This is a genomic window from Virgibacillus sp. M23, assembly GCF_034190895.1.
GTDB lineage: Bacteria > Bacillota > Bacilli > Bacillales > Amphibacillaceae > Virgibacillus > Virgibacillus salarius.
The window spans coordinates 1-46,258 of the sequence record NZ_JAWDHA010000030.1; the positions used below are offsets into that span (position 1 = coordinate 1).

Annotated in this window: 45 protein-coding genes and 1 pseudogene; 36 read left to right on the forward strand and 10 right to left on the reverse strand. The window is 37.9% G+C overall.

Annotation, left to right across the window (positions count from 1 at the left end; translation table 11 throughout):
• Positions 1–586: 586 nt before the first annotated feature.
• The 20 genes from RVS70_RS12525 to phnE (RVS70_RS12620) all read left to right on the forward strand — a co-directional run bounded on the left by RVS70_RS12525 (position 587) and on the right by phnE (RVS70_RS12620) (position 20,197).
• Entirely contained in the window at positions 587–1,753 is a 1,167-nt protein-coding gene (locus RVS70_RS12525; RefSeq protein ID WP_121604100.1) for a TraB/GumN family protein, read from the forward strand.
• A 33-nt stretch (positions 1,754–1,786) separates the two neighbouring features.
• Complete coding sequence (locus RVS70_RS12530) at positions 1,787–2,497, forward strand: GntR family transcriptional regulator (RefSeq protein WP_318279724.1); 711 nt, start codon at positions 1,787–1,789, stop codon at positions 2,495–2,497.
• A 312-nt stretch (positions 2,498–2,809) separates the two neighbouring features.
• Positions 2,810–3,208, forward strand: a complete 399-nt coding sequence (locus RVS70_RS12535) for a nuclear transport factor 2 family protein (protein WP_321133533.1) — start codon at positions 2,810–2,812, stop codon at positions 3,206–3,208.
• 392 nt (positions 3,209–3,600) lie between these two features.
• On the forward strand, positions 3,601–4,731 hold the full coding sequence (locus RVS70_RS12540) for an ABC transporter ATP-binding protein (RefSeq protein ID WP_205389248.1): 1,131 nt from the start codon (positions 3,601–3,603) through the stop codon (positions 4,729–4,731).
• The gene (locus tag RVS70_RS12545) at positions 4,728–5,618 is read left to right on the forward strand and encodes a carbohydrate ABC transporter permease (RefSeq protein WP_205389247.1); all 891 of its coding nucleotides are present in this window, start codon (positions 4,728–4,730) and stop codon (positions 5,616–5,618) included. The genes RVS70_RS12540 and RVS70_RS12545 overlap by 4 nt, the downstream gene beginning before the upstream one ends.
• Before the next feature lie 18 nt (positions 5,619–5,636).
• Positions 5,637–6,464: a carbohydrate ABC transporter permease gene (locus RVS70_RS12550; RefSeq protein ID WP_026681889.1), complete on the forward strand. Its 828-nt coding sequence runs from the start codon at positions 5,637–5,639 to the stop codon at positions 6,462–6,464.
• Between the two features lie 156 nt (positions 6,465–6,620).
• Positions 6,621–7,943 (forward strand): ABC transporter substrate-binding protein, encoded by a 1,323-nt coding sequence (locus tag RVS70_RS12555; protein WP_205389245.1) that lies wholly within the window; start codon positions 6,621–6,623, stop codon positions 7,941–7,943.
• Between the two features lie 96 nt (positions 7,944–8,039).
• Positions 8,040–9,455: an MBL fold metallo-hydrolase gene (locus RVS70_RS12560; protein WP_205389243.1), complete on the forward strand. Its 1,416-nt coding sequence runs from the start codon at positions 8,040–8,042 to the stop codon at positions 9,453–9,455.
• Between the two features lie 266 nt (positions 9,456–9,721).
• Positions 9,722–10,144, forward strand: a complete 423-nt coding sequence (gene phnG, locus RVS70_RS12565) for a phosphonate C-P lyase system protein PhnG (RefSeq protein WP_026681886.1) — start codon at positions 9,722–9,724, stop codon at positions 10,142–10,144.
• 187 nt (positions 10,145–10,331) lie between these two features.
• A complete protein-coding gene (gene phnH, locus RVS70_RS12570) occupies positions 10,332–10,928 on the forward strand; it encodes a phosphonate C-P lyase system protein PhnH (RefSeq protein WP_026681885.1) in 597 nt (198 codons plus the stop codon).
• The gene (locus RVS70_RS12575; RefSeq protein WP_205389233.1) at positions 10,929–12,035 is read left to right on the forward strand and encodes a carbon-phosphorus lyase complex subunit PhnI; all 1,107 of its coding nucleotides are present in this window, start codon (positions 10,929–10,931) and stop codon (positions 12,033–12,035) included.
• Positions 12,035–12,901 (forward strand): alpha-D-ribose 1-methylphosphonate 5-phosphate C-P-lyase PhnJ, encoded by an 867-nt coding sequence (locus RVS70_RS12580; protein WP_205389231.1) that lies wholly within the window; start codon positions 12,035–12,037, stop codon positions 12,899–12,901. Before RVS70_RS12575 ends, RVS70_RS12580 begins: the two co-directional genes overlap by 1 nt.
• On the forward strand, positions 12,894–13,733 hold the full coding sequence (locus RVS70_RS12585; RefSeq protein ID WP_205389229.1) for an ATP-binding cassette domain-containing protein: 840 nt from the start codon (positions 12,894–12,896) through the stop codon (positions 13,731–13,733). The genes RVS70_RS12580 and RVS70_RS12585 overlap by 8 nt, the downstream gene beginning before the upstream one ends.
• Positions 13,734–13,747: 14 nt before the next feature.
• Positions 13,748–14,929: a phosphonate metabolism protein PhnM gene (gene phnM / locus RVS70_RS12590; protein WP_026681881.1), complete on the forward strand. Its 1,182-nt coding sequence runs from the start codon at positions 13,748–13,750 to the stop codon at positions 14,927–14,929.
• A 28-nt stretch (positions 14,930–14,957) separates the two neighbouring features.
• Positions 14,958–15,680, forward strand: coding sequence for a phosphonate C-P lyase system protein PhnL (gene phnL, locus RVS70_RS12595; protein ID WP_205389220.1), 723 nt, complete (start codon positions 14,958–14,960; stop codon positions 15,678–15,680).
• Positions 15,670–16,488, forward strand: coding sequence for a PHP domain-containing protein (locus RVS70_RS12600; protein WP_321133541.1), 819 nt, complete (start codon positions 15,670–15,672; stop codon positions 16,486–16,488). Before phnL ends, RVS70_RS12600 begins: the two co-directional genes overlap by 11 nt.
• Positions 16,489–16,653: 165 nt before the next feature.
• The gene (locus tag RVS70_RS12605; RefSeq protein WP_026681878.1) at positions 16,654–17,691 is read left to right on the forward strand and encodes a PhnD/SsuA/transferrin family substrate-binding protein; all 1,038 of its coding nucleotides are present in this window, start codon (positions 16,654–16,656) and stop codon (positions 17,689–17,691) included.
• Positions 17,692–17,776: 85 nt separating this feature from the next.
• Complete coding sequence (gene phnC, locus RVS70_RS12610) at positions 17,777–18,541, forward strand: phosphonate ABC transporter ATP-binding protein (protein ID WP_026681877.1); 765 nt, start codon at positions 17,777–17,779, stop codon at positions 18,539–18,541.
• A 13-nt stretch (positions 18,542–18,554) separates the two neighbouring features.
• On the forward strand, positions 18,555–19,340 hold the full coding sequence (phnE, locus tag RVS70_RS12615; protein WP_026681876.1) for a phosphonate ABC transporter, permease protein PhnE: 786 nt from the start codon (positions 18,555–18,557) through the stop codon (positions 19,338–19,340).
• Complete coding sequence (gene phnE / locus RVS70_RS12620; protein ID WP_026681875.1) at positions 19,340–20,197, forward strand: phosphonate ABC transporter, permease protein PhnE; 858 nt, start codon at positions 19,340–19,342, stop codon at positions 20,195–20,197. Before phnE (RVS70_RS12615) ends, phnE (RVS70_RS12620) begins: the two co-directional genes overlap by 1 nt.
• 529 nt (positions 20,198–20,726) lie before the next feature.
• Here the strand turns inward: phnE (RVS70_RS12620) and RVS70_RS12625 are convergent.
• Both RVS70_RS12625 and RVS70_RS12630 read right to left on the reverse strand, forming a co-directional pair.
• Positions 20,727–21,956, reverse strand: a complete 1,230-nt coding sequence (locus RVS70_RS12625; RefSeq protein ID WP_026681874.1) for an MFS transporter — start codon at positions 21,954–21,956, stop codon at positions 20,727–20,729.
• 205 nt (positions 21,957–22,161) lie between these two features.
• Complete coding sequence (locus RVS70_RS12630; protein ID WP_321133544.1) at positions 22,162–22,815, reverse strand: hypothetical protein; 654 nt, start codon at positions 22,813–22,815, stop codon at positions 22,162–22,164.
• 271 nt (positions 22,816–23,086) lie between these two features.
• On the opposite strand from RVS70_RS12630, the gene RVS70_RS12635 reads away from it, so the two are divergent.
• The 7 genes and pseudogenes from RVS70_RS12635 to RVS70_RS12665 all read left to right on the forward strand — a co-directional run bounded on the left by RVS70_RS12635 (position 23,087) and on the right by RVS70_RS12665 (position 29,888).
• Entirely contained in the window at positions 23,087–24,982 is a 1,896-nt protein-coding gene (locus RVS70_RS12635) for a PrkA family serine protein kinase (protein ID WP_321133546.1), read from the forward strand.
• Between the two features lie 741 nt (positions 24,983–25,723).
• Positions 25,724–26,884, forward strand: a complete 1,161-nt coding sequence (gene yhbH, locus RVS70_RS12640) for a sporulation protein YhbH (protein WP_205389218.1) — start codon at positions 25,724–25,726, stop codon at positions 26,882–26,884.
• A 457-nt stretch (positions 26,885–27,341) separates the two neighbouring features.
• A pseudogene (locus RVS70_RS12645) lies at positions 27,342–27,530 on the forward strand (DUF4372 domain-containing protein); the annotation flags it as partial.
• A 123-nt stretch (positions 27,531–27,653) separates the two neighbouring features.
• A complete protein-coding gene (locus RVS70_RS12650) occupies positions 27,654–28,247 on the forward strand; it encodes a type 1 glutamine amidotransferase family protein (RefSeq protein ID WP_026681870.1) in 594 nt (197 codons plus the stop codon).
• Between the two features lie 101 nt (positions 28,248–28,348).
• Entirely contained in the window at positions 28,349–28,852 is a 504-nt protein-coding gene (locus RVS70_RS12655; RefSeq protein ID WP_321133549.1) for a GNAT family N-acetyltransferase, read from the forward strand.
• A 131-nt stretch (positions 28,853–28,983) separates the two neighbouring features.
• The gene (locus tag RVS70_RS12660) at positions 28,984–29,229 is read left to right on the forward strand and encodes a hypothetical protein (protein WP_026681868.1); all 246 of its coding nucleotides are present in this window, start codon (positions 28,984–28,986) and stop codon (positions 29,227–29,229) included.
• A gap of 149 nt (positions 29,230–29,378) precedes the next feature.
• Complete coding sequence (locus tag RVS70_RS12665) at positions 29,379–29,888, forward strand: GNAT family N-acetyltransferase (RefSeq protein WP_205389215.1); 510 nt, start codon at positions 29,379–29,381, stop codon at positions 29,886–29,888.
• Positions 29,889–30,131: 243 nt separating this feature from the next.
• Here RVS70_RS12665 and RVS70_RS12670 read toward each other — a convergent pair whose 3' ends face one another.
• From RVS70_RS12670 to RVS70_RS12690, 5 genes are all read right to left on the reverse strand, one after another.
• A complete protein-coding gene (locus RVS70_RS12670) occupies positions 30,132–30,482 on the reverse strand; it encodes a hypothetical protein (protein WP_026681867.1) in 351 nt (116 codons plus the stop codon).
• 171 nt (positions 30,483–30,653) lie between these two features.
• Positions 30,654–31,544, reverse strand: coding sequence for a metal ABC transporter permease (locus RVS70_RS12675; protein WP_026681866.1), 891 nt, complete (start codon positions 31,542–31,544; stop codon positions 30,654–30,656).
• On the reverse strand, positions 31,541–32,410 hold the full coding sequence (locus RVS70_RS12680) for a metal ABC transporter permease (protein WP_321133553.1): 870 nt from the start codon (positions 32,408–32,410) through the stop codon (positions 31,541–31,543). The genes RVS70_RS12675 and RVS70_RS12680 overlap by 4 nt, the downstream gene beginning before the upstream one ends.
• A gap of 1 nt (position 32,411) precedes the next feature.
• On the reverse strand, positions 32,412–33,164 hold the full coding sequence (locus RVS70_RS12685) for a metal ABC transporter ATP-binding protein (protein WP_026681864.1): 753 nt from the start codon (positions 33,162–33,164) through the stop codon (positions 32,412–32,414).
• Between the two features lie 13 nt (positions 33,165–33,177).
• On the reverse strand, positions 33,178–34,110 hold the full coding sequence (locus tag RVS70_RS12690) for a metal ABC transporter solute-binding protein, Zn/Mn family (RefSeq protein ID WP_026681863.1): 933 nt from the start codon (positions 34,108–34,110) through the stop codon (positions 33,178–33,180).
• Positions 34,111–34,459: 349 nt separating this feature from the next.
• Between RVS70_RS12690 and RVS70_RS12695 the strand changes: the two genes are divergently transcribed.
• The 4 genes from RVS70_RS12695 to RVS70_RS12710 all read left to right on the forward strand — a co-directional run bounded on the left by RVS70_RS12695 (position 34,460) and on the right by RVS70_RS12710 (position 38,108).
• Positions 34,460–35,863, forward strand: a complete 1,404-nt coding sequence (locus RVS70_RS12695) for a SpoVR family protein (protein WP_166529937.1) — start codon at positions 34,460–34,462, stop codon at positions 35,861–35,863.
• Positions 35,864–36,200: 337 nt separating this feature from the next.
• A complete protein-coding gene (locus RVS70_RS12700) occupies positions 36,201–36,398 on the forward strand; it encodes a hypothetical protein (protein WP_321133556.1) in 198 nt (65 codons plus the stop codon).
• A gap of 184 nt (positions 36,399–36,582) precedes the next feature.
• Positions 36,583–37,302, forward strand: a complete 720-nt coding sequence (locus RVS70_RS12705) for an SDR family NAD(P)-dependent oxidoreductase (RefSeq protein ID WP_321133558.1) — start codon at positions 36,583–36,585, stop codon at positions 37,300–37,302.
• Positions 37,303–37,523: 221 nt separating this feature from the next.
• The gene (locus RVS70_RS12710; protein WP_026679715.1) at positions 37,524–38,108 is read left to right on the forward strand and encodes a YpjP family protein; all 585 of its coding nucleotides are present in this window, start codon (positions 37,524–37,526) and stop codon (positions 38,106–38,108) included.
• A gap of 693 nt (positions 38,109–38,801) precedes the next feature.
• Here the strand turns inward: RVS70_RS12710 and RVS70_RS12715 are convergent.
• Together RVS70_RS12715 and RVS70_RS12720 are read right to left on the reverse strand one after the other, a co-directional pair.
• A complete protein-coding gene (locus RVS70_RS12715; protein WP_026679714.1) occupies positions 38,802–39,506 on the reverse strand; it encodes an NAD-dependent protein deacylase in 705 nt (234 codons plus the stop codon).
• Between the two features lie 30 nt (positions 39,507–39,536).
• The gene (locus tag RVS70_RS12720) at positions 39,537–40,613 is read right to left on the reverse strand and encodes a membrane protein (RefSeq protein WP_026679713.1); all 1,077 of its coding nucleotides are present in this window, start codon (positions 40,611–40,613) and stop codon (positions 39,537–39,539) included.
• A gap of 691 nt (positions 40,614–41,304) precedes the next feature.
• Here RVS70_RS12720 and RVS70_RS12725 point away from each other — a divergent pair.
• Positions 41,305–41,637, forward strand: a complete 333-nt coding sequence (locus tag RVS70_RS12725) for a hypothetical protein (RefSeq protein WP_321133560.1) — start codon at positions 41,305–41,307, stop codon at positions 41,635–41,637.
• A 171-nt stretch (positions 41,638–41,808) separates the two neighbouring features.
• On the opposite strand, the gene RVS70_RS12730 is transcribed toward RVS70_RS12725, so the two are convergent.
• Positions 41,809–42,000 carry an H-type small acid-soluble spore protein gene (locus tag RVS70_RS12730; RefSeq protein ID WP_166529912.1) on the reverse strand — a complete coding sequence of 64 codons (192 nt, stop codon included), beginning with the start codon at positions 41,998–42,000 and terminating at the stop codon, positions 41,809–41,811.
• A gap of 218 nt (positions 42,001–42,218) precedes the next feature.
• On the opposite strand from RVS70_RS12730, the gene RVS70_RS12735 reads away from it, so the two are divergent.
• The 4 genes from RVS70_RS12735 to RVS70_RS12750 all read left to right on the forward strand — a co-directional run bounded on the left by RVS70_RS12735 (position 42,219) and on the right by RVS70_RS12750 (position 46,132).
• A complete protein-coding gene (locus RVS70_RS12735; RefSeq protein ID WP_026679710.1) occupies positions 42,219–43,475 on the forward strand; it encodes a hemolysin family protein in 1,257 nt (418 codons plus the stop codon).
• Positions 43,476–43,888: 413 nt separating this feature from the next.
• On the forward strand, positions 43,889–44,149 hold the full coding sequence (locus RVS70_RS12740) for a metal-sensitive transcriptional regulator (RefSeq protein ID WP_026679709.1): 261 nt from the start codon (positions 43,889–43,891) through the stop codon (positions 44,147–44,149).
• 325 nt (positions 44,150–44,474) lie between these two features.
• On the forward strand, positions 44,475–44,822 hold the full coding sequence (locus RVS70_RS12745; protein ID WP_026679708.1) for an ArsR/SmtB family transcription factor: 348 nt from the start codon (positions 44,475–44,477) through the stop codon (positions 44,820–44,822).
• Between the two features lie 11 nt (positions 44,823–44,833).
• A complete protein-coding gene (locus RVS70_RS12750) occupies positions 44,834–46,132 on the forward strand; it encodes an arsenic transporter (protein ID WP_026679707.1) in 1,299 nt (432 codons plus the stop codon).
• Positions 46,133–46,258: the final 126 nt, after the last annotated feature.

Sequence of the window (46,258 nt, forward strand, 5' to 3'; positions counted from 1 at the left end):
GGAAAGGGAAGTGGGCAGCCGGAGTGGTGGTCAAGCAAGCAGTAGCTATTATTCCATAATAGCTACTAGAGGAAGCGTAAATCTGAGCATTTAGTGATAAGGACTGAGCGAATTTTGCTCAGTTTTTTTTATCCCACATATATCTGTCAGTAATTGTTCGATTGGTTCAAAGGCCTTTAATCATCCCCTTGTGGTACTAACAATCAGTGGGGAATAACAATACCCCCACTGATTGAAGTTTCACTTTATTGGATATGTATGTAATGATAAATAATATTAATTACATTAGATAGGTTAGTAAATAATGAGAATCAGACGTTTACAAAATCAGGTGGGTCTGGTTATAGAAGGCGCTAAAGTAGTGATTGCAGATAATGAGAAGAGTAACACATATGAGTGCAGTTACTAGGTTAGGTGTGTACAGAAAGCGCTGATCTCATATGTTCTAAATGTGAACATCAGCGATCTCTAAAGCAGAACCCTTTTTTCAGAGAAGTTTTATTTTATAATATAAAATTATTTGTATTTAAAGTATAATTACAGTACAAAGCTTTACTTAATTGTCTAGTAAAAAGGAAGGTAATTCATGACGGAAGAGAATATAACGCGGATACATATAGGAAATAAAGAATATATCTTAATTGGAACTGCCCATGTTTCTAAGCATAGTGCTGAACAGGTAAAGAATGTGATTGAAGCAGAAAAACCAGATGCTGTCTGTGTAGAATTAGATGAGCAGCGCTTCCAATCGGTTCAAGATGGTAATAGCTGGCGGGAAATGGATATATTTAAGGTAATTAAAGAAAAGAAGGCAACCTTATTATTAATGAATCTTGCGATATCTTCTTTTCAAAAACGAATGGCGAAACAGTTTGGTATTAATCCAGGTCAAGAAATGATTCAAGGCATTAAGTCTGCAGAGGAGAATGATGCAAAACTTGTGTTAGCAGATCGAAATATCCAGATTACCTTTTCGCGAATATGGCATAATATTGGATTAAAGGGAAAAGCAATATTATTAACGCAAGTGATAGCTAGTATCTTCAGTAGGGAGAGTATTTCCGAAGAAGAGTTAGAAAAAATGAAGACACAAGATACTATAAATACCATTTTGCAGGAGTTTACCGATACATTTCCTAAGTTAAAAGAGCCGTTAATCGATGAAAGGGATCAATATTTAGCGCAAAAAATTAAAGATGCCCCGGGTAATAAGGTCGTTGCTGTACTCGGCGCAGCTCATGTCCCAGGAATTAAAGAAGAGATTAAGCGGGAGCACAATTTGCAAAAACTAGCAGAAATTCCACCAAAGTCGAAGATTCCCAAGATTATTGGTTGGTCTATCCCTGTGCTTATTCTCGCTATCATTGCTTATACGTTTTTTGCGAATCCAGCAGCTGGGTGGGAACAAACGCTGAGCTGGGTGATTTGGAATGGAAGCTTGTCCGCAATTGGAGCTTTAATAGCATTTGGTCACCCGTTAACAATTCTTACTGCATTTTTGGTCGCTCCTCTTACTTCATTAAATCCATTGTTAGCAGCTGGTTGGTTTGCCGGCTTTGTTCAGGCCTATATTCGCAGGCCACATGTGCGGGATTTTGAAACACTTTCGGAGGATGTATTCACCGTTAAGGGCTTTTGGAGGAATAAAGTGACAAGAGTATTATTGATTGTGGTTCTTGCTAATTTAGGAAGCTCACTCGGGACTTTTATCGGTGGTGTAGATGTCATCCGTGTGTTTCTAGAGAACCTATAACAGCTTAATGCTGAAAAGGAGTTTGGGATCACAGTGGATAAGGAAGCACGTATTATCGATGATTTGATGGAGAAAATGATTAAAAAAGCAATGGAGCCAGGAGAAAAGCTCCCCTCAGAAAACCAGCTAGCAACTGCCTATCGTGTACCACGAATTACTGCCAGAAAAGCTCTTATGGTACTAGAAGAACGTGGTTATATATACTCTGTGCATGGGAAAGGACGTTTTTTAAAGGAGGCACCTATTCCCATTCAGCTACATTTAACGGGGAAGGTAAGCTTTACAGATAAAATGAGGCAAGCTGGCTACAATCTAACAACAAAGAATGCGTTTTGTAAGAAAATCGATTATGAAGAGAAAATATTCAAGATACTAAAGGCAACCAACCGAAATACCGTTTATCAAATAGGTAGACTTCGCTTGATTGATGATGAACCAATTGCCATTCACCAATCATTTGTAAACGAGTTGAAGTTCCCGCAAATTGCTGAAGATGGCCCTAAGATTAAGTCGATGTTTTCTTATTATCGAGAATTAGGCTATACACAATTTACGAGTAATCAAACATTGCTTAGTATTACGTTCCCTACTTTTTCTGAGCAGCAATTATTATCTTGTAGCAGTATGGTACCACTTATTATCGTGGAAAGTGACTGCTTGGATGTAGAGACAGGGGATGTCCTCGAGTATACGAAAATACTCTACCGGAGTGATAAATTTAAATACGATATTACGATGCAATAGGAACTAGTAACACTCCTTATTTATAGGATAGCTAATAAAAAACTAGATTCGTTTTACTTTACCTCTTTAGATAAACCAATATCTAAAGAGGTATTTTTATCCCATCTATTACTGGCAGTAAGACCCCCACTTTCAATTACTAATGAAATGGGAGATCGCCTGCCAGTAAATGTCTGATTGGTTCAAAGCAAAGACCTCTAGGTCATACCCTTGTGGTACTAACAATCAGAGGGTAATAAACAAAACCCCTACTGATTGAAGGTTCGGGATTTTTAAAATATGTCGTCTTACACATACGATAGGATGGTGAAAATGGATGAAAAACAGGAAAGTAAAGGTACGCTTTCGATGAAAGAGAAAGCAGTTTCGTTTTTACGACTCGTAGCATCAGGGAAAGTCAGGAAAGCGTATAGTAGTCACGTCGGTCCAGGCTTTTGCCATCACCCCCCTTATTTTCGTGGTGATGCTAATTCACTTATGTTAGCAATGGAGGAAAATGCAGCAGAGAATCCTGACAAGCTATTTGAGGCCAAACGTATTATTGGAGATAGCGAATTCGTTGCGGTTCATTCACTTGTCAAACAAAACAAGGATGACCTTGGAGGTGTTGTTGTTCATATTTTCCGTTTCCAGGATGACAAGATTGTTGAATTGTGGGATGTGGGTCAACCCATTCCAGAGGATTCCCCTAATGAGAATGGGGTGTTTTAAACTCCTGAAAATGTGTATACCAAACGCTCTTTTCATCAATTCGGTCTCCTATAATTCGGTAATCTTAAATAGAATTTAGCAAAGATATCTTTAAAAATAAAAACCAGCTAAACCTTCTTCTGTGAAGATAGCTGTTTTTTTGATGTGTGAAATTGTATATACGAAACATGCCGGGATTAAATAGTAAAAATTTAAAATATTGTAAATTTAGTGTAAATTAACAGCGATACGTCTTGTTTTTTATGTATAGCTCGTAGATAATGTGATTGTAATAAAACACCTTAACATTTAAATATAACTTATTTGAAATAAATTTACTACCTAAGGTTTTTATTTTTAAATTATATGTAATATTCAGATAATAAGTTATGGCTAATTTAGGAGGGCTCCATATGAAAATAATCTTAAAGAATATTTCCATGAAATTTGATGATGTAATTGCTGTAGACAAGCTTAATGTAACGATGGAGGAAGGTAGCCTAGTTTCTTTGCTAGGACCAAGTGGATGTGGAAAAAGTACTACCTTGTTCATGTTGGCTGGATTATACCAGCCTACTTCTGGCCAATTATTTTTTGGTGATCAGCTCGTCAATAACATCCCACCAGAAAAAAGAGAAATTGGTATGGTTTTTCAAAATTATGCACTATACCCACATATGACGGTGCTTAAAAATATTATGTTTCCTCTAAAAATGGAAAAGGTGCCAAAGAAGATTGCTATGGAAAAAGCTCGTGATATGGCGTCGCTCGTACATATAGATCACTTATTAGATCGAAAGCCTGGCCAATTGTCAGGAGGACAGCAGCAGCGCGTTGCCATCGCTCGTGCACTTGTAAAAAAACCGAAGTTACTCTTGTTGGACGAGCCATTATCTAATTTAGATGCTCGACTAAGGTTGGAAATGCGTGAAGAGATTAAACGTATTCAACAAGCCACAGGTATTACGACCATTTTTGTGACACATGATCAGGAAGAGGCGTTAAGCATTTCAGATAAAATTCTCTTGATGAAGAATGGCAGATTTCAACAGTTTAGTGGGCCACAAGATATTTATGATCATCCTAAAAACGAATTTGTCGCACAATTTCTCGGGAATCCACCTATTAATCTTTTACCAGCAACTCTCAGTGGAGATAGGTATACCGTTCAGCTCACGGAAACGGGAGAAGTTATTCAACTTCCATACCCAGTTTCAAAGGAAGTTAAGTGGAATGAATTATTGCTCGTTGGTATTCGACCTGAGGATTTATATATAGAAGTCGATGAAAACAAGCAGGGTATTGGAGGAAAGGTGCTTATAGTCGAACGAATTGGTAGGGATAACTTGGTAAGTTTCCTTATAGGTGAACGAAAGGTAAGAGCAATCGTTCCGCTGGATGCCTCCATTACACAAGGACAGCGGGTTAAATTCGGATTACATCCAAATCGCTTTCATATTTTTAGAGAAACAGATGGAGAGAATCTATTAACAGGAAAATCGCTTATAACCAGCCATCAGCATAGTGAGGAGGAAGTAGTTTGAATGAAAGTCCTACTATAAGAAAAACAATAAAAGCATTTTTCTATCTGCTTCCAGCATTGGCGGTGCTTATCGTATTTAACTTATATCCGATTATAAAGTCTTTTATCATGAGCTTTTATACGGATTACGACTATTTTAAAGACGAGGTATATGCTCGTGGGTTCGACAATTATCAGTATATCCTTCAAGATGATGAATTTTGGCGCTCTATGTATAACACGTTGATATATGTGATAGGGGTAGTACCGATTTCCATTCTATTATCATTAGGTATTGCTGTGATGCTAAACCAGAACATCCGTCTCAGAGGATTGTTCCGAACCATTTATTTTGTTCCGTTTGTTACCTCCGTTGTTGCAGTATCTATTGTTTGGCGATGGATTTTCCATACAGAATACGGCGTTTTGAATTATTTCTTAAGCTTTATTGGAATTGACGCGATTGAATGGCTAACAGATCCGCAGTGGGCAATGCCTTCATTAATTATTCTTGCAATTTGGAAGGGGCTCGGCTATAACATTATTATTTTTCTAGCAGGACTGCAAAATGTGAACAAGCAGTATTATTTAGCAGCACAGATAGATGGTGCTTCTAAATGGGAGAGATTTAAAAATATTACAGTACCACTAATCTCCCCGACGACCTTTTTTATTTCTATTATCTCGATTATCAATGCATTCAAGGTGTTTGATGAAGTGTTTGCACTGTTTGGCGGGCAGCCAGGTCCTGCTGGTAGTGCTCAAACCATTGTGTATTACATCTTCAATAGATTTTATGGGGATTGGGACTTTGGCGTTGCTTCTGCTGCCGCGTATATGTTGTTTTTGGTAATCTTTATCTTTACCTTAATCCAGCTATATGTTGGGAAGAAAAAGGTAAATTATTAATAGGGAGGATGCGAAGAAATGGTAAAGAAAGAAGCGATGTCTAAAGGATTTATTTATCTGTTACTAACGCTAGGTGCTTTATTAATGCTCCTTCCATTCGTCTGGATGATTAGTACTTCATTAAAGGCCTCTAATGAAGTTATGATTATGCCTCCACAATGGATTCCTGGAGATTTCCAGTGGGAGAATTATTCGAAAGCTTTTGAGGTTGCCCCGTTTGCGCGCTATGCCTTTAATAGTTTTTTTGTATTGATTGCAAGTACGCTAGGTGAATTAATAACGACCATTTTGGCAGCCTATGCTTTTTCGAGAGTTCAATTTTATGGGAAAAATATCATTTTTGCCATACTACTAGGAACCATGATGGTTCCAGGAGAAGTACTATTGACACCAAATTTTGTTACGTTGGTAAACCTAGGTTGGATTGATCAATATGAAGCTTTAATTGTTCCATGGCTTGCAAGTATATTTTCGATTTTTTTATTACGTCAGTTCTTTCTTGGAATTCCCCAAGAACTTTCCTATGCTGCCAAAATTGACGGTTGCAGTGATTTCAAGTTTCTTTGGACAATCATGGTACCACTTGCAAAGCCTGCGCTAATAACCATTGTAATACTAAAAGCAATTGGTAGCTGGAACGCATTCCTTTGGCCATTAATTGTGACTAATTCAGAGGAAATGCGGACACTTCCAGTAGGCTTGACTGCTTTCAGTACAGAAACAGGTACTGTCTATGAATTATTAATGGCTGCTTCGACTATGATTATTCTGCCGATGATCATTTTATATATTATTTTGCAAAAGTACATTATTGAAGGGGTAGCAAAGGCTGGTTTAAAAGGATAAGTTCGACTATCGGTGTGATGGAACCTCGAGCTTTACGTTCTAAAGCAGGGGCGGGTAGGTAGGTGCTAATTGTTCAACTTACTTCTGTTAGAGGAATCAATGCTCTACAGAGTGACGTTTTTACAATATAAAATACATAATGATGGAGGGTATAATATGAAAAAGTTTTTATTCGTTTTGCTTGTAGGTCTAATCGCAATTAGCTTAGTAGCATGTGGGAATGCTGAGAAACCAAATGAGGACAAGAAAAAAGAAACGGCTTCTGTTCCAGAAGAGCTAACAGGTCCAGTAGAAATTGAATTTTGGCATGCTATGACAGGTGGTCTAGAGGAGACGTTAAAAACAATGACAGATGAATTTAATCAGTCTCAGGATAATATTACGGTAAAGCTTGTTAGCCAAGGATCGTACGATGATTTGTCAAAAAAATTAATGGCTTCTGCTAAAGCAGAAAACGCGCCCGTCATGGCACAGGCTTATGAAGACTGGATGACGCAGTACATTGAGAATGATTTAATCACTGACCTAACACCATATATGGAACATAAGCAGCATGGTTGGTCTAAAAATGAATTAAACGATATTGTTTCGGTTTTCCGTGAAGCGAATACATGGGAGGACAAGATGTATGGTGTCCCATTTAATAAGAGTACTGAAGTTCTTTACTACAATACAGACATGCTAACAGAAAAGAATCTAGAGATACCAGCAACCTGGGAAGGTTATCAGGCTGCAGCAAAAGCACTTACAACGAATAAAGACGGTAAGCAAGTGGTTGGATTAGGCTTTGAGAATTCAATAGGGCTATCCTTCCCAACGTATGTGCGCCAAGCAGGAGGCAAAACAATCGATGGTGCAGTGGATGAAGTAACCTTCAATACTCCAGAAGCCAAAACAGCGCTTGAATTTTTAAATGGGATGATTGCAGAAGGTACTGCCAGGCTTGCTGGAGAAGATGGTTATATGTCGAGTCCATTTGGTCGGGGAGACGTTGCAATGTATGTAGGATCATCAGCTGGAATATCCTTTGTTGGTGCTGAAGCGGAAGGAAAGATCAACTGGTCTGTAGCACCATTACCTAAAGGTAAAGCAGCAGCAACGGCTTTTCAGGGTACCAATTTAGCTATATTTAATTCTGCAACCGACGAAGAAAAGCTTGCTGCTTGGGAGTATATGAAGTTTCTAACAAGTACGGAACAGACTGTTTTTTGGGCAAAATCCACTGGTTATGTGCCAGTACGTACGTCTGCATTAGAGACGGATGAATGGAAAAAGTATGTAGAGGAAAATCCAGCCTATGGAGTAGCAGCTTCCCAATTTGATGCTGGCTACTATGATCCCCATATCAAAGGGAAGTCTGGTATAAATGAAGCTTTGAATAAGGAGATCCAATCCGTATTATTACAAGAAAAGTCAATTGAAGATGGACTAAAGGACTTGCAAAAATCGGCACAGGATGCTGTAGATAAAGCAAATTAGTAGGTTTAAGCAAAAAGTGGAAACATTAAAAGTATATGGGCAAGGTAGGAGCTGAACAGCCTCCTCCTTGAAATTATAAGAAGGTAGGCGAGTAGGTTGAAAGAAGCATGTAATCACACAAAAATCCGCTTTTGGGGAGGACTGCGTACGATTGGCGGTACAATTGTATCCATTGAATACAAAGAGAGTCGTGTAATTTTTGATTTTGGTTTAATCTTTAGTCCAGATACCAGTATGTTGGATGAGAAAATAAAAGAGCGATCAAGCAAGATCGTGAAGGATTACCTGAAACTCGGATTGATACCACCGATAGATGGTATCTATCAGGCTGAAGATCTCGAGGGATTAGCTGATCCTCTTCCAGAAGAACGGGACGCAAGGCATACAGCTGTGATTGTTTCTCATTTACATTTGGATCATATGGGAGGCGTGGGTATGCTGTCACCACAAATTCCTGTCTATTTCACAGAGGACTCCTTGAAATTGTATCGGTCATTGGAAGTAGTAGGGGAAGCCGTAAAGGGGCATAAACCAAGCCTTCGTGCTTGTACATATAATGAGACGTTTCAAATTGGCGAGATTTGTATTACGCCAATTCGGGTTGATCATGATGTCATAGGTGCCTGTGGTTTTCATGTGCAGACACCAGATGGAGCCGTATTTTACACCGGTGATTTTCGTCTTCATGGAAAAAATCCTCAATGGATGGAAACCGCGATCGAAAAAGTGAAGGACCGAGGCTTTGATGTACTCATCATGGAAGGAACAACATTACGGGGAATCGAAGAAAGGAAACAGCCAATTATTGCTGATCGAGCATTGCCTACGAGCTTAGTAAAGGAAGCTAGTATTGCTGGTCATATGATGGAAATCTTACAGGAGACAACCGGTCTCGGGTTATTTAATATCTATCACCGCAATATTGAACGTTTAAAAACAATGCTGGAAGTTGCCAATCTAGCTAAGCGAAAGCTTGTGTTTGAATTAGAAACAGCATATATAGCTGAACAATTTCTCGGCAAAAGGAATTTTTCAGTATATCTTCCAGCAAATACGAAGCATGAGAGCATCATAGGGACATTACCTGGTTGGAAGGAGGATTTAATGAGTCGCTATGAAACAGTGGATGCAAGCGTTATTAACAGAAATCCATCGGCGTATTTATTACAAATGAGTTATGAAAATTCATTAGAGCTATTTGATTTACATGTGAGTCAAGGAGTGTATCTTCACTCTAACGGTACACCTTTAGGAGATTACGATCCGGCTTATCATCATCTGATAAATTTATTGAATATGCTTGGTGTGCCAAGATTTTTAGCAGGTACTGGAGGGCATGCCATTCCGCAGCATTTAAAGTATATATTGGAGAGGTTGAACCCAAAAACATTGATCCCGTTACATAGTTTTCATCCCGAACGACTCATTCCAGACCATGGTCGGCTAGTAATGCCTGAATATGGGGTAACGTATGTATTGAAAAATAATGAACTCTATAAATCTAACGGTTGAGACCGGGAATAGCATTAGTATTTCCGGTCTTTTTGTTTGTCTCGTTTTATCCCACATCTAACTGGCAGTTAGACCTCATCTAATTTGAAGCTTCACTTTATGTGAAAATAGTATCCTTTGGTATGCTGTTTTGTTATATGGACTAAAGGTCATCTGTCTTCGTTCGTTTACATGATAAAGGATTCCTTTACAAATTCTTTACGATATTTTAAAACACAGCAACTTGGCAACAAGTTACGATGGGTTTGTAAAGGAGGGTGCATGAAATGAAGAGGCGCAGAAGAACCGAAATTCTTATTCAAGATGATACAACATTGGCAAAGCAGCTCGCAGAAGGCCTTTTACAGAACTATACTTATCGGGAAATTGTCGCTCCGCACTACGGATTAACGATGGTTAAGATGCGAGAGTCGGCTAAGAACTCCTTATTCTATATTGGCGAAGTACTTGTAACAGAAGCAAAAGTAGAAATCAATCAGCATGTCGGCATTGGTGTTGTCCAGGGAATGGAAGACGAATTAGCATTACAGCTTGCCATTATCGATGCTGCTTACAATGCCAATTTACCGCAAACGAAGGAATGGCATGATTTACTTCTACAGGCAGAGGCCGAAATAACGATGAAAAAAGCTAAAAAACAGGCAGAACTATTTGAAACAAAGGTAAACTTTGAAACGATGGACAATTGAGTTGAAGCTAATAGGGAAGTCTCAAAAGGTACAGGTAGACACAACGACTAGAAGATACCAGACTCCTGGGAAAGAGTTATCGTACGGAACGAGTAGTTGTTGACCGGTAGCAATCAGTGGCGGATAAACAAAACCCATACTGATTGAAGTTTCAGTTTATTCAAAATAGGGGATTAGGGGAGATTGTATGGCTATAGATCAAGTGCATGATTTACAGCAAGTATATAGGAAGATCTTGTATAGTATGTCTCGACCTGGTGACATTTCAATTCTTCGAGAACAGGCAGAGCAGGTGGATTATCAATTACCATGTTATGATGCTACTTTACTTAGCGCAATGGCTTTATTAGATGGAGAGGTTTCCTTTCATCTTATATCAGAAAAACAGCAGCAGGTTGGCGGAAAAATATCGGAATATACCTTAGCAAAGCAAGCACCTGCTGATAAGGCAGATTATATTATCGTTTTACAGGATGCAACGGAGCTATCCATCTTACAGGCGATCTATCAGTGTAAAATAGGTGATTTAATTGATCCCCAAAATTCCAGCACGTGGATCATCGAAACACCAAAACTTTCGAATACGGCTGAATTGAAATTAATGGGACCCGGTATTAAAAATGAGGTCAAGCTGTTTACGGGCATTTATACAAAAGCATGGCAAGCTCGTAAGGAACGAATAAATGAGTACCCCTTAGGCATCGATCTGATTATAACAGATGCGCAGGCACATATCGTTTGTATCCCTAGAACGACTACAGTTGAAATTACGGGGGTGGAATAAATGGGGTATGTAGCAGTTAAAGGTGGAACAAAGGCGATTGAGGCTTCGATTAAACGATTAACCTATGAACGTTTAAAGGAAAGTGAGATTATTGAGGTTAAAACGATAATGGCAACAATGCGATCCCTAGTTGATCAAGTTATGTCGGAGAGTAGCTTGTATTCTCCCTTTCTAGCAGCATTATCCATCAAACAGGCTGAGGGAAGTATGGAAGAGGCCGTTTTTATTATGCGAGCACATCGATCAACCTTGCCTAGACTATATTACAGTCAAACCGTAGAATCGGAGTCAATGTTTGTTGAGCGTCGTATCTCTGCAAGCTTTAAAGATATTCCTGGGGGGCAATTGCTAGGAGCAACCACAGATTATACACATCGATTATTGGATTTTTCTTTATTGGATGAGCGTGTTAAGCAGAATGAAGAATGGGTAAAGGCTTATGAACTGGAGCTTGCAAACATAAAAGCTACGGATAAGGTTAGCTATTTCCCTAAAGTGGTGGAATATCTAAGAAAAGAAGGGTTATTTGATACCTATGAGGCTGATGATACGAAACCGGTTGATATCACGAAGGAAAACCTTCCATTCCCTGCTCCAAGAAGTGCAAGGCTGCAAGTATTAACTCGTGGTCAAACAGGAGCGGTAACTGCATTGGGATATGCATCTTTACGGGGATATGGGCAAGTACATCCAACCGTTGGAGAAGTACGTGTGGGCGCACTACCTGTCTATGTTGACCAGCCGAATGGTACAGGACAGAATCATGAAGATCCATATTATATTGGGGAAATTAAAGTTTCGGAAGTGGAGTCGTTTGTACCAGTATCAACGAAAAACCAAAAGAATGAAGCGGAATTGGAATTTGAAATCGGATATGGTGTTTGCTATGGCCAAAATGAAACGAAGGCAATTGCAATGAGTATTTTAGATCAATGCTTGGAGCATCCTGAATCCAATTTTCCTACACATGATGAAGAGTTTGTACTGCTACATATTGACTCTGTTGAGTCTACTGGTTTCATTTCACATTTGAAGCTACCACATTATGTGACCTTTCAGTCTAAGCTGGATAGTGTTCGTGAAGTGAAAAAGGAGGGGAAAGAGTAATGAAAACAATGACACACTTTGCCTTTTTCGATGAAGGTTCTAAAAAGGAGATTCGTCGCGCCACGTTAAAAGCAGTCGCTATTCCAGGCTATCAAGTCCCTTTTGCTTCGAGAGAAATGCCGATAGCAAGAGGCTGGGGGACAGGAGGACTTCAGCTTACCCTATCCTTAATCGGCAAGACAGATATCGTAAAAGTAATTGATCAGGGGGCTGATGAATCCGTAAACGCTGTTAGCATTAAGAAGTTGGTGCAACAAACAACCAATGTAGCACTAACGGAGAACACAGAAGCAGCATCACTTATACAATCAAGGCACCGAATCCCGGAAGTACCATTAACGAAGGAGCAAATACTTGTATTGCAAGTACCAACTCCAGAACCACTTCGACAAGTGGAAGCTAGTGAATATATAACCAAAAGATTACATGCGGAAGATGAATATAGTGGAGTATGGCTGCTTTTGTTTGAACAAATTATGAAGTACGGAAAGACAGCAACAGGGGCGGATCATCCGGTTTATGTGAATGGGCGTTATGTAATGGCCCCTAGCCCAATTCCGAGGTTTGATAATCAGAAATTGCATTATTCTGAAGCTCTTATTCTTCTGGGTGCAGGGAGAGAGAAGAAAATTTATGCTGTCCCGCCATATACAGATGTAAATTCACTTGCGTTTGAGGATTATCCTTTTACAGTGGAATCCTTTGCCGATCATACATGTTATTTATGCGGTGCTGATGATGTGTTTCTCGATGAGCTAATCGATGAAACTTCTGGTAAGAGCTATTATCAATGTAATGATACAAGCTATTGTGTCGATCGGTTAAATTCACTGAAGGAAAAGGAGGCTGCACCCACTCATGCATGAACAACCAATCTTATGCGTTCGGAATTTAAATAAACAATTCGGTGGTGGTTGTCAGGATTGTAGAGAAACGTCCACTCGAAAACTAGAGAGAAATTATTGCTCCACATGTGGGACGGTATATGCTTGCCAGGATATATCCTTGGAATTATTCCCTGGTGAAATCCTTGGGATTGTAGGAGAAAGTGGCAGTGGAAAATCTACGATGATGCAGTGCTTATATTTTGATGAGCCAGTTACTTCCGGAGATGCATATATTCATGATGTTGAATTGGAAGGGCAGAATGTATTTAATCTGTCTTCACAAAAGAAACGATATATTCGTAATCATAAATACGGAATGGTCTATCAAAATCCGGTAAAAGGATTAAAAATGAATTTTTCTACCATGGGTAATATTGCAGAAAAACAAATTGCTGCAGGTAATCGTAACGTTACAACGATGGAGAGGACGGGTAGTGAGTTGTTAGAAAATGTCCATATCCCATTGTTTCGAGCGAAGGAGGAGCCACGTAATTTTTCCGGTGGTATGCAGCAGCGTGTTCAAATTGCAAAAGCACTTTCGAATAATCCGCCCATTCTATTTCTCGATGAAGTTACAACAGGTCTTGATTTGTCCGTTCAAGCAAATGTATTGGACTTGATTAAGAGGATTCAAAGAGAATCTGGAATTAGTATGATCGTTGTATCGCACGATCTAGCAGTTATTCGAATGCTGGCAGATCGCACAATTGTCATGCTGAACGGAGCCATCATTGAACAAGGGCTAACAGATCAGATTATGGAAGATCCACAACATGCGTACACGCAACGATTGGTTTACTCATTATTATAGGAGGGATAGCTACGGTGTATATTATTCATAATGGAAAAGTGATTACAGAAGAAACGATTTTAGAAGGATATGCTGTTGTTGTGGAAGGTGATCATATCCAAGCGATTATTCCTGAAGAAAGCATTAATGAATATAAAGCTGCAGACCACATAAACGCAAATGGTGGGTATATTTCACCTGGATTTATTGATATTCATTCTGATTATATTGAGACAATTGCTTCTCCACGGCCAACGAGTATGATGGATTTCCATATTAGCTTACGTGAGGCCGAAAAAATACTAATTAGTCATGGAATAACGACGATGTTCCACTCGCTTTCCTTCTATCGTGAGGATGTATTTACACATAAGCCAATGCGTTATCCAGAGAATGTGCAGCGCATGGTAGATGCTATTGCAGCTACTCATAATGAGCTTCATTTAATCCGCCATCGACTGCATGCGCGGTTTGAGATTGATAATGTTTCAGAAGTTGATCGACTGATTCAAAATATAAACGATGATAAAGTCCATTTATTGTCTTTTATGGATCATACACCTGGGCAAGGACAGTATCGTGATTTAGAGGTATACAGACAAACCCTTCAGGGATATCGTGCATTATCAGATGATGATGTACAGACAATTATTTTAGAACGTCAAAATATGAAATGCTTGTCGATCGATCAAATAAAAGAAATAGCTGACATAGCTTTAGCAAAGGGAATAGCTGTAGCCTCGCATGATGACGATAATGTGGAGAAGCTGGATTTAGTAGCTTCATTTGGAACCACAATTAGCGAATTTCCAATAACCCTTGATATTGCCAAAAAGGCTAGAGAATTAGGGCTAAAGACAATTGCTGGAGCTCCTAATGTAATGCTTGGAGGTTCTCATTCTGGCAATCTATCTGCTGCTGAGGCAATTGCTGAAAACAGTATTGATATTCTTTGTAGTGACTATTATCCAGCAGCATTATTACATGCCATCTTTACATTAAGTGAGTCGTACAGCAATGATTTACACGAGATGTTTATGAAAGTCACGCTTAATCCTGCTAAAGCCGTACGCATGGATGGAGAGATCGGCTCTATTAAGGCTGGAAAGAAAGCAGACATTATCATCATTGAACGGATGGATGATGGGTATCCAATGCTGACAGCTACGATGGTAAATGGAGCGTTAATTACAACGACAAACTACCGTACCAATTAAAGACGTAGGAGTAAGGAGGAATGAGCCGATGGCATTATTAGAGGTTAAGAATTTCGGTAAGCAATTTACGATTCATCATCTGGGGAAAACGATGCAAGCTGTGGAGAACATTCATTTTTCTTTGGATAAAGGTGAATTTATAGGGATTGTTGGCAAAAGTGGGAGTGGCAAATCTACTATTTTAAAAAGTATCTACCGAACCTATCTGCCCGATACTGGAAATATAGTATATGATTCAAATCGGTTCGGAAAGATTGATTTAGCGAAGGTAACGGAGAGAGAAATGCTGTATTTGCGAAAGCATGAAATCGGCTATGTATCTCAGTTTTTGAATGTCATGCCTCGTACAACATCTAGACAGCTCATAGAAAAAGCGTTACTAGAAATGGAGGAACCAGCAACTATTGCCAAGACTGAGGCTGAGAAAGCATTAAAGCATTTTGAATTGGATCGAAAATTATGGGATGCGTATCCCAATACGTTTTCAGGCGGAGAGAAGCTTCGATTAAATATTGCAATCGCAACAGTGAAGAAACCAAGGTTACTGCTACTTGATGAACCTACTGCAAGTTTAGATCAGCAATCAAAAGTGAAGGTACGTGAGATTATCGAGAAACTAAAAGCAGATGGTACTACATTAGTCGGTATTTTTCATGATATCGAATTTATGGATGGGCTTTGCGATAAGGTGTACGATATGAAATCTAGTCCTGTACCTCTACAGGAGGAAGGTGTTCTATGTGAAGGCTGATCTCCATGTTCATAGTACATACTCCGATGGGGCAGATTCTGTTTATGAAGTTCTACAAAAAGCAGCTAATCATGGGGTCAATTACGTAAGCTTTGTGGATCATGACAGTACGATGGGGCTGGGGGAAAAACAAGTGCTTGGTGCCGAACTAGGGATAAAAGTGATTCCTGGAATAGAAATATCAGCATATGATTTTAAGCGTAAACGAAAGGTTCATATCCTTGGTTATCATTACCATGAACAGGCTAAACATATTGAAGCACTTTGTCGGCCTGTACGAGAAAGGCGTAGAAAACATACTCTTTGGCAAATCGAGCAACTAAAGCGTGTAGGCTATCGATTGGATCAACAAGCTATTATTTCGTCGGCTCTACCTAGTCTAACAGTTTATAAACAACATGTTATGAATTATTTAACAAAATCTGCTTACACTTCTGAAGCATATCAACAACTATATCAAAGTCTGTTTAAAGGTAATGGACCTGCTTCTGGAGATATTGAGTATGTGGATGCGTTTGATGCGGTGAAAGCCATTGTAGCAGATGGTGGAATTGCAGTGGTTGCACATCCCGGCCAACTTCATTCGTATGATATCATTCCTGAACTAGTCGAGGTTGGGTTAGGTGGCATTGAAAGGAATCATCCAGATCATACGAAAGTAGATCATCAACATGTGGAAGAACTAGCTAACACATATCAACTCATAATGACAGGTGGAACAGATTATCACGGTGCATTTGGTACTCCAATCACTGTAGGATCTATCGTTAGTCCTCAGATTCCGATTGAACGAACGGTTAATTATTAAGGGTATGTAAACAAGCTTAAATAATAGTTAAAAAAATGTAAATATAAACTATTTTTAGATTATTTATGTTTCAATGATATAGGACAAATCAATAGAATCGTGAATGCTATCCCCCTGTTTCGTCTATTGGCTTGTCAGATAATCTATGGATGAGGAGCGTTAAGGATGAAAAAAACAATAACGAGGATTGCTGTTTTGCTTTTATTAGCTATTGCTGCGGTTGGTTGCTCGACAGGTAATGCCAACGGAGAGGCTGAAGTTGATGATGTGATTGATATTGTTTGGTATCCAAATGAATCTGGTGAGGATTTGAAATCATCTCGTGATGAAATTGGTAAGGTAATTGCAGACGCAACCGGAAAAGAAGTAGAGCATCACTTAACGACAGATTATGCCATTGCTATTGAGACTTTGGTGAATAATAATGCAGATGTTGCCTTCATGGGGGCACAGGGATACATTGAGGCCAATAAAAGTAATGACGCTATTCAACCTTTAGTTGTTCCTACAGGCCCATCAGGAACATTAGATGATGCGGTATACCATAGCTGGTTAGCGGTAAACATTGATGATCAGGAGAATTACAAAAAGGATGGAGAATTTTCACTTGATACCATTGCTGACAAAAAGTTTTCCTTTGTATCAAACAGTTCTACCTCAGGATTTAAAGTACCTTCTTCAAGTATATTAGCACATTTCACTGAACAGGATGAATATGCAGATTTAACGGAAGAAGATCTAATGGAAGCTGGTCCACTGTTCTCTCAAGTATTGTTTGGGAATTCTCATCAGGGATCTGCGGTGAATTTATTATCGGGTAATGCAGATGTTGCTGCATTTTGTGATACATGTGTAGAAAATTACGTGGAGGTTGCGGAAGGTGAAGAAAATACAGTAGGTTCTGTTTATCGCGTGAAGGACGATGCTGCAGAACCATTTAATAAGGTAACAGATAGCGAATTTACACTAATGAGTGTAACCCCAGTATTAAATGCGCCCTTTGCTGCAAATATGGATACGTTAGGTGAAGAAGATTATAAAAAATTACAAGAGGTTCTAACCTCAGATGAAGTTGCGAATAACCAAGGAATTTTTGTACCAGAGGATTCGGAAGACTCCGCATTATTCTTCAAATCCGATAAGGAACGATTCGCGCCAGTAGAGGATGCTTGGTTTGATCCAATACGTGAAATTTCGAAGTAAGATTGGTGGATAGATGATGGTTGAAAGAGTATGCACCTTTTTCTGGGCATACTCTTCATTTTACAAATGGAAGGGAGAAGCTATCATGTCATTGTTGCAAGTAGTTGGTCTTGGGAAATCGTACGATACAGAAACAAAGGTATTAGAGAATGTGAATTTTGATATAGAAGCTGGTGAGTTTGTATCCATCATTGGTCCTTCAGGAGCTGGAAAATCAACATTGCTTCGATGTATCAATCGGATGGTGACAATTAGTGAAGGAAATGTCCTATTCGATGGTGCTAATGTGGGAACTCTTGGAAAGAAACAGTTACGACGACTACGGACAAATATTGGGATGGTATTTCAACATTATAATTTAGTACCTCGTTTAACCGTAATTGAAAATGTCCTTCACGGGCGTTTTGGATATAAAACAACATTGCAGGGGGTCTTAGGTAGATTCACGGAACAAGAAAAAAAGCGTGCCTTTTATCTTCTGCAAAAGCTAGGCATTGAAGAGCATGCTTATAAGCGCTGTGACCAACTAAGTGGAGGGCAGCAGCAACGAGTGGGAATCGCCCGCGCGCTTATTCAAGATCCAAAGCTTGTACTATGTGATGAACCAATAGCTTCACTTGATCCGAATGCTTCCAAGGTTATTATGGACCATCTGAAATCAATTACTTCCGAGCTGGGTATTACCTGTATGGTGAATTTGCATCAAGTGGAAGTAGCTCAACAATATTCGGATCGCATTATTGGTCTAAATCAAGGGAAAGTTGTATTCGACGGTTCCAATCACCAATTAACAGATGATCGAATTAATCGTATTTATGGAACACAAACAAGAGAATTAATTACGGTGTGAGGAGAAATCGACTGTGAATCAAAAAGTGATGCAAAAACGAAAATGGCAATCTACTTTGTTTCTATTAATTATTATAGCTGTCACGTATCTTTCAGCTGTCATAACTAACTTTAATTTTGTGGATGGCTTAGCCGCTTTTCCTGCCGCTATCGGCTGGATCATCTCCAATTTGTTAATTACACAAGAGTCATTGGAACGACTGCCAACCATTCTAGAAAAGCTAAACGAGACTGTATTCATGTCTATTGCAGCAACCACAACAGCTGCAGTTATATCGATATTTTTAGGATTAATGGGATCTAAAACAACAAGCTTGAACGGAATATTAAGTGTAGTGGCTCGATTCATTGCAGCTGTTTCAAGAAATATCCCCGTTGTTGCATGGGCGCTGATTTTGCTTCTGTCATTTGGACAAAATTCGGTAACGGGTTATTTAGCTTTGTTTGTCGGGACGGTCGGTTTCTTAACTCGAGCTTTTATCGAATCCATTGATGAAGCTAGTCAAAGCTCTGTTGAAGCATTGACGGCTACTGGAGCGACGTATTTTCATATTGTCAATAAAGCGGTCATTCCACAATGCTTGCCTCAGATGATTAGCTGGATTCTATTCATGATCGAAACCAATATTAGAAGTGCAACACTGGTAGGTATTCTAACTGGTACGGGAATAGGCTATACCTTTGATATGTATTATAAGTCGATGAACTACAATGCGGTAGCGCTTGTGACATTTAGTATTGTCATCGCAGTGATCATCATTGAACTAATCTCAAATTATATACGGAAGGTGATTTTGTAATGGAAACTATAACAAAGCCAACGTATATGAAGCGAAAAAAAGATGGCAGTATTTCTCTTAAATCTGGTAGTAAGTCAGAGCGAGTAATGCGCTGGACAATAATTTTATTTATTCTATTGACGATTGTAGGCTTTCTATTCTTTGATTATACGGGTCTGCATCTAACTACTGCCATTACAGAGACGGCATATAATTTGAAAGTAATGTTTCTAGAGCCTGCCTTAAATCACTTTAGTTGGGGAGAAGCACTTTATCAAATAGGGATTACACTTGGGTTAGCAGTTCTTTCAACCGTGCTTGGAGCAGTTATTGCTCTCTTTCTTTCGTTGATGGCGGCTACAAATCTGTCCAAAGAGTGGATTTCTAAAATTGTTCGGATTATCGTTGCCTTTATTCGAGCAGTGCCCACCGTTCTCTGGGTCTTGATTTTTGCAATTGCAGCAGGATTAGGTAGTGAAGCTGCGGTCCTTGGTATGCTCTTTCATTCCATTGCTTATCTTGTAAAAGCTTTTTCAGAAGCATTTGAAGAAGTAGATAAAGGAATACTGGAAGCATTGCGAGCTACCGGGTCGAATTGGTGGCATGTAGTAATGCATGGTGTGCTTCCTTCCACATTTACATATTTATTATCATGGACGTTTTTACGTTTTGAAATTAACTTTTCAGTTGCTGTAGCGATGGGAGCTGCTGCTGGTGCAGGTGGTATTGGGTTTGAGTTATTTATGGCCTCCGGTTTTTATTTTGACTTGAGTGAGGTTGGATTTATTACGTATGCTATTCTTCTCATAGCCATTATTTTAGAAGTATTATCGACGCGGCTGAAAAAAAGATATTTTCCTGCTTCTGTACGTCACTAAATAATTTTAATGTAGCATCATCAAGCTTGGCGGTCTTCCAAAATGGGAATGACTGCCGAGCTTTTTTTGTTTTAGCCTAGGAAATGCCCAAGTGGATAAATATGGGCGTGTTGAACCGCGTCCATCACCAGCGCCCAGAAACGGTGCGACTTCACGAATCGCCCTAATCTAAGTCATTTCGGCTCGTAAGCTCACCGTGATTTCCTTATCTCCGTTGACTCGCTCTAAACGCTACGTTTCTATTCGGGCGTTTGCGCTTTTGTTCAATGATCCATCTGACTTTTCCGGGCATCTTTTTGTATCACCCGGATAAAAGCGTTGAACAAAAGCGTATTAGCTATAGATATAGAGTTTCTAAATCGATAAGTTAGAATAAAACATGCATTTGTCGGTGTGTATCTTACAAATAATCTGAATAAAAAGTTAAGCTATAAAATAATGGAACTGACGTAAAATTGATATTAATTGGTATTTAGAATTCAACTCCCTTTATCGGAATAAATAATCATATAATTACAGTTCCATATGCTTAATTTGAATTACCTTGTTCTCTTAACTTATGTCTTAAAGGCCTGTAAAGTAAAATTCCCACAGCAATAAACAATACTGCTGTCAGGTTTAGTAAAAGAACTGTACCAATAAAATTAAAAATGGTTGCTAAAGCCATTCCGGCTAAAGTAGCCAAGGCTATCATTGTATTATACGAGCCAAAAACACGACTTAGGTAATCTTCAGGAACATGCTCCTGAAGTAATGTTTCTAACCTTACACTAAATATGATATTAGGCACTCCTAGTAGAACATTTAGGATTAAAACGATTAACAGATACGGTAAATTGAACATGAAAAGAAACATAATTCCAGTAAGCAACAAACTGATCATAATAAGTGGAAATGGGTTTACCTTTTTATTTAATTTTAACAATAAATAGCCACCTATTAATCCACCGACTCCTTCAGCTGATTCTATCCAACCAAATTCAACTGAACTTTCACCCATTACATCTAATACATAGGGTACAAATAGGACATTGATCATACCTTGAGCAAGCCAAGTAATAGATGACATCCAGAAAATGACTAGAAATAATTGATTTTTTCGAACGATTTTAATACCCTTCCACCAGTCATTCCAAAACTTTAACCATTTTACCATTAGTGTCGATTTTTCTTTGGATTCTGCTTGTTTAACAACTGATAATGTGATTAATGATATAAGGATGCTTGAGATGATGTATGATAATATATCAATTGCAATTGATATATGAAGTCCACCGATACCTAGTAATGCACCACCTAAAGAAGGGCCAACAAGACGGATAATATTGTCACTTACAATTGTGATTGAATTAGCATCAACGATGTGCTCTCGTTCTACAATATCTACCATCAATGAACGGTGAGCTGGCATAAATACAGTGCCAATCATGTTTTGAATAAAAACAATCAAAAAAAAGACCCAGAGGTGATCGGCAGGAATGACAAATAAGCCACACAATATGATCCCACGAATTAAATCCGTAAAGACCAATGTCCATTTTTTATTTAATCTCTCAACAATAGTCCCTGCAATGGAACCAAAGAAAAGTCGTGGAATCATCTGAGTTATAAACATCGTACCAGTTGCGATAGTTGATCCTGTCAGATTATGTATGTATAGAGGCAAAACAATTAATAAAATCCAATCACCCAACGCCGAAGTTTGGCGGGCAGCCCAAATGAACAGGAAATTCTTTTGACGAAGTAAGTGTGTAACCACAATACATCACCTCGCTTTCATAAGATAAATTATTAATATTTTAGGGAAACTTTTACGTTTAAGAAGAATATTAGTGTTAAATACTAAAATGTGCTACGAAGTTTAACCAAGGTACTTTTGTGAAGAGCAAAATAATGTTAGTTAAGCTTAGTGCCCCAATCATATAAAAACCTCCTTATCTATATGATAGGAGGTAGTATATGAATCAGTGACCTATGCAATGTTTCCAAGCCTCGGCCTGTAACGCTTTCCCCTTTTTATCAAAACGCCAAAAAGTAGGAATTAATACCTTATGGGTTAAAGTCTGTCTAGGAGTTATATTAAATGACAATGTTCGTGACTCTTCTTCCAAACTTTCAACTAACATCTCATTAGGTGAAAGTTGAAATTCACGATGTACAATACAAAGACCAAAAATATCTTCCAGACCAAGTTCTATTAATGTACTAGAAAATTCATTGAGAAAATCATAACTATTCCTAAGTGTTAGTTCATTATTGATTGATTCCTCTGTTAATGTATTAACTTTAACAAATTCTAGGGGATGCCAAAGAAGATTCCCATTTTTATTTTTAGATAGCTTCCATGTAAAAGGAATAACTTCATCATTATTAAGATTGGATAATGGTTTTATTACGGAACTATTGTCTCTGACTTCCTTAACTAATTGTTCTCCATCTCTAACACGAAAATGTCTATGAGCCATTGTAATACCAACTACATCTGTAAGTCCATGGCGATGGACTACTTCTCCAAGTTTTAGTAAATACTCTTCTGCTCCTTTATCCCAAAAACGTTTTCTAGCGATGTCTAATTCATTTAAATTGTCGAATACTGTGCTGTCATAATTTGTTAACATAGTCTACTGAATTTTTAAATTAGTCAAACATCATGCAAATAATAGCAAAGTTACTTTAAATAGTCAATGTTTAATTATAATTTTGACAACAAAATATTATGTGATTTACTACATTATTTTAAATCTCAAAGTAATTTATTAATTTATACGAATTAAAAATATAGCTCCTTTACAGGCATAATATTAGACAAGAAAAGGTTTTAACTTACCGGCATCATAAAAAACAATTAAGCATAGGCTATAGTAATCAGACACTGGATGGAGGAATAACATGGATATTCTTAGCAAAATGAAGCAGCATCGCGAAGAAGAACAGCTTCTGAAGTGGGAAGGGACGTTCGCGGAATATCTGGAGATCATTAAAGAAAGGCCAGAGGTGGCTCAAACTGCTCATTCACGGATTTATAATATGATTAAGTGCTCTGGTTTAACTGAAAAAGACGGTAAGAAGATGTATGATTTTTTTGGTGAAGAGATTTTCGGGCTTGAAGAAGCGATTGAAAGATTGGTAGAAGAGTATTTTCATCCTGCAGCTAAACGTCTAGATGTACGTAAGCGTATTTTATTATTAATGGGGCCTGTAAGTGGTGGGAAATCGACTATCGTTACTATGTTAAAGCGTGGCTTAGAAAGCTATTCTCGAACCGATGAAGGAGCTGTCTATGCCATTAAAGATTGCCCTATGCATGAAGATCCACTACATTTAATACCACATCATTTAAGGGATGAATTTGCAGAGGAGTATGGGATACGTATTGAGGGCAGTTTATCTCCGCTAAATACGATGCGATTAGAGAAGGAATATGATGGAAAGATTGAAGACGTACGTGTGGAACGCATTTTTCTTTCTGAAGATAAACGGGTAGGGATTGGTACGTTTAGTCCGTCTGATCCGAAATCACAGGATATAGCTGATTTAACTGGTAGTATTGATTTTTCCACAATTGCCGAATATGGTTCCGAATCAGATCCTCGTGCCTATCGGTTCGACGGGGAATTAAATAAGGCCAATCGAGGAATGATGGAATTTCAAGAAATGTTGAAGTGTGATGAGAAGTTCTTATGGCATTTACTATCACTTACACAGGAGGGAAATTTTAAAGCGGGCAGGTTTGCGTTAATTAGTGCAGATGAATTAATTGTTGCGCATACGAATGAAGCAGAGTACCGCTCATTTATTTCAAATAAAAAGAACGAAGCATTGCATTCTCGAATTATTGTGATGCCAATACCGTATAATCTGCAAGTTACGCAGGAAGAAAGAATCTATAAAAAGATGATTAAGGAAAGTGATATGGCACATGTGCATATTGCTCCACATGCTTTAAAAGTAGCGGCTATCTTCTCTATTCTGACTCGCTTGGAGGATTCTAATAAACAAGGAGTTGATATCGTAAAAAAGATGCGGCTGTATGACGGCGAGAGTGTTGAAGGCTTTAATCAGATGGATGTAGAGGAATTGAAGAAGGAATCTCCAGTGGAGGGGATGAATGGCATTGATCCACGTTATGTGATTAATCGCATTTCTTCGGCAATCATTCGTAAAGAGGTACCAGCAATCAATGCTCTTGATGTTTTACGTTCCCTAAAGGACGGGTTAAGCCAGCATGCTTCTATATCTCAAGAAGATAAAGAAACATATATGAATTATATTTCCATTGCCAGGAAAGAGTATGACGAGATCGCCAAGAAAGAAGTTCAGAAGGCGTTTGTGTATTCCTATGAGGAATCAGCTAAGACATTAATGGATAATTATTTGGATAATGTAGAGGCATATTGTAATAAGAATAAGCTGCGTGATCCGCTCACTGGGGAAGAAATGAATCCGGATGAGAAGCTAATGCGGTCGATTGAAGAACAAATTGGTATATCAGAAAATGCAAAGAAAGCGTTTCGTGAGGAGATTCTTATTAGGATTTCTGCATTTGCTAGGAAAGGAAAACGCTTTGACTATAATTCACATGAACGTTTACGTGAAGCAATTCAGAAAAAGCTGTTTGCGGATTTGAAAGATGTTGTAAAAATAACAACCTCTTCAAAAACACCAGACGAGTCACAATTGAAAAAGATTAATGAGGTCATTGCCAGATTGGTCGATGAATATGGATATAATTCAGTTTCTGCAAATGAGCTGCTTCGCTATGTTGGCAGTTTATTGAATAGATAGTGTTGCTACAACCTAAATAGGTATAGACCTTACTAATTAAGAGACGAAAACCAAAGAATGAAGGAACAACCAAAAAACGAAAAGATAATTAATTTGAATTAATTATCTTTTCGTTTTTTAATAGAACAATTCATTTAGAACCTGAAATAAGCGAGACTCCGGCGGGAACAGCACGAGTCCGAAGATCCACGTGGTAACGTGTTTTTCTTTATCAAGTTAGCTGAGGCCGTGCCCGGGAAGTGAGTATATTTTCACGGTGCGGCGATGATACTCCTATTGATAACCTGATTATTCGTATTTTGAGTAAAGAAGTGTTTTGTCCCAACCTTGTTACGGTCTAAGAAATTAAAAAATTATCCCATGCGGATATCAATATGGGCGTGTTGAGATGCGTCCAGCTCCAGCGCAGAGAAACGGAGGCGACTTCACGAATCACCCTAATCTAAGTCATCATCGGCTCGCAAGCACACCGTGATTCCTTTATCTCCGTTGACTCGCTCCAGTCTGCTACGTTTCTAATCGGGCACTTGCTTTAGTTCTTCATTGGCTGGGACAGGTTGGAACATAACTCTAAAACGAACCATTCTAAAGACAAACAATAAACAGTTGTTTTTGATTAAAACTTATTAGCAACGGCTATTTTTTAAAATAGTTTAAATAATGCAATAATAAACTTGTACGTGCATAGGATAAAGAAAGCATCAAAAGGCAAGTAGATCAAATTATATAGGAGGGGAACGCATGCAGGAAGATAGTGGGAACTTCGTCGTTTCAAAGGAAAACTGGTCCCTCCACCGTAAAGGTTATCAGGATCAAACACGTCATATGGATAAAGTTAAAGATGCTATCAAGAATAATTTACCCGACTTGGTGAGTGAAGAAAATATTATTATGTCCAATGGAAAAGATGTTATAAAAATTCCAATTCGTTCTTTAGATGAATATAAGATTCGCTATAACTACAATAAATCAAAGCATGTAGGGCAGGGGAAAGGAGATAGCAAAGTAGGGGATATCATTGCTCGAGCTCCTCAGGGAGAAGAGGAGGGACAAGGAAAAGGTAAGAAGGCAGGCGATAAACCAGGGGAAGATTATTATGAAGCTGACGTATCCTTAGAGGAAATCGAAGAAGCACTCTTTCGGGAGCTTGAATTACCAAACCTAAAAGAAAAAGAACAGCAGGAGATAACCATCGAGAAGATTGAATTTAATGATGTTCGCAAAAAGGGGTTAATGGGTAATATTGATAAAAAGCGTACTATCCTGACAGCAATCAAACGTAACGCCAGAGAAGGTAGGCCAGGGATTACACCAATTTACAATGATGATTTACGCTTTAAAACATGGAATGATGTAACGAAGCCGGAATCAAAAGCTGTTGTCCTCGCCATGATGGATACGAGTGCTTCAATGGGTACATTTGAGAAATATGTAGCTAGAAGCTTCTTCTTTTGGATGATCAGGTTTTTACGTACTAAATATGCATCTGTTGAAATTGAATTTATTGCACATCATACAGAAGCCAAAATTGTATCGGAGGAGGATTTCTTTTCCAAAGGGGAAAGTGGTGGAACAATTTGTTCATCTGCCTATAATAAAGCGTTAGAACTGATAAATAATAAGTATCATCCATCTCGTTATAATATTTATCCATTTCATATTTCTGATGGAGAAAATATCACTTCCGATAATCCTTCCTGTATCGAGTTGGTGAACGAGATCATGACTCATTCGAGTATGTTTGGATATGGAGAAGTAAATGGGTATAGTCGCAAGTCAACCCTGATGCGAGCTTTTGAGGAAATTAATAATCCGAAGTTCAGATGTTATATCGTGAAAGAAAAAGCGGATATTTACCAAGCTTTAAAGACCTTCTTCCAAAAAGAAGAGGCATTAGTATAAAACATAAACCGGGCAAATATGATCCAGTATTGCCCGGTTTTCTTATAAGTTAAGAAAGTATAAAATCAGTGTAATGACTGCGTTAAGCCAAGTAGTATTTTGAAATGTTTGATGTATATTGGCAATGCTCCGACGAATTACTTCGCTTTCCGTGGGCACGGCCTCAACTAACTTTGCAAAGAAGAACACGTTGCAAAGTGGATTTTCGGCTCGCGCTAATCCCGCAGGAGTCTACGTAATTAGTCTCCGCTATGAGAAGGTGCGACAATTCTTGTCATAAGTAATAGGTTGACTTTTTTTACAATGGGTCACTAGCGTTGCATTAAATTATGAAACTAAAGTCAAGCAATAATTATTATTTCAAGAATAATGTTAATTTTTCTATTAAAAGCCATAAAAAAACCTTATAATTAGGGTATGGTAGTCCTGTCCAAATCCCTAACTATAAGGAGTTCACATGGACAATCATACCATAAAAACGGTATTCAAGGAATACATTCATCCATTAGATTCAAAAATCATACAAAAAATGATTGAACACACTCAACTTGATAAATATGTTAAAAAGCTTGATGTGCTTACGTTTATGAACACGTTTATTTATGCTCAGTTGAAGCAGCTGGATAACCTTCAGCGGATAAGCGATACGATTAAACAAACGGGCGAAATAACGGAACGAAGTTGTGCTAGAATTGGGCCAAATGATGGAATATTAATCTGGTTAAATAAACTTTATGAGAGTTGTATTGAGAAGAGGGGTTGTGTTGTTATGAAAAAGGCGTTATTTCTTATATTGGACGAGTATGCAGATTGGGAAGGTGCTTACTTGTCGTCGGCATTAAATCAAAGAGAAGATTGGTCTGTTGATACTATTTCTTTAGATGATAGTGTAAATTCAATAGGTGGTTTTAAAACTTCTGTTGATTATATCATTGGTTCAGAACCTAAGGATTTTGATTTATTAGTTATGATTGGTGGGAATTCATGGGGAAATGATAATAAAAAGCTCTTGCCATTAATCAAAACTACATTTCAAAACAATATTCCCATAGGGGCTATATGCGGTGCAGTGGACTTTTTGGCAAAGAATGGTTTCCTAAATGATCATAATCATACCGGAAATTCCGCTTATATCTGGAAAGATTATGAAAATTATAATCCTAAGGGTAATTTCCTAGAGGAACAGGCAGTAAAGGATAAAAAATTGGTCACTGCAAATGGAACGGCTGCTATTGAATTTACTCAATTAGTTTTGGAATTGATTGAATTTGACACACCAGAGAATGTCAAAAAAATGATGTATATGAATAAGCACGGGTTTTATAATTACTGCGAAAAATATGGAAACCCATTTTTGGCTTAATATACAGTAACCATTGTTTCAGAATCGGTCCAGTTTGTTGGAGAAGTGATTTTTTCATTTCCCAATTAAAATTATAAGGAAATATAAGCGGGGGAAATAGCATGATTGTAGTTAAAAGAGGATTGCTAGAGCATGTTGAAGGTATTTCTAAAGTTTGTTCCGAAGGTTGTCTGGACACATATGAGGGTATTAGAAGTCCAGAAAATATAAGAAGGAATAATGAGACATTTTATAATTATGACCGTATACTTCATGAGTTAGATGAAGTGGACGATTGGGACGGCTATTTTGTAGCACTCGACAATGGAGTTGTTGTTGGGGCTATTGGTGGTGGCATGATAGATGATGATAAAAGTGAAGTTTATGTTTTATACTTGGATCCTGAACGCCGTGGGGAAGGGATCGGTACTCAACTTTTAAACCATTTAACAGATATACAACAGACAAAAGGTTCTAAGGAACAGTGGGTATCCGTTCAAAAGGGAAATAATAAAGGTATTCCATTTTATGAAGCAAGAGGGTTTAATTTTATGTACGAAAAAGAGGCATTTAGTAATGCTGAAGAAGAAGATTATATTTCTTTAAGATACCGACGAGAAATATAAAAATTGTACTTTGGGAAATAGTCTCCCAACCTTCTCCAATAGACTTAAACAAACGGGTGCTTTTCCAAATAAGAATCTATGCTCTATTTTAGAATAGGGCCAGATTGTTATATAAACACAGGAGGGGAGATATGAAGCATATTCTCCAATATACAATGGGGCATTTAGGATATTTCATAATAGGGTATATGGCGTTAAGGGTTATGATTATTCAAGATGATAAAGTTGGGTTTACTATATTAGTTGTTGGATCTTTTTTACTTGTGGGCTATGTGCAATTTTTAGAAAAACGGCACGGAACACCAAAATATAGTGGTTACATAAAGCTAATTTTAGTTATAGTATTTTTAATTTCAAGTTTTATAATGCTTATTTAAGCAAACGGGAGAGATTCCAGAACAAGAACCAGCGCCCTTATTACGGATTAGGGCCAGATTATGGAATAAGCAACAATTCAAGAAAAAGTGTAGGTTAGTTTTTAGAAGGTTATTAATGTAAACATTAAAATTGAACGGGGATATTACACATGGATATATTAATTGAGAAGTTACATGCCACAGATGCGGAAGATTTGTATAAGTTTGAACTTGAAAACAAATATTTTTTCGAAAAAATGGTACCGACCCGAGGAAACGAATACTATAAGTTTGAGATTTTTAAAAGAAGACATGAAACATTACTTAAAGAGCAAGCTGAAGGAGTTTCATATTTCTATTTAATTAAAGATAAAAATGGTTCTATTTTAGGAAGAATTAATTTAGTTGATATTGATAGATCTCAAAAAATTGGTTATCTAGGCTATAGAGTAGGACAACTACATACTGGAAAAGGTGTTGCTAAGAAAGGATTGAAATTATTATTAGAAACATTAACAGATCGAGATATTGAACAGGTTAAGGCAAAAACAACAACCAATAACATAGCATCCCAAAAGGTTTTAGAGAAAAATGGATTTGAGCAAACAAAAACCAGTGATCAAGAATTTGAAATGAATGGTCAGAAGTTAAAATTTGTGTATTATAAATGGACCAAATAATCTTGAAAAAGAAACGGCTTGATTGTTGTATAAAACTTAAGAAATTAAGAAATTAGGCGCGTGTTGAGCCGCGCCCAGCTTCAGCACCCAGAAACGGGGGCGACTTCACGAATCGCACTATGATAAGTCATTGTCGGCTACACTAACACACCTTGATTCTTTTATCCCCGTTGAGTCGCTCCAGTCGCTATGTTTTTAATCGGCGGGCGTATGCGCTTTTATTTATCTGGAAGGCTATGGATGCTAATCTGCTATTTCGATGGTATAGATGGCACGATCTGTTACCAAGGCAAAACGTGAGCCGTCAAATTGGTATAGGGATGTATCCTCCAGTGGAATTTCGTACATAGAAGTTGGCAATTCTTCAAAATGATTGGAAGCATTTTCGACTTCACCCATTCCATTCAGTTGTAGAGCATGTAAGGGCTGGTAATCATCAATTCTACGTGTGTTTGTCTCATAAGAAACTTTAGATAGATCCATAATCGTTTCATCATAATCGTGAAGCTCCTGTTTTGCAATTTTTACACGTTTTCCACTCCACTTTTTCAAAAGCTTATTAAACTGTTCAATTGTTAAAAATTGATCTGCCATAGTGATTCCTCCTATGAACTAGCTTTTCCCGATTGAGGAGAATCATACAGTTGAAGTTCACAATAAGATTGATTAGTTCACAAATAGCAATATATTAAAAAATAAACCAAGGAATTCCGATGAGGAAGTCCCTTGGTTTATACCCGATTAGAATTGCACTACGGCCTGTCCTTATGCTGACTGTTGTATGGTTTCTTCCTTACTATTTCTGAATTTCCGTGTAATAACTCCTTGTTTTGGACTGAACAAGAAAGCTGCAAGGAATAGTACACCTGTTGCTACTGCCATTGATCCAGCAATGGATACATTTAATTGAACGGCAAACCAATAGCCCATTAGTGCAGATAGGATACCGATCACACCACTTAGGATGAGTAATACAAGAAATCGATCGGTTAGCAGATAGGCGGTGGCCCCTGGTACAATAAGCATGGCTACCACTAGTATTGCTCCCACACTATCAAAGGATGCTACCGTAGATAGGGATACCATTGTCATTAATAAATAATGAATTAAGACGACAGGTACACCAATTAATGTTGCAAACTGTGCATCAAATGTTGACATTTTTATTTCTTTATAAAACAGAATAATCAATAGTAAGTTAATAATCAGCACTGCCCCAAGCATCCAAACGGCAACGGGTCCATAGCTGACACCATTGATTGTCAGAGTATCCCACGGTACAAAAGCAATTTCTCCCATAAGTGCGTGCTGTACATCCAAATGTACTTGGTCTCCAATAAAGGATATTAGTACGACACCTAGGGCGAACAAGGATGTGAATACAATCCCAATTGCAGCATCTGATTGTACGCCTGAGGAGTGTAGCATTTCAACAAATAGAGCCGTTAAAATACCAACGATACCAGCTCCAATTAGCATGGGAACCCCATTTAACGATTGGGTTACGAAAAATGCTCCCACGATACCTAATAAAACAGTATGACTGATCGCATCTGCAATCATTGACATTTTACGTAATACAAGGATAGACCCAGTTACACCACAGGTTACACCTACAAGACATCCAGTTAATATAATCCACATTGTATACGTCATGCGTGCCTCACTCCTTTAAATAAAAGCCCTTTTCTTGATCCAAAAAGTAAGGAAATGAAAAAGATAAGTGATGCACTTAGAACAATCACCGGACCTGTGGGTAGATTATGAAGAGCAGTACTTAAGACAGCGCCGCTCACACCAGAAATGGCTCCAAAAATACCAGCTAGGATGGTCATTAACCCGAGACGATCCGTCCAATATCTTGCTGAGATCGGTGGTGTAATTAATAGTGCTGCAATTAAGACAACACCTACCATCTGAATACCAATTACAACGACGGCAACTACTAGAAATAGCAGAACCCCATTGAAAAATGTTACTGGTAAACCAATTCCACGTGCAAATTGCGGATCAAAGATACTAATTTTAAATTCTTTAAAGAACAAAGCAGTAAGAATGATTAAAACTAATGCACCAATGGCAATTAGTTGAACATCACTTCGTACTAACGAAGCAGCTTGCCCAAAGATGAATGAATCAAGCCCAGCTTGGTTACCACTTGAATTTTGCTGGATATACGTCAGTAAAACAATTCCAAGACCAAAGAAAACAGATATGATTATTCCGATAGCAGCATCGGTTTTAATGCGCGACCTATTTACAATCGTTTGAATCGATTGCGTTGCAATTAAGCTTGTAACCGCCGCACCTGCTAATAAAAAAGGTACAGATTTTACTTGAAACAGAATATATACAATACATACCCCTGGTAAAGCTGCATGGGCCATGGCATCACTGATAAGGCTTTGTTTTTTGAGTAAAACAAAACTGCCGATGACACCACTAGCAAACCCTAGAAGTAAGCTACCGATGAGCACCCATTGCAGGTTAGCGCTGGAGAAAAAGGATGTTACTGCTTCCATTTTACGTATACTCCTTTACTGTTGAAGGGGCTTTTTGTAAAAATGCAATTTTCCCGCCATATGCCTGTTCCAAATTGTCTAACGTAAATACCGACTGTGTTTCCCCATAAGCAATTGGTGATTTATTTAATAATAATACATGATCAAAATAATCATTAACTGTCTGTAAGTCATGGTGTACGACAAGTACTGTCTTACCTTCTGCTTTCCATTCTTTCATTAATTGAATAATAGCTTTTTCGGTTGAAGCATCTACTCCTGCAAATGGCTCATCCATAAAGTATACTTTGGCATCCTGTGCCATGGCTCGGGCAAGAAATACGCGCTGCTGTTGCCCCCCTGATAATTGGCTAATTTGGCGTGTAGCGTAATCTTGCATTCCCACTTTTTCAAGGCATGCTTTTGCCCATGCCACTTCTTTTTTGTTTGCTCGTTTAAATAATCCAATATGATTGTATCTCCCCATTAATACCACATCTAGAGCATTAGTTGGGAAGTCCCAATCAACTTCACTTCGTTGAGGGACATAACCAATGATTTTCTTTTGTGTGCGTATAGGCTTATTAAATATCTCGACACTACCTGATAAAGTAGGTAGTAATTGTAGAATAGATTTAATAAGTGTCGACTTACCAGCACCGTTTGGACCAATAATCCCTGTTATCGATCCCTCCGGTACAGCAAAAGACACGTTCTCAAGGGCAAGCTGTTTATCATAGGTTACCGATATATCTTTTACTGATAATGCGTACATACTAACTCCCACCTTATTTTAGAGATTCAACAATGGTTTCCACATTGTGTTTAAACATTCCGATATAAGTACCTTCTTCAGTACCTGCTTCTCCCATTGCGTCAGAATATAATTCACCGCCAATGGATACTTCTTGACCTTCTTCCTTCGCACCTTCTACCACAGCGTTAATCGAGCGTTCGGAAACACTGCTTTCTACAAATACACCTTTAATATTTCGTTCTACTAATACGTTAATAATACGCTGGATATCATTTACTCCATAATCTGACTCTGTGCTTAAGCCTTGTAATCCCATTACTTCAAAGCCATAGGCTTTTCCAAAGTAATTGAATGCATCGTGAGCGGTTACTAGTACACGGCTTTGCTCTGGAATTTCCTCGAATCGTTCCAGCGCATAATCATTTAATTCATCAAGCTCTTTTAGATAAGCCGCTGTATTTTGGGTGTACGTTTCCTTATTATCGGGGTCCAACTCAATTAATCCATCTCGGACAGCTTCTGCTGCATATTTCCAGAGATTAATATCAAACCAAACGTGTGGATCACTAATATCTGGGCTTTCCGGATCAGCTAATAATTTTTCTTTTGGTATATTTTCTGCAACGGGAATAGTAGGTTTTTCCTGTTTCATTTCTGCAAAAATCTCTCCCATTTGTCCTTCTAAATGAAGTCCGTTATAGAAAATGATATCTGCCTCTGTCATCTTCTGAATATCACCTTGAACTGCATTATATAAATGCGGATCGACTCCAGGTCCCATTAAACTATTTACCTCAACAAGATCTCCGCCGATATTCTCGGTTATATCTCCAATTTGGGCTATCGTTGTAACGACGTTTATGGGATTCTCTTCCGATCCATTAGCTTCATCAGATCCGGAAGAACAACCCACGATCCCAATGATAAGTAATACGGTTAAGCAAAATAATCCTATCTTCCTCAATGTAGTATTTCCCCTCTCTAATAATGTTTGTCTAAGGCAAAACAAGCCTAAAAAAAATCTACTTGTATCTTATGTTAGTAATTCTCTTGTTGTATTATGTCCAAAACATTTTATCAGGATTAAAATGTTTCCTATAGGCAAATTATATGGTACTGGTTTAAAAATAGCAATACTTTTGATCAAAAATTTTACGTTAACATATTTTAACTAGGTAATAAGTACTCATTTTGTATAAGAAAGCAAATTAAAAGTACAAGTAATTGTACATGCAAATCTTATTAACTGTAATCATTCTAGTATTTGTTCATAAACTGTATAAAGTACGTTTGGGGGGATCTATTTGACAGAGATGAAGGAGCTTCATCGTGCCATTGATGAAATTACAGAAATTGCATCAGGATTTGGATTAGATTTTTATCCAATGCGTTATGAAATTTGCCCAGCCGATATTATTTACACATTTGGTGCTTATGGTATGCCGACGCGTTTTAGTCATTGGAGCTTTGGTAAACAGTTTCATCGAATGAAGCTACAATACGACCTAGGTCTAAGCCAAATATATGAACTTGTTATCAATTCTGACCCATGCTATGCTTTTTTGCTTGATACGAATAGTCTTATTCAGAATAAATTAATTGTAGCGCATGTATTGGCGCATTGTGATTTTTTCAAAAATAATGTCCGTTTCTCGAATACAAGAAGAGACATGGTAGAAAGTATGACGGCTACCGCTGAACGAATTGCACATTATGAGATGGTTTATGGAAAAAGGGAAGTGGAGAAGTTTTTAGATGCGATTCTTGCAATTCAAGAACATATTGACCCATCCATCGTAAGGCCAAAATTACCTGCTTATTATATGGAGGACGAAGAGGAAGAAGATACATCTGCTCCTAAAACACCTTATGATGATTTATGGAGCTTAGATGAGAAATCAGATGATAACAAGAAGAGGGAAATAAACAAGCGGAAGAAGTTTCCTCCTCAGCCAGAGAAGGATCTATTATTGTTTATTGAAGAATACAGTAGAGACCTAGAGGATTGGCAACGGGATATCTTAACAATGATGCGTGAGGAGATGCTATATTTTTGGCCACAGCTAGAAACAAAAATTATGAACGAGGGCTGGGCATCTTATTGGCATCAGCGTATTTTACGTGAGATGGATTTAACAAGTGATGAGACCGTTGAATTTGCTACATTAAATGCCGGTGTTGTGCAGCCTTCGAAGCATCAAATAAATCCTTATTATTTAGGGATAAAAATTTTTGAAGACATTGAGGAGCGGTATAATCATCCGACGAAGGAAATGAAGCAATTAGGCATAAAAGAAAATTCAGGAAGAGAAAAGATTTTTGAAGTAAGAGAGCTGGAATCGGATATCTCCTTCATCCGTAATTATTTAACGAAAGACTTGGTAGCGAGAGAAGATATGTATTTATTTGAGAAAAAGGGGAGAAACTATCAAATTACCAATAAAGATTATGAAGCAGTACGTGATCAGCTTATTTCCATGCGAGTAAATGGAGGATTTCCATATATAACCGTAGAAAATGGAGATTACTTGCGGAATGGGGAGCTCTATTTGATTCACAATTATGAAGGGATAGAATTAGATCTAAAATATTTAGAGCATGTGCTTCCTTATATTCATCAGCTTTGGGGCAAAACAGTATATTTAGAAACCTATGTGGAGGATAAGAAAGTTATTTATTCCCATGATGGGAGGAAAACGTATCATCGGCAGCTTTAGTTATGAATATATCTATTGAAATAAGTTGGGACATAACGAAAACAATCCGTTTTTTAAAAGTTAAGAAAGTATAAAATCAGTGCAATGACTGCGTTAAGCCAAGTAGTTATTTTGAAATGTTAGATGTATATTGGCAATGCTCCGACTAATTACTTCGCTTTCCGCGGGCACGGCCTCAACTAACTTTGCAAAGAAGGAGTTGCAAAGTGGATTTTCGGCTCGCGCTAATCCCACAGGAGTCTACGTAATTAGTCTCCGCTATGAGAAGGTGCAACAATTCTTGTCATAAGTAATAGGTTGACTTTTTTTACAATGGGTAAAGTGAAAATCGCTATCCGTGAGTATAAAAGCAGTTGTGTTACTTCATGCTAGCGTTGTAGAGCCTGATAATAGCGAAGGCCGGCTACTTCAACTCCTGTGGGAAATGTTTGACCTGAAGATCCACTTTTTTGAGCGGGTTTTGCTAAAAAAGTTAGCTGAAGGACAAACCCCACGGAAAGGGAAGTGGGCAGCTGGAGTGGTGGTTAAGCAGTAGCTATTATTCCATAATAGCTACTAGAGGAAGCATAAATCTGAGCATGTAGTGATAAGGACTAACCATTTTGCTCAGTTTTTTTGTTAATGATCATGCGTAGTCTAATATCGTGAAGTTTCTAGTCGTGCCTGTTACCCTATAAAAGAAGGTAAAGTTAAATACTAACGGAAATGGTGATATCATGTTGTATAATCTAGAAGATAAAGTTGTTCTTGTAACAGGTGCATCTAGAGGGCAAGGCGAGGCACAAGTACGCTACTTCTTATCGTTAGGTGCTCGTGTAATCATTGCTGCACGGGAGCTGAATGATGCGGAAAAACTGTCACAAGAATTTGATAAGAATAAAACACTTCCTGTTAAGCTTAATGTAACAAATGAAGTACAATGGGAAAGGTCAATTCATGCTGCCATAGAAGCATTTGGTAGGATAGATGTTCTCGTGAACAATGCAGGATTATACTACAATGCTGCGTTGACGGAGACAGAACTTCATCAATATCGTGAAATTATTAATGTTAACCAGATTGGTGTATTCCTTGGCATGCAATCGGTTATACCGATAATGTCTCAGCAAAAGAAGGGCTCCATCATTAACAATGTCTCTATTTCAGCATTTGCACCTTTAGATGGAACGGCTGCATATGCTTCTACGAAAGCAGCCGTTGTGGCAATGTCAAAAGCGACGGCTGTAGAGGTAGGGAAAGATGGGATAAGAATAAATATCGTACACCCTGGCGGAATAAATACGGGAATGGCTCAAACAAGTGGAACAATACCTATTTATTCTCAAACTCCTCTAGGAAGAATCGGTGAACCAAAAGAAGTTGAACATGTTATTGGGTTCCTTGCTTCAGATCAAAGTTCTTATGCACCGGTGCCGAAATTGTTGTTGATGGCGGATTAACACTAGGTACAAGAATAGAATGATCGAACATCTGTCGCTTCTTTAAACTCAAACATGTATGGAATATTCCTTAAATGCCTTATTAAGAGAAATAGTATATGACGTTTTTTGTAATCGCAGCCTTTACACTATCAATTTACTAAATTCTGAAAAATAGGATAGACAAATGATACAGAAGTGATAGAATTTATAGTAATAGATACAAAGGAGTGCGCTCTAAAATGAAGCAATGGATGAGAAAAATAGCTGTTGTTCTTATCACAATTATGACATTAGGGATGTACGTTCCAACTTCATTAACGGCAGATCCTGAGGAGCATAAAGAACGTTATGATTCAGGGTCAGGTCTAGACGAAGCTACACCTGTCTCGGTATTAGAAACGCCAGAAGATGTCGTCCCTATTCAAGCATATACCATAGATCAATTAACGGAAAAGGCGAAAGAACAGGCATTAATAAAGATGGGTCCAAGAATTTCACATCGAATTGAGGACGAGTTTACAGCCGTTATTTTACCGAACATAGAAAAAGTGATGGAGACAATTTTATTTGATGATAAAGCGCCTGTGACTTACTATGACATATCGGAGGATCCCGCTGATGGCTATGGAGAAAGAATATTTAATATTTATGACTTGAAGGCGCAGGAAAAAGTGGCTAAATTCCATGTGAGAAGGGATCATCGTCCATTAGAAGGTCATTGGTTTAATTTCCATTACCATCTCCAAGCTGATAATTTTGAAAAACACTATGACATTGGTGAAATATATTGGGATAAAAACACACCCCCTAAATGGATGACGTAATAAAAAAGAGGCTGAGACAATAGAATGAAGAAACAATAAAAAACGAAAAGATAATTAATTTGAATTAATTATCTTTTCGTTTTTTGGTTAGAATCATTCATTTAGCACCTGAAATAAGCGAGACTCCGGCGGGAACAGCACGAGTCCGAAGATCCACTTGGTAACGTATTTTTTCTTAACCAAGTTAGCTGAGGCCGTGTCCGCGGAAAGAGCGTATATCTTCACGGTGCGGCGATGATACTCCTATTGATAACATGATTATTCGTATGTTGAGTAAAGAAGTTGTGTTTTGTCCCAGCACGTTTTTAATCACCATACAGAAAAGTTGTTTATCCCGCATATAACTGGCAGTAAGCTCCCCACTTCAAGGAATAAAGTGAAACCAATAAGGATAAGTGTGGGTTCGACTGCCAGTAAATGTCCGATTGGTTCACCTAACCATCCGTGGGGATAAGCAACCCCCCCACGGATGGAAGTTTCACTTTATCCCGCATATAACTGGCAGTAAGCTCCCTACATCAAGGAATAAAGTGAAACCAATAAGGATAAGTGTAGAATCAACTGCCAGTAAATGTCCGATTGGTTCATGGGCCTTTAGGTCATACCCTTGTGGTACTACCAATCCATGGGGATAAACCACCCCACGGATGGAAGTTTCAATTTATAGTTTAGATAACTCAATTATCTTGCTTCTTACTGGTCTAATTCAGTTAATACGTCTCCTATTTGTCGATTGTGTATGAGCATATCTGCGTAAGCATCTAATGCAGTAGGTTCTTGATTAATGATGACTAATCTCGCACCACCTTCTTTGGCGATTAACGGAAATTGATTTGCCGGTGTTACACTTAATGATGAGCCAAGGACCATAAATAAATCAGCTTTTTCTGATTCAGAGAGTGCCGCTTGAAAAGCTTGGGCAGGCAATGTCTCTCCAAATAATACAATGGAAGGACGTAAGATGCCACCACATTTACAAAAGTAGTCTTTGTGTACATATTCTTCACTACTATATTCCTTCTGGCAGGATTGACAGTGGAGCCTTTGCAGCGTGCCATGAAGCTCAGCAACACGATTACTCCCAGCTTGCTGGTGAAACTCATCTACATTTTGCGTTATAATCGATTGTATGGTACCGGCCTTCTCCCAATCTGCAAGAATATAATGGCCTTTATGTGGTTTATAGGATTTCACTCCCAATACTCGCTCTCGATAAAATGTTGTAAATGCCTCAACGTTATTATTTAATGCATCAGTACTAGCGATTTTAGCAGGATTCTGCTTGTTCCACAACCCTTGATTAGCTGAACGAAAGTCTGGCAAACCACTTTCTGTCGACATCCCAGCTCCCGTGAAAACAACCGTATATTTCGCTTCGTAAAGCCATTGTTTTAGCAAGATATTCCCTCCAATCTCGCACTTCTATAGTTAATTATCTTCCATTTGAGCATTCCCGTTTTTCTTTTTATGTAATCGGACCGGTACGATAATAAGTACAGCAATTAAAAACAGACCTAAATAACCAATTAGGGGGTAGAAAAAGGAGACCAATTCTGTAAAGCCAACAAAACTTAAAGCAAATGCGGTAAGAATTGTGAACACAATAAACATACGAAATGACTTTGTTTCACTTTTCATAAACCGAGATCCAAATGAAAAGAACATGCTAACAGCGGTATTAAAAATCATGCCAAAAAGAATGATGGAATATAGCATTCCAAGTATAGGAGAAAGATCATCCGCGATTTTTAAAATAGGCATCTCGTAGCCAACAACTGCTTCCATATTAGAAAAAATCGCTAAATGGTTAAAAACAATAAGTAAACCGATCCCGAGACCGCCGAGTAGTCCGCCAATGGTAGCAATTCTTTCATTTTTTTCAGATCCCCCCATAACTAGTGCCATAGGTGCACCTAAAGCTATATTAAACGATACATAATTAACGGCAGAGATAAACCAGTTCGATAAAGCAGCTGGCTGATTTCTAGCAATTGGTTCCATTGCTGCAAAGGAAGTATCCATTGTCATCATGCTATAGATGGAAAGTAAGATGACGGTTAGAATTAAAAAAGGTGTAATGCTTGCAATAACCGCAATTACACGATTGACATTCATCATAACGGTAAGGATAACGAGTATCGTCATTACGGTAATTCCAGCAAAGGATGAAAGCCCAAATTGTTGACTAAAGATTGATCCAGCCCCTGCGATCATGACTACTCCTACACCGAACAATGTAAAGACAATAATGTAATCAACCATTGTCCCTAAAAAGCGCCCGCTCATCAGATAGATGACTTCTCGATGCGAGGTTGTTTGATACTTGCTCCCAAGTCGTGTAAGTGTCATACCTAGATAGGCGAATAAACCAGTGGAAACAATGGATCCAATTGTCCCAATGTAACCAAAGCTAGTAAAGTACTGCAAAATTTCTTGTCCAGAAGCAAAGCCTGCTCCAACGACTATTCCGATAAATGCACTGGCAATCTGTAAAATTCTTTTCATGTTGTTTCCTCCGTGCTGATGTTGTTTGTAAGTAGTTAAATGGAATGATATAAATTTTAATCTTGCTCGTTTTCTCTATTATAATAATAGTAAGTGTAATGACTCCCTTCAGCTTTTTCACATAATTGTATTTATTATCGTATCATATTTTTTTAACAGATGAAGGGATCTTTTATTTAAAAGGGGTAGATACATATAGTTGAAATGTCCCAATTACGAAGAACTCAAAATAAGCAGTCATAATAATGGGGGTATATATTAATCATGTCAATTATAAAGAGATTTATAAAAATAATGAAGATTGAAAGAACCTAATCAACATTATCTAATAAACACCACACATTTGAGATGGTGGAAGAGCAACAAAAATTCAATGAAGCCTTACAACAATCATTTGATCGGTTAAATCAATCCGTGGGGGATAAACAACTCCCACAGATTGTTAGTACCATAGAGGTTAGAACCAATCGGACATCTACTGGCAGTTGATTACCACTTCGGATTAATCGAAATGATGGAAACAATCATAAATAAGTTGAATAATCTAGAAACCTCTTGCTTAAGGAGGTTTTTTTTCGAGTAATGGACAGCCTTACATCTTCTATCACCAGCTTTCTCATAAACTTCTCATTTTTTGCGAATTATCGAGCAGGGGTTCAATGTATTTGATCATATTCCCAATTGGCTATTCATGATGATTATGTTAGTGATTGCGGTGACAAGTCATTTATATGTACATTCACATACCACAAGAGCAATTATTTTTATTCCAAGTATTATTGTATTTAGTGAGTCCATAGGGCTAAACACTGCGGCAGTTGTTTTCTTGAGTTTACTTGGAATGAGCTATTGTTTAACATTTCCAGTTAGTTCAAAAGCAATATTACTATTCTATGAAGAAGGTGATATGACGATTGACGCAAAACAATTGCTTCAATTAAGTACAATACTTATGCCAGTTTATATCCTTGTTATGATTGTATTTTATTTTACGTATTGGCAATGGACCGGATTACAACTATGAGTATGGAGCTGCCCTCAGCTCCATACGTACACGAATGGACATATACTTTCCCCAAAACGGGCTTTTTCCACTTATGAAACATCACATTTTAACTTCTAAAGCTTCCCACCTTAGAAGCGTTCTGTCCTTCTTAGTTGTTATATAAACCGAACCATTTGAGACACAATTCTATTAGTTGTCTAATTGTAGTTCGTGTAGTCCTTGTATGTCCACAATTTGCTCATTTTCCATTTCATCTAGAGGAAAGATAGTGGCTGTTGTATTTTTTTCATGTAACGATTTGATGTAGACTGGGATTCCTCGATAGCGGACTTGTATCATCTCTGCTGCATTCATTATTTCTTGAGCTCTTTCCTTATCCATCTGAATCCACCTTCCTTTCTGTTAGTAGCGTATGTTTATGCTCCAGTGAAGTAGTTTCGTCTTATTTTTTCTAACTTTCACCTAAAATATGTGCAGGATTATAGGGTTAAGCTCACAGTGGTTTGGCCCAGTGAAATGGTGGGAAATATAATGTATCATAGGTAAATGACTGACATATCCTAACAAGTATATGAACTTACATAAGGAGGAAGACATACGTGATCATTGCGATCATTATTTTATTATTTGTATCTTTTTTCTTTTCAGGCAGTGAAACGGCATTAACCGCGACAAATAAAATGAAATTACAGACAAAAGCTAAGAATCATGATAGACGATCTGGGAAGCTGCTTGAATTAGTATCCAAGCCAGAACAATTTATTACAGCAATTCTAATAGGGAATAATATTGCAAATATCTTACTACCGACGCTCGTTACTATGGTAGCGATTGACTACGGTATAAATGTAGGGATTGCTTCAGCGTTATTAACGATTACGATTATAATCTTTTCAGAAGTAATTCCTAAATCAGTAGCGGCCGCCTTTCCTGATCGAATTGCACATGTGGTCTACCCAGTTATTCAAGCAGTCGTTACTATTTTTAAGCCATTAACCATGCTGCTTAATGGAATTACTGGTGCTATCATTCGCTTTTTATCAAAAGGACAGGAAGATAGTACATCTGTATCGAGAGAAGAAATTCGGGCTATGGTGGATATAGCGCGTACCGAGGGTATTTTTAAACAGGACGAGACCTATCGTATTAAAGGGGTACTGGAATTTAATAATCTTAATGTGAAGGATGCATTGAAGACACCCCGTGTGGATATTATGGCACTTCCTTGTGATTCAACATTTGAAGAGGTTAGAAATATTGCTATTGATAACCCATTTACAAGGTATCCAATTTATGAAGAGGAGATTGACAATATTGTAGGTGTATTCCATTCAAAGTATCTGTTGTCTTGGGCGATGGAACCGGAAAAATCATTAGAGTCGTTTAGCGATATGAACCCGTTAATCGTTTTCGAATTCCATTCGGTTGATTGGGTATTCCGAAAAATGATACAGGATAAAAAGCATATGGCAATTGTTCTTGATGAGTATGGTGGTACGGAAGGGATCATAACCCATGAAGATATAATCGAAGTCTTGATTGGTTTAGAAATAGAAGATGAAACAGATAAGGGTAACGAATCATTGGTAGAGAAAGTCACAGACTCTGAAATTATATGTCATGGAAAAATTCCACTTCATCGCTTGAATACCATCTTTCATACTGACATCCCGGAGGAAGAGGATGTCCTGTCTGGGTTCTTGCTTAAAGCCTTTCATTATTTTCCAGAGGCAGGTGAGGAAATATCAACAGATCATTTATGGTTTAAAGTTTTATCTGTAGAAGATCGTACAATTAAACGAGTACAAATTAGAAAGCGGGAAATACGGAAACATACAGAACCAAGTCATGAGTAAGGGGATTCCATTCCCCTCAGTTATCAAGATAGATTTGACTCAGTATTAGGGAGAGGAGGAAACACTGCTGTCTGTTATGGCCCCGGATAATTTTCGATCGTTCGTGAAGGGATGATAGTCTGATTCCATAACTTGGCACAGAAGACAGAATTAATGGGAGAAATAGCTTGTTCAGGTAGGAAAACGAGGAGACGGTTCAATCGCTGTCTGTACCTGTTGTGAAATCAACTGTATTTCTATATTTGTATACAGATCATTTGGAGTTTTTTAACGAGAAATGATTAAACGGATTTTTGGAATAAATAGGTAATTAGGTTGGTAGTAGTTTCACTAAAGATCTGCATTCTTTTTAAAGTTAGAGTGCACAATAAGCTTTTGTTTATGCTATGATGGGACAAAGGAGCGAAGTAAGTATGAAATACGATGAAAAAGTAATGAATCGAATGAAACGAATTGAGGGTCAAATTCGTGGGTTATTAAAGATGATGGAAGAACAAAAGGATTGCCGAGACGTTGTAACACAAATGTCAGCTGCTAGGAGTGCATTGGATCGCACAGCAGCACTCATTGTCAGTCAGAATCTAGAAAAATGTATTCGTGAAGAACAGAGAAATGGTGAAAATACGGAGGAATTAATAAAAGAAGCAGTTAATCTACTTGTAAAAAGTAGATAGTAACTTGGAAGCTGACATCTTTCATGCATAAGCATGAAGTGGTCAGCGTTTTTTATAGTCTAGTAAATTAAAAAATTAGCCCATGTGGATAAATAGGCGTGTGTTGAGCAGAGTCCAGTTCCAGCGCCCAGATAACGAGGCGACTTCACGAATCGCCCTAAGCTAAGTCATCATCGGCTTGCAAGCTCTTTATCTCCGCTGATTCGCTCCAGTCGCTACGTTTCTAATCAGACGCTTGCGCTTTTGTTATAGTAATACATAAGGAATAAATATCTTGAATATATAAGTATATACTTATATACTTATATTAATGAGGAGGGTGTTTATGCAGGATACATCAGTAGAAACAGATCGTGCTGCTTTGATCTGTAAATTATTAGGAGATAAAACAAGGCTAATCATGATGAAGATCCTTGATGATCAAGATTGCTGTGTTTGTGAATTTGTTGAGATCTTTCAAGTTAGTCAACCATCCATTAGCCAGCATTTACGTAAGTTAAGAGATATTGGTTTGGTACAGGAGGAGAGAAAAGGTCAGTGGATATTTTATTCCATGAATAAAAATAGTTCGGAATATCCTTTCATCCAAACACTACTTGATCAGCTTCCAGATCAAAGTTACCAGTTAAAACAATTGGAAGAAAACGGAACAAGAATTAATTGTTGTAAGTAGGAGGGAGTATGTTGACATCATCGATTTTTCTAGCATTAGTTATCTTTATACTAACTCTCCTGTTTGTCATTTGGCAGCCTAGGGGGTTATCCATTGGGTGGTCCGCATGTGGTGGGGCTATCCTGGCGTTGCTACTGGGAGTTGTTAGCTTTAATGATGTGATTGAAGTAACTCAAATTGTCTGGAATGCGACCTTAGCATTTGTAGCTATTATACTTATCTCACTGATTTTAGATGAAATAGGATTTTTTGAATGGGCATCCTTGCATATGGCAAGATTAGCTAAAGGTAACGGAGTTAAGATGTTTATTTACATCAGTATTTTAGGTGCCATCGTTGCCGCCTTTTTTGCCAATGATGGGGCTGCACTAATTTTAACACCAATTGTTTTGGCAATGGTTCGTAATTTAAATTTTAAAGAAAAAATGATATTTCCGTTCATTATTGCTAGTGGATTTATAGCTGATACAACTTCACTTCCTCTAGTCGTAAGTAACCTTGTTAATATTGTTTCGGCAGACTTTTTTCAAATTGGTTTTGTAGAATATGCCTCTAGAATGATTATTCCAAATCTCTTCTCCCTTGTAGCTACGATCGGTATCTTATTACTTTACTTTCGAAAATCGATTCCGAGAAGCTATGCAGTCGACCAGCTTAGAGAGCCGAAAACAGCTATCCGCGATCTAAAGATGTTTCGACTATCATGGTTCATTCTTGCAATTTTATTAATCGGTTATTTTGTGAGCGAATTGATCAGTGTGCCAGTCTCCATCGTAGCTGGGATTATTGCCATATTCTTTCTATTGATGGCTCGTAAAAGCAATTCAGTCAATACAATGATGGTAATTAAAGGAGCACCTTGGGCTATTGTGTTCTTTTCGATTGGAATGTATGTCGTAGTATATGGTCTACGGAATGCTGGTCTTACTGAAATGCTGGCAAGTATAATTCAAGCAAGCGCAGATAGAGGATTATTCGTTGCTACAATTGCAATGGGATTTATTGCTGCGATTCTATCATCAATTATGAATAATATGCCAACAGTAATGATTGATGCTTTAGCAATCGCTGAAACTAGCACTTCTGGAGTAATAAAGGAAGCGCTGATTTATGCAAATGTAATTGGATCGGATCTAGGTCCAAAAATTACACCAATCGGATCACTCGCTACCCTGTTATGGCTTCATGTGCTATCACAAAAAGGAGTAAAAATATCGTGGGGCACATATGTGAAGACAGGCATTATATTAACTGTCCCAATTTTGTTTATTACACTCATAGGACTATATATTACGTTATGGTTATTTTAAAAGGAGCATTCCTGTAATGAAGAAATTTGAGGATTGAACAAAAAAGAGCCCCTTGGTATCATACGAGGTGTCCAAAGCTTCGAAGCAAAAATGGACCCTTAAATGAAATAACCAAGGAGGACTCAT

Coding starts and splice junctions, on each gene's coding strand:
- RVS70_RS12555 (WP_205389245.1), top strand. CDS start 6,621: ATGAAAAAGTTTTTATTCGTTTTGCTTGTAGGTCTAATCGCAATTAGC.
- RVS70_RS12655 (WP_321133549.1), top strand. CDS start 28,349: ATGATTGTAGTTAAAAGAGGATTGCTAGAGCATGTTGAAGGTATTTCT.
- RVS70_RS12580 (WP_205389231.1), top strand. CDS start 12,035: ATGAAAACAATGACACACTTTGCCTTTTTCGATGAAGGTTCTAAAAAG.
- phnG (WP_026681886.1), top strand. CDS start 9,722: ATGAAGAGGCGCAGAAGAACCGAAATTCTTATTCAAGATGATACAACA.
- RVS70_RS12630 (WP_321133544.1), bottom strand. CDS start 22,815: ATGTTAACAAATTATGACAGCACAGTATTCGACAATTTAAATGAATTA.
- RVS70_RS12535 (WP_321133533.1), top strand. CDS start 2,810: ATGGATGAAAAACAGGAAAGTAAAGGTACGCTTTCGATGAAAGAGAAA.
- phnH (WP_026681885.1), top strand. CDS start 10,332: ATGGCTATAGATCAAGTGCATGATTTACAGCAAGTATATAGGAAGATC.
- RVS70_RS12575 (WP_205389233.1), top strand. CDS start 10,929: ATGGGGTATGTAGCAGTTAAAGGTGGAACAAAGGCGATTGAGGCTTCG.
- phnL (WP_205389220.1), top strand. CDS start 14,958: ATGGCATTATTAGAGGTTAAGAATTTCGGTAAGCAATTTACGATTCAT.
- RVS70_RS12525 (WP_121604100.1), top strand. CDS start 587: ATGACGGAAGAGAATATAACGCGGATACATATAGGAAATAAAGAATAT.
- RVS70_RS12725 (WP_321133560.1), top strand. CDS start 41,305: ATGATGATTATGTTAGTGATTGCGGTGACAAGTCATTTATATGTACAT.
- RVS70_RS12675 (WP_026681866.1), bottom strand. CDS start 31,544: ATGACGTATACAATGTGGATTATATTAACTGGATGTCTTGTAGGTGTA.
- RVS70_RS12695 (WP_166529937.1), top strand. CDS start 34,460: ATGAAGGAGCTTCATCGTGCCATTGATGAAATTACAGAAATTGCATCA.
- phnE (WP_026681875.1), top strand. CDS start 19,340: ATGGAAACTATAACAAAGCCAACGTATATGAAGCGAAAAAAAGATGGC.
- RVS70_RS12635 (WP_321133546.1), top strand. CDS start 23,087: ATGGATATTCTTAGCAAAATGAAGCAGCATCGCGAAGAAGAACAGCTT.
- RVS70_RS12660 (WP_026681868.1), top strand. CDS start 28,984: ATGAAGCATATTCTCCAATATACAATGGGGCATTTAGGATATTTCATA.
- RVS70_RS12550 (WP_026681889.1), top strand. CDS start 5,637: ATGGTAAAGAAAGAAGCGATGTCTAAAGGATTTATTTATCTGTTACTA.
- RVS70_RS12650 (WP_026681870.1), top strand. CDS start 27,654: ATGAAAAAGGCGTTATTTCTTATATTGGACGAGTATGCAGATTGGGAA.
- RVS70_RS12730 (WP_166529912.1), bottom strand. CDS start 42,000: ATGGATAAGGAAAGAGCTCAAGAAATAATGAATGCAGCAGAGATGATA.
- RVS70_RS12585 (WP_205389229.1), top strand. CDS start 12,894: ATGCATGAACAACCAATCTTATGCGTTCGGAATTTAAATAAACAATTC.
- RVS70_RS12740 (WP_026679709.1), top strand. CDS start 43,889: ATGAAATACGATGAAAAAGTAATGAATCGAATGAAACGAATTGAGGGT.
- RVS70_RS12680 (WP_321133553.1), bottom strand. CDS start 32,410: ATGGAAGCAGTAACATCCTTTTTCTCCAGCGCTAACCTGCAATGGGTG.
- yhbH (WP_205389218.1), top strand. CDS start 25,724: ATGCAGGAAGATAGTGGGAACTTCGTCGTTTCAAAGGAAAACTGGTCC.
- RVS70_RS12710 (WP_026679715.1), top strand. CDS start 37,524: ATGAAGCAATGGATGAGAAAAATAGCTGTTGTTCTTATCACAATTATG.
- RVS70_RS12665 (WP_205389215.1), top strand. CDS start 29,379: ATGGATATATTAATTGAGAAGTTACATGCCACAGATGCGGAAGATTTG.
- RVS70_RS12685 (WP_026681864.1), bottom strand. CDS start 33,164: ATGTACGCATTATCAGTAAAAGATATATCGGTAACCTATGATAAACAG.
- phnC (WP_026681877.1), top strand. CDS start 17,777: ATGTCATTGTTGCAAGTAGTTGGTCTTGGGAAATCGTACGATACAGAA.
- RVS70_RS12745 (WP_026679708.1), top strand. CDS start 44,475: ATGCAGGATACATCAGTAGAAACAGATCGTGCTGCTTTGATCTGTAAA.
- RVS70_RS12670 (WP_026681867.1), bottom strand. CDS start 30,482: ATGGCAGATCAATTTTTAACAATTGAACAGTTTAATAAGCTTTTGAAA.
- RVS70_RS12720 (WP_026679713.1), bottom strand. CDS start 40,613: ATGAAAAGAATTTTACAGATTGCCAGTGCATTTATCGGAATAGTCGTT.
- RVS70_RS12605 (WP_026681878.1), top strand. CDS start 16,654: ATGAAAAAAACAATAACGAGGATTGCTGTTTTGCTTTTATTAGCTATT.
- RVS70_RS12540 (WP_205389248.1), top strand. CDS start 3,601: ATGAAAATAATCTTAAAGAATATTTCCATGAAATTTGATGATGTAATT.